The sequence below is a fragment of the Bradyrhizobium sp. LeoB3 genome, from assembly GCF_055456055.1.
On record NZ_JBVBEF010000041.1, the window covers coordinates 1 to 56,235 of the forward strand.

53 protein-coding genes, 1 other RNA gene and 1 pseudogene (1 of these 55 only partly in view) are annotated in these 56,235 nt (G+C 63.5%); 23 read left to right on the forward strand and 32 right to left on the reverse strand.

Annotated elements, in window-relative coordinates:
• Positions 1-72 precede the first annotated feature (72 nt).
• Both ACZXDY_RS24275 and ACZXDY_RS24280 read right to left on the reverse strand, forming a co-directional pair.
• Complete coding sequence (locus tag ACZXDY_RS24275; RefSeq protein ID WP_130228241.1) at positions 73-441, reverse strand: nuclear transport factor 2 family protein; 369 nt, start codon at positions 439-441, stop codon at positions 73-75.
• Positions 442-1,095 (reverse strand): glutathione S-transferase family protein, encoded by a 654-nt coding sequence (locus tag ACZXDY_RS24280; RefSeq protein ID WP_464347233.1) that lies wholly within the window; start codon positions 1,093-1,095, stop codon positions 442-444.
• Between the two features lie 162 nt (positions 1,096-1,257).
• Here ACZXDY_RS24280 and ACZXDY_RS24285 point away from each other — a divergent pair, with 162 nt between their 5' ends.
• Positions 1,258-2,046, forward strand: coding sequence for an SDR family NAD(P)-dependent oxidoreductase (locus tag ACZXDY_RS24285; protein ID WP_464347234.1), 789 nt, complete (start codon positions 1,258-1,260; stop codon positions 2,044-2,046).
• On the opposite strand, the gene ACZXDY_RS24290 is transcribed toward ACZXDY_RS24285, so the two are convergent.
• Entirely contained in the window at positions 2,043-2,612 is a 570-nt protein-coding gene (locus ACZXDY_RS24290; protein ID WP_464347235.1) for a histidine phosphatase family protein, read from the reverse strand. The two genes, ACZXDY_RS24285 and ACZXDY_RS24290, sit on opposite strands and share 4 nt — an antisense overlap.
• A gap of 150 nt (positions 2,613-2,762) precedes the next feature.
• Here ACZXDY_RS24290 and ACZXDY_RS24295 point away from each other — a divergent pair, with 150 nt between their 5' ends.
• Positions 2,763-3,200 (forward strand): hypothetical protein, encoded by a 438-nt coding sequence (locus tag ACZXDY_RS24295; RefSeq protein ID WP_028163682.1) that lies wholly within the window; start codon positions 2,763-2,765, stop codon positions 3,198-3,200.
• A gap of 1 nt (position 3,201) precedes the next feature.
• Here the strand turns inward: ACZXDY_RS24295 and ACZXDY_RS24300 are convergent, their stop codons facing one another.
• From ACZXDY_RS24300 to ACZXDY_RS24310, 3 genes are read right to left on the reverse strand one after another with little or no spacing between them, the layout of a single operon-like run.
• Positions 3,202-3,615, reverse strand: coding sequence for a VOC family protein (locus ACZXDY_RS24300; protein ID WP_464347236.1), 414 nt, complete (start codon positions 3,613-3,615; stop codon positions 3,202-3,204).
• 36 nt (positions 3,616-3,651) lie between these two features.
• Positions 3,652-4,929 (reverse strand): RNA polymerase sigma factor, encoded by a 1,278-nt coding sequence (locus ACZXDY_RS24305; RefSeq protein ID WP_464347237.1) that lies wholly within the window; start codon positions 4,927-4,929, stop codon positions 3,652-3,654.
• Positions 4,926-5,294 (reverse strand): YciI family protein, encoded by a 369-nt coding sequence (locus ACZXDY_RS24310; RefSeq protein WP_464347238.1) that lies wholly within the window; start codon positions 5,292-5,294, stop codon positions 4,926-4,928. Before ACZXDY_RS24310 ends, ACZXDY_RS24305 begins: the two co-directional genes overlap by 4 nt.
• Before the next feature lie 346 nt (positions 5,295-5,640).
• Here ACZXDY_RS24310 and ACZXDY_RS24315 point away from each other — a divergent pair, with 346 nt between their 5' ends.
• Entirely contained in the window at positions 5,641-6,606 is a 966-nt protein-coding gene (locus tag ACZXDY_RS24315; protein WP_464347239.1) for a 2-hydroxyacid dehydrogenase, read from the forward strand.
• An 800-nt stretch (positions 6,607-7,406) separates the two neighbouring features.
• Here ACZXDY_RS24315 and ACZXDY_RS24320 read toward each other — a convergent pair.
• Entirely contained in the window at positions 7,407-7,760 is a 354-nt protein-coding gene (locus ACZXDY_RS24320) for a hypothetical protein (RefSeq protein WP_464347240.1), read from the reverse strand.
• Between ACZXDY_RS24320 and ACZXDY_RS24325 the strand changes: the two genes are divergently transcribed.
• Entirely contained in the window at positions 7,759-7,944 is a 186-nt protein-coding gene (locus ACZXDY_RS24325) for a hypothetical protein (protein ID WP_028163688.1), read from the forward strand. The two genes, ACZXDY_RS24320 and ACZXDY_RS24325, sit on opposite strands and share 2 nt — an antisense overlap.
• A gap of 250 nt (positions 7,945-8,194) precedes the next feature.
• Here ACZXDY_RS24325 and ACZXDY_RS24330 read toward each other — a convergent pair whose 3' ends face one another.
• From ACZXDY_RS24330 to ACZXDY_RS24340, 3 genes are all read right to left on the reverse strand, one after another.
• Positions 8,195-8,410 (reverse strand): hypothetical protein, encoded by a 216-nt coding sequence (locus ACZXDY_RS24330; protein ID WP_130228232.1) that lies wholly within the window; start codon positions 8,408-8,410, stop codon positions 8,195-8,197.
• A gap of 67 nt (positions 8,411-8,477) precedes the next feature.
• Entirely contained in the window at positions 8,478-8,723 is a 246-nt protein-coding gene (locus ACZXDY_RS24335) for a transcriptional regulator (protein WP_130228231.1), read from the reverse strand.
• 98 nt (positions 8,724-8,821) lie between these two features.
• Positions 8,822-9,031, reverse strand: coding sequence for a cold-shock protein (locus tag ACZXDY_RS24340; protein WP_028163691.1), 210 nt, complete (start codon positions 9,029-9,031; stop codon positions 8,822-8,824).
• Positions 9,032-9,562: 531 nt separating this feature from the next.
• Between ACZXDY_RS24340 and ACZXDY_RS24345 the strand changes: the two are divergent.
• From ACZXDY_RS24345 to ACZXDY_RS24355, 3 genes and pseudogenes are all read left to right on the forward strand, one after another.
• A pseudogene (locus ACZXDY_RS24345) lies at positions 9,563-9,868 on the forward strand (transposase); the annotation flags it as partial.
• A 458-nt stretch (positions 9,869-10,326) separates the two neighbouring features.
• On the forward strand, positions 10,327-11,841 hold the full coding sequence (locus ACZXDY_RS24350) for a flavin monoamine oxidase family protein (protein WP_464347241.1): 1,515 nt from the start codon (positions 10,327-10,329) through the stop codon (positions 11,839-11,841).
• A gap of 174 nt (positions 11,842-12,015) precedes the next feature.
• Complete coding sequence (locus tag ACZXDY_RS24355) at positions 12,016-13,707, forward strand: arylsulfatase (protein WP_464347242.1); 1,692 nt, start codon at positions 12,016-12,018, stop codon at positions 13,705-13,707.
• A 123-nt stretch (positions 13,708-13,830) separates the two neighbouring features.
• On the opposite strand, the gene ACZXDY_RS24360 is transcribed toward ACZXDY_RS24355, so the two are convergent.
• The 3 genes from ACZXDY_RS24360 to ACZXDY_RS24370 form a co-directional block, all read right to left on the reverse strand.
• Positions 13,831-14,778, reverse strand: coding sequence for a 5'-methylthioadenosine/S-adenosylhomocysteine nucleosidase (locus ACZXDY_RS24360; protein ID WP_464347243.1), 948 nt, complete (start codon positions 14,776-14,778; stop codon positions 13,831-13,833).
• An 85-nt stretch (positions 14,779-14,863) separates the two neighbouring features.
• Complete coding sequence (gene mddA / locus ACZXDY_RS24365; protein ID WP_464347244.1) at positions 14,864-15,670, reverse strand: methanethiol S-methyltransferase; 807 nt, start codon at positions 15,668-15,670, stop codon at positions 14,864-14,866.
• 163 nt (positions 15,671-15,833) lie between these two features.
• A complete protein-coding gene (locus ACZXDY_RS24370; protein WP_464347245.1) occupies positions 15,834-16,499 on the reverse strand; it encodes a TetR/AcrR family transcriptional regulator in 666 nt (221 codons plus the stop codon).
• A gap of 97 nt (positions 16,500-16,596) precedes the next feature.
• Here ACZXDY_RS24370 and ACZXDY_RS24375 point away from each other — a divergent pair, with 97 nt between their 5' ends.
• Positions 16,597-17,241 carry a glutathione binding-like protein gene (locus tag ACZXDY_RS24375; RefSeq protein ID WP_464347246.1) on the forward strand — a complete coding sequence of 215 codons (645 nt, stop codon included), beginning with the start codon at positions 16,597-16,599 and terminating at the stop codon, positions 17,239-17,241.
• A gap of 148 nt (positions 17,242-17,389) precedes the next feature.
• On the opposite strand, the gene ybgC is transcribed toward ACZXDY_RS24375, so the two are convergent.
• The 6 genes from ybgC to ACZXDY_RS24405 all read right to left on the reverse strand — a co-directional run bounded on the left by ybgC (position 17,390) and on the right by ACZXDY_RS24405 (position 22,405).
• Positions 17,390-17,791 carry a tol-pal system-associated acyl-CoA thioesterase gene (ybgC, locus tag ACZXDY_RS24380; RefSeq protein ID WP_080663688.1) on the reverse strand — a complete coding sequence of 134 codons (402 nt, stop codon included), beginning with the start codon at positions 17,789-17,791 and terminating at the stop codon, positions 17,390-17,392.
• A gap of 116 nt (positions 17,792-17,907) precedes the next feature.
• Positions 17,908-18,828 carry a metallophosphoesterase gene (locus tag ACZXDY_RS24385; protein WP_028163698.1) on the reverse strand — a complete coding sequence of 307 codons (921 nt, stop codon included), beginning with the start codon at positions 18,826-18,828 and terminating at the stop codon, positions 17,908-17,910.
• 217 nt (positions 18,829-19,045) lie between these two features.
• Positions 19,046-20,089 (reverse strand): Holliday junction branch migration DNA helicase RuvB, encoded by a 1,044-nt coding sequence (gene ruvB, locus ACZXDY_RS24390; RefSeq protein WP_464347247.1) that lies wholly within the window; start codon positions 20,087-20,089, stop codon positions 19,046-19,048.
• A 244-nt stretch (positions 20,090-20,333) separates the two neighbouring features.
• Positions 20,334-20,951 carry a Holliday junction branch migration protein RuvA gene (ruvA, locus tag ACZXDY_RS24395; protein WP_028163700.1) on the reverse strand — a complete coding sequence of 206 codons (618 nt, stop codon included), beginning with the start codon at positions 20,949-20,951 and terminating at the stop codon, positions 20,334-20,336.
• Positions 20,948-21,475 carry a crossover junction endodeoxyribonuclease RuvC gene (gene ruvC, locus ACZXDY_RS24400; RefSeq protein WP_208828726.1) on the reverse strand — a complete coding sequence of 176 codons (528 nt, stop codon included), beginning with the start codon at positions 21,473-21,475 and terminating at the stop codon, positions 20,948-20,950. The genes ruvA and ruvC overlap by 4 nt, the downstream gene beginning before the upstream one ends.
• Positions 21,476-21,658: 183 nt before the next feature.
• On the reverse strand, positions 21,659-22,405 hold the full coding sequence (locus tag ACZXDY_RS24405) for a YebC/PmpR family DNA-binding transcriptional regulator (protein ID WP_028163702.1): 747 nt from the start codon (positions 22,403-22,405) through the stop codon (positions 21,659-21,661).
• 268 nt (positions 22,406-22,673) lie between these two features.
• Here ACZXDY_RS24405 and ACZXDY_RS24410 point away from each other — a divergent pair, with 268 nt between their 5' ends.
• The 4 genes from ACZXDY_RS24410 (at position 22,674) to ACZXDY_RS24425 (ending at position 28,647) form a co-directional block, all read left to right on the forward strand.
• On the forward strand, positions 22,674-24,371 hold the full coding sequence (locus tag ACZXDY_RS24410) for a methyl-accepting chemotaxis protein (protein WP_464347248.1): 1,698 nt from the start codon (positions 22,674-22,676) through the stop codon (positions 24,369-24,371).
• Between the two features lie 265 nt (positions 24,372-24,636).
• Positions 24,637-25,101: a (2Fe-2S)-binding protein gene (locus tag ACZXDY_RS24415; protein ID WP_464347249.1), complete on the forward strand. Its 465-nt coding sequence runs from the start codon at positions 24,637-24,639 to the stop codon at positions 25,099-25,101.
• Positions 25,102-25,111: 10 nt separating this feature from the next.
• Complete coding sequence (locus ACZXDY_RS24420) at positions 25,112-27,307, forward strand: xanthine dehydrogenase family protein molybdopterin-binding subunit (protein WP_464347250.1); 2,196 nt, start codon at positions 25,112-25,114, stop codon at positions 27,305-27,307.
• A complete protein-coding gene (locus ACZXDY_RS24425) occupies positions 27,304-28,647 on the forward strand; it encodes a c-type cytochrome (RefSeq protein WP_464347251.1) in 1,344 nt (447 codons plus the stop codon). The genes ACZXDY_RS24420 and ACZXDY_RS24425 overlap by 4 nt, the downstream gene beginning before the upstream one ends.
• 244 nt (positions 28,648-28,891) lie before the next feature.
• Here ACZXDY_RS24425 and ACZXDY_RS24430 read toward each other — a convergent pair whose 3' ends face one another.
• From ACZXDY_RS24430 to ACZXDY_RS24440, 3 genes are all read right to left on the reverse strand, one after another.
• Positions 28,892-30,400 carry an amidohydrolase family protein gene (locus tag ACZXDY_RS24430; protein ID WP_464347252.1) on the reverse strand — a complete coding sequence of 503 codons (1,509 nt, stop codon included), beginning with the start codon at positions 30,398-30,400 and terminating at the stop codon, positions 28,892-28,894.
• 306 nt (positions 30,401-30,706) lie between these two features.
• On the reverse strand, positions 30,707-32,236 hold the full coding sequence (locus ACZXDY_RS24435) for a hypothetical protein (RefSeq protein WP_464347253.1): 1,530 nt from the start codon (positions 32,234-32,236) through the stop codon (positions 30,707-30,709).
• Between the two features lie 140 nt (positions 32,237-32,376).
• A complete protein-coding gene (locus ACZXDY_RS24440; protein ID WP_464347254.1) occupies positions 32,377-33,021 on the reverse strand; it encodes a LysE family translocator in 645 nt (214 codons plus the stop codon).
• 272 nt (positions 33,022-33,293) lie between these two features.
• On the opposite strand from ACZXDY_RS24440, the gene ACZXDY_RS24445 reads away from it, so the two are divergent.
• Positions 33,294-33,866 (forward strand): hypothetical protein, encoded by a 573-nt coding sequence (locus tag ACZXDY_RS24445; protein ID WP_464347255.1) that lies wholly within the window; start codon positions 33,294-33,296, stop codon positions 33,864-33,866.
• A 145-nt stretch (positions 33,867-34,011) separates the two neighbouring features.
• Positions 34,012-34,761 carry a response regulator transcription factor gene (locus ACZXDY_RS24450; RefSeq protein ID WP_464347256.1) on the forward strand — a complete coding sequence of 250 codons (750 nt, stop codon included), beginning with the start codon at positions 34,012-34,014 and terminating at the stop codon, positions 34,759-34,761.
• A 21-nt stretch (positions 34,762-34,782) separates the two neighbouring features.
• On the opposite strand, the gene ACZXDY_RS24455 is transcribed toward ACZXDY_RS24450, so the two are convergent.
• The 9 genes from ACZXDY_RS24455 to ACZXDY_RS24495 form a co-directional block, all read right to left on the reverse strand.
• On the reverse strand, positions 34,783-36,207 hold the full coding sequence (locus ACZXDY_RS24455) for an HlyD family type I secretion periplasmic adaptor subunit (RefSeq protein WP_051396691.1): 1,425 nt from the start codon (positions 36,205-36,207) through the stop codon (positions 34,783-34,785).
• The gene (locus ACZXDY_RS24460; RefSeq protein ID WP_464347257.1) at positions 36,204-37,958 is read right to left on the reverse strand and encodes a type I secretion system permease/ATPase; all 1,755 of its coding nucleotides are present in this window, start codon (positions 37,956-37,958) and stop codon (positions 36,204-36,206) included. The genes ACZXDY_RS24455 and ACZXDY_RS24460 overlap by 4 nt, the downstream gene beginning before the upstream one ends.
• 122 nt (positions 37,959-38,080) lie before the next feature.
• Positions 38,081-38,539, reverse strand: coding sequence for a hypothetical protein (locus tag ACZXDY_RS24465; RefSeq protein ID WP_028163714.1), 459 nt, complete (start codon positions 38,537-38,539; stop codon positions 38,081-38,083).
• 173 nt (positions 38,540-38,712) lie between these two features.
• A complete protein-coding gene (locus ACZXDY_RS24470; RefSeq protein WP_464347258.1) occupies positions 38,713-40,101 on the reverse strand; it encodes a hypothetical protein in 1,389 nt (462 codons plus the stop codon).
• Positions 40,102-40,301: 200 nt separating this feature from the next.
• Positions 40,302-41,126, reverse strand: a complete 825-nt coding sequence (locus tag ACZXDY_RS24475; protein WP_028163716.1) for a TIGR00282 family metallophosphoesterase — start codon at positions 41,124-41,126, stop codon at positions 40,302-40,304.
• Positions 41,127-41,132: 6 nt separating this feature from the next.
• Positions 41,133-41,708, reverse strand: coding sequence for a 5-formyltetrahydrofolate cyclo-ligase (locus tag ACZXDY_RS24480; protein ID WP_464347259.1), 576 nt, complete (start codon positions 41,706-41,708; stop codon positions 41,133-41,135).
• Between the two features lie 250 nt (positions 41,709-41,958).
• Positions 41,959-42,119: non-coding RNA, 6S RNA (gene ssrS / locus ACZXDY_RS24485), on the reverse strand.
• A gap of 227 nt (positions 42,120-42,346) precedes the next feature.
• Positions 42,347-42,730: a cell division protein ZapA gene (locus ACZXDY_RS24490; protein WP_028163718.1), complete on the reverse strand. Its 384-nt coding sequence runs from the start codon at positions 42,728-42,730 to the stop codon at positions 42,347-42,349.
• On the reverse strand, positions 42,727-43,050 hold the full coding sequence (locus ACZXDY_RS24495) for a DUF4164 domain-containing protein (RefSeq protein ID WP_028163719.1): 324 nt from the start codon (positions 43,048-43,050) through the stop codon (positions 42,727-42,729). The genes ACZXDY_RS24490 and ACZXDY_RS24495 overlap by 4 nt, the downstream gene beginning before the upstream one ends.
• A 396-nt stretch (positions 43,051-43,446) precedes the next feature.
• On the opposite strand from ACZXDY_RS24495, the gene tkt reads away from it, so the two are divergent.
• The 9 genes from tkt to ACZXDY_RS24540 all read left to right on the forward strand — a co-directional run bounded on the left by tkt (position 43,447) and on the right by ACZXDY_RS24540 (position 53,215).
• Complete coding sequence (gene tkt, locus ACZXDY_RS24500) at positions 43,447-45,432, forward strand: transketolase (protein WP_464347260.1); 1,986 nt, start codon at positions 43,447-43,449, stop codon at positions 45,430-45,432.
• Positions 45,433-45,574: 142 nt separating this feature from the next.
• The gene (gene gap / locus ACZXDY_RS24505; RefSeq protein ID WP_464347261.1) at positions 45,575-46,582 is read left to right on the forward strand and encodes a type I glyceraldehyde-3-phosphate dehydrogenase; all 1,008 of its coding nucleotides are present in this window, start codon (positions 45,575-45,577) and stop codon (positions 46,580-46,582) included.
• Positions 46,583-46,732: 150 nt separating this feature from the next.
• Positions 46,733-47,926, forward strand: a complete 1,194-nt coding sequence (locus tag ACZXDY_RS24510; RefSeq protein WP_028163722.1) for a phosphoglycerate kinase — start codon at positions 46,733-46,735, stop codon at positions 47,924-47,926.
• Between the two features lie 46 nt (positions 47,927-47,972).
• The gene (fba, locus tag ACZXDY_RS24515; protein ID WP_130226481.1) at positions 47,973-49,040 is read left to right on the forward strand and encodes a class II fructose-bisphosphate aldolase; all 1,068 of its coding nucleotides are present in this window, start codon (positions 47,973-47,975) and stop codon (positions 49,038-49,040) included.
• 291 nt (positions 49,041-49,331) lie between these two features.
• Positions 49,332-50,357, forward strand: a complete 1,026-nt coding sequence (locus ACZXDY_RS24520; RefSeq protein ID WP_464347262.1) for a class I fructose-bisphosphate aldolase — start codon at positions 49,332-49,334, stop codon at positions 50,355-50,357.
• Positions 50,358-51,044 carry a thiamine phosphate synthase gene (locus ACZXDY_RS24525; RefSeq protein ID WP_464347263.1) on the forward strand — a complete coding sequence of 229 codons (687 nt, stop codon included), beginning with the start codon at positions 50,358-50,360 and terminating at the stop codon, positions 51,042-51,044.
• Positions 51,041-52,141, forward strand: coding sequence for an SEL1-like repeat protein (locus ACZXDY_RS24530; protein WP_464347264.1), 1,101 nt, complete (start codon positions 51,041-51,043; stop codon positions 52,139-52,141). Before ACZXDY_RS24525 ends, ACZXDY_RS24530 begins: the two co-directional genes overlap by 4 nt.
• 87 nt (positions 52,142-52,228) lie before the next feature.
• On the forward strand, positions 52,229-53,020 hold the full coding sequence (locus ACZXDY_RS24535) for an inositol monophosphatase family protein (protein ID WP_028163727.1): 792 nt from the start codon (positions 52,229-52,231) through the stop codon (positions 53,018-53,020).
• Positions 53,021-53,215 (forward strand): DUF2537 domain-containing protein, encoded by a 195-nt coding sequence (locus tag ACZXDY_RS24540; RefSeq protein WP_464347265.1) that lies wholly within the window; start codon positions 53,021-53,023, stop codon positions 53,213-53,215.
• Here ACZXDY_RS24540 and ACZXDY_RS24545 read toward each other — a convergent pair.
• On the reverse strand, positions 53,131-56,235 hold the 3' portion of the coding sequence (locus ACZXDY_RS24545; RefSeq protein WP_464347266.1) for a multidrug efflux RND transporter permease subunit. 48 nt of this gene lie beyond the right edge of the window; 3,105 of the gene's 3,153 nt are visible here — the last part of the coding sequence; the start codon falls outside the window, past its right edge — the gene reads right to left on this strand; its stop codon occupies positions 53,131-53,133. The genes ACZXDY_RS24540 and ACZXDY_RS24545 overlap by 85 nt on opposite strands.

Genomic DNA, 56,235 nt, shown 5'->3' on the forward strand with positions numbered 1-56,235 from the left:
TCCACCGTCGAGGTCTTCAACATCCGCTACTTCGGATGCCGTCTACCCGAAAACCGAATTGGTTCTCAGGCTCTACGCGCCCTGCTTGACGAATTTGCCATCCTGATAGGTGGCGCCGAAATAGACGTCGATGCGCTTCACCTTGTCGCCGTCGAAGGCAAAGAACTCGGTATTGCGGAAGCTGTTTCCGTCCTTCGCCACGCAGCGATAGGTCACGAAGGCCTCGTCGCCTTTGACGAAGATCCGTTCCAGCTCATGGCTCGCGATCCAATCGCTATCGCGCCAGCAGCGGGCGAAATAGGTCAGCTTGTCCAGATTGTCGTCATAGGGGCTGGTGAAACGGAAGTCGTCGGTGAAGGCCGCCTCGACGCGCTGGCGGTCGTTCGCCAGATAGGCGGCGAAGATCGCGCGGATGATCCCGGCTTTGTCGGTGGATGGCATTCAGCTCTCCTTCGGCACCATCTTGAAATAGGGCTCGGCCTCCTGCATCACTCGCGCGAAGGACGGACGCGCTTTTAGGCGCTCGAAATAAGCGCGCAGATTCTCGTGCTCGTCGCCGAACGGCACCATCATGTTGCCGTAGAACAAGGACGGCGCGGCGGCGCAATCAGCAAGCGTGAACGCCTCGCCCGCCGCCCAGCCGCCGGGCGCCAACTGCTCGTCGATGATGCGGTAGGAGGCGAGCAGCTGCGCCCTCGCCTCCTCGACGCCAAACGGATCCTTGCTGTCGGCGGGCCGCAGCCGGTCGCCGACGATCTTCTGCATCGGCAGGTGCAGATAGAGATCATAGAAGCGTTCACGCAGCCTGGTCTGCCAGGCGAGATCGGCCTCAGCCGGAATGAACTTGGTGCGGCCGGGATAATGGCGGTCGAGATAGTCGATGATGATGCTGGATTCCGGCACGACCTGGTTCCGCGCATGGTCCTGCAGCACCGGAAATCGCCCGATCGGCGACAGTTTCAACAGCGCCGCGCGCTCGGCCGGATTGGAAAGATCGACCGGATTGGGCGCGAACGGGACGTCGTTCTCATAGAGGGCGATGAGCACCTTCCAGCAGAACGACGACAGCGGGTGATAGTGCAGCGTCAGCGACATGGAAACTCCTGTTGCCGGCGGCCGGATGTGCCGCCACAGGGAAGACGAAGCAGTGCTCAGGGCGCCCGACATCGCCGACGGATTTATTTCGCGGCCGCAGACCTTGCTTTCGCCAGGTAGACGGCGCAACAGGAACCGATATCGGAAAACGTTGGAACATCCATGACTTCATCTTCGCAGAAGGTCGCGCTCGTCACCGGAGCGGCGCGCGGCATCGGGCTTGCCACCGCCAGGCGATTCCTCGCCGAGGGCTGGCGCGTAGCGCTCCTGGATATCGAGCGCGAATTGCTGAACGAGGCGGTCGCGAGCCTCAAACAGGCCGAAAACACGCTGGCGCTGCCTTGCGACGTCTCCGATGCCGCTGCTGTCGCTGCGGCGGTTGCCGCGGTGGAAAAACGCTTCGGCCGGCTCGATGCGCTCGTCAACAATGCCGGGGTTGCGGTGTTCGCGCCGCTGCTCGATACCTCGGACGCCGACTGGAGCCGGATCCTGGCGGTGAACCTCACCGGACCGTTCCTTTGCGCCAAGGCAGCCGCGCCGCTGATGCGCGAGCATGGCGGCGGCGCCATCGTCAATATCACCTCGATCTCGGCGGTGCGCGCTTCGACGCTGCGCTCGGCCTACGGCACCAGCAAAGCAGGGCTTGCGCATCTGACCAAGCAACTCGCGGTCGAGCTCGCCTCGCTCGGCATCCGTGTCAATGCGGTGGCGCCTGGCCCGGTCGACACCGCGATGGCGAAAGCGGTGCATTCGGCCGCCATCCGCGCCGATTATCACGACGCGATCCCGCTCAACCGCTACGGCCTCGAGGAGGAACTGGCGGAAGCGATCTTCTTCCTCAGCTCCGACCGCGCAAGCTACATCACCGGGCAGATCCTCGCCGTCGATGGCGGCTTCGATGCCGCCGGCATCGGATTGCCGACGCTGCGCGGACAAGGGCGGAACGGCTAGGGCCGCCGGTTGACCGCGATGACGCGCCAGCCATTGGCCAGGCGATCGATCCGGGTGAGCGACAGCGGATCGATCACGAACCGCAAGGCGTTCTCAGCCTGTAGGTCAAGCGCGATTGCGAGCACCGCGCGGATCGTGCCGGAGTGCACGACCAGCACGGCATCGCCCGCCGGCAACGTCGCCAGACCCTGCCTCGCGCGCGCGATCTGATCGACGAAGCTTTCGCCGCCGGGCGGCCGGTTGCTCGCCGGCGATCGCCAGAACGCGTGATAGGCATCGCCGAGCTCAGTCACGAGATCGTTGTGACGCCGCCCGGTCCAGGCGCCGAAATCCTGTTCACGAAAGGCGGCGTTCTCGACCGCTGCGAGCCCGAGCGCGGCCGCGGTCTCCCGCGTGCGACGCGCCGGGCTGCAGGCCGCGAACGCGCCTTGCGGCAGCCTTGCCTTCAGCGCGGCAAGCGCCGCTTCGTCACCGAGGTCGGCCGGCGCGTCCGGGCCATGGATGACCCCTTTCGGCCCATCGACGGGCGCGTGCCGGATCAGCCACAGATTGGTTTCGATGTTCATCTTGAAGCCTGGGCCAGCCTTGCGGCGAGCAGCATCATGCGAAGGAATCGCATGTAGTTCGATAGTCTAGACGAAGCTGCATGACAAAATCTTGCCGCATGCGACGCCGCTAAATATGCGAGGAGAACGAGGAGATCGGGGAGCAAGCGGATGTCAAGGGCGGTGATCAAGGCGGCTTTGATCGCAGCGGCGCTGCTCGGAGCAAGTTCGTTCGCGCGCGCCGAGGTCCGCATCCTGGCAAGCCCGGGCGGACAAGTCGAGCCTTTCATCGAATTGTTCGCGCGCGTGCGCGCCTCCGGCGAGCGCGTGGTGATCGACGGGCCCTGCCTGTCGGCCTGCACACTGGTGCTCTCGATGGTTCCGAACAATCGCATCTGCGTGACGCGGCGCGCCGTGCTCGGCTTCCATGCCGCGCGTTCGGTCGACAGGAGCGGGCGTTTCTATGCCGAGCCGGAGGCCTCCGAGGCGGTGCTCGAGGCCTATCCGGCGCCGGTGCGCGGCTGGATCGTAAGCCACGGCGGATTGACGTCGCGGCTTCTGCTGTTGCGCGGGCGCGACCTCTCGGCGATCTATCCGCGGTGCCGATAGGTCACATTCCTTCGGCGGGGCAGTTCACCATCCAGGGGATGCCGAACTGATCAACGCACATGCCAAAGCCCTTGGCCCAGAAGGTCGGCGTGAAGGCCATGGTCACGGTGCCGCCTTCCGCGAGCGCCTTGAATTTGCGTTCGCCGTCGGCGGGGTCTTCCACGGTGAGAGAGACCGCAAAACCCTGCGGCTTATGGAAATATTCCGGCGGCGAATCGGAGGCCATGATGATCTCGCCGTCGATCGTGATCTTGGCGTGCATGATCTTCTTCTTCCAGTCCGGCGCGACCGGCATCGATTCCGGCGCCTGCTCATGGGTGAGCATCGCCTCGATCTTCGCGCCGAGCACCTTCTCATAGTATTTCAGCGCCGCTTCGCAATTGCCGCTGTAGAACAGATAGGGATTGACCTGCATGGCTTGCTCCTTGGGTTTGAGGGCAGTAGCGGAAAACTATCTCTTTGAAGATTTGGCGCCGCGCGGCTGGCTGTCGCGGATCAGGCGGTCGAGATGCATGCGGATGTGAGCGGCCTCCGCGGTCGTGTTGGCAAGCGCGATGGCGCGGTCGAAGGCGACGCGGGCCTCGTCATTGCGGCCGAGCTGCATCAGGAAGGCGCCGCGGACGCCGTAGAAGTGGAAATAATTCTGCAGCCGCTGGGCAAGCGGATCGATCATCTCGAGCGCCGCTTCCGGCCCGCGTACCTTCGAGACCGCCACCGCGCGGTTCAGCGTCACCACAGGCGAGGGCTGCATGATCTCGAGCGCGCCGTAGAGCAGATCGATCTGCCTCCAGTCGGTGTCTTCGGGCTTCTCCGCGCGCGCATGCAGTGCCGAGATCGCGGCCTGCACCTGGTAGGGCCCGCTGCGGCGATGGCGCATCGCCTTGTCGATCAGCGCCAGCCCCTCGGCGATAAAGGTCTGGTTCCACAGGCGGCGGTCCTGGTCCTCGAGCAGGATCACGGCACCATCCGCATCGAACCGCGCCGCGGCACGAGCGTGCTGCAACAACAACAGCGCGGTCAGCCCCATGATCTCCGGCTCGCTCTGGAACAGGCGCAGCAGCAGCCGCGCCAGCCTGATCGCTTCCTCGCAGAGCGGGCTGCGAATCTCGGCGGTGTCGCCGCTCGCCGAATAGCCCTCGTTGAAGATCAGGTAGATCATCGCCGCGACGGAAGCGAGGCGCTCGCTGCGTTCGGCCGCACCCGGCGCCTCGAACGGCACTTTCGCCTCCGCCACGCGCGCCTTGGCGCGGGTGATGCGCTGCTCCATCGCCGCTTCGCTGACGAGGAAGGCGCGCGCAATCTGCTTGACCGAAAGGCCGGAAACGATGCGCAGCGCCAGCGCGATCTGCTGCGTCGGCGGCAAATCGGGATGGCAGCAGATGAACAGCAGCCGCAGGATATCGTCGCGATAATGCGAGCCGTCGAGCCGTTCGGCGAGTGCGTCCTCGGCGTCGTCGAGATCGGAGATCGCCTGGTCGTCGTCCGGTAGCGCCTCCTGCTTGCGGCTGCGCCTGATATCGTCGATCCCGACATTGCGGCCGACCATGATCAGCCACGCCGCGGGATCGCGCGGCGGGCCGTTCTGCGGCCAGCTCTTCAGCGCGCGCAGGCAGGCGTTCTGGTACGCCTCCTCCGCCCGGTCGAGATCGCGGAAATAGCGGAGCAGCGCGCCGACCGCCTGGGGTCGCGCCGAAGTCAGCGCGGCGTCGATCCAGGCGGTATCGGTCACGGCTGAACACTCCCCGGGTTGAAAACCCCGACGGGCCTGATCTCATAGGCGCCGCCCGGATTGGCCGCGCCGAGGTCGCGCGCGACGTCGAGCGCCTCGTCGAGATTCGTGCAGTCGACGACATAGAAGCCGAGCAGCTGCTCCTTGGTCTCGGCAAAAGGACCGTCCAGCACCAGCGGCGGATCGTCCTTGCGCAGCGTGGTCGCCGCCGTGGTCGGCAACAGCCGCGCCACCGGCCCAAGCCGGCCCTGCTGGGCGAGCTTTTCCTGCACGACGGATAGTTTCTTCATGACGGCCGCGTCCTGTTCCTTGGTCCAGGAACCGACCATGTCCTCGTCGTGATAGCAAAGGATGGCATACAGCATGCGTCAGGCATCTCCGTTGTGTTGAAGACGAACGATTATGCCCGCAGCCGACAACACTTAGAAGAAATTTTGAGAAGGGGTGAGTTCCGCGCCACGCCGTCATTGCGAGCGAAGCGAAGCAATCCATCTCCCCGCTTGTGGAGGCATGGATTGTTTCGCTCCGCTCGCAATGACGCCGGGCGGCAGCTTCCGCATCACCAGTAGATTCCGTATTTCTCGGCAATACGTCACGCCAGCTATGGGCGTGGGCTTTCTCAAAGTCTCCCCTTGATCGGTGGCAGGAGACTATGCGACCGATTTGATTCGTTATGTGATGCTGGTCACGTTGTTGGCGAGGGGTGCAGGAATGACGAAAGGCGCGCTGGCGTTGCTGGTACATGGCGGCACCGAAAACTGGTCGCCGGTACGGTGGAAAGCCCGGTTCGACGAGGTCTGCCGTAACAGGCGCGTGCTGCTGTTACCCGATGCGGGCGCCGATCCCGCTGATGTGCACTACGCCGCGGTCTGGAAGCCGCGCCCGGGCGAACTTGCGGCGTTTCCGAATTTGCGCGTGATCTTCAATCTCGGCGCCGGCGTCGACGCGCTGATGGCGGATGCCTCGTTGCCCAACGTGCCGCTGGTCCGCGTCGCGGTGTCCGATCTCACCGGCCGGATGACGGAATATGTGACGCTGCATGTGCTGATGCATCACCGCCAGGAACTGTACTTGCGCCAGTCGCAGCGCGAGAAACGCTGGGCGCCTCGGCATCAATGGGCAGCGGGCGCGATCACGGTCGGCATCATGGGAATGGGCACGCTGGGGGCCGACGCGGCGCAGATGCTGCGGGCGATCGGCTTCCGCGTGGTTGGCTGGAGCCGCAGCGCGAAGCAGATCGAGGGCATCGAATGCTTTGCCGGGACAGAACAGCTCGGCGCCTTCCTGCAACAGACCAACATCCTGGTCTGCCTGCTGCCGCTGACGCCGGACACGCGGCACGTGCTCAACCGCGAGGTCTTTGCCCAGTTGAATCGCAACAGCCCGATGGGCGCGCCGGTCCTAATCAATGCCGGCCGCGGCGGATTGCAGGATGAGGTCGACATTTTGCGCGCGCTCGACGACGGCACACTCGGCGCCGCCTCGCTCGACGTCTTCGAGACCGAACCGCTGCCACCGGACAGCCCGTTCTGGAGCCATCCGAAGGTGGTGCTGACGCCGCACAATGCGGCCGACACCGATCCGGACGAGATCTCGAAATATGTCGCGCGGCAGATCGAGCGTTTTGAGGCCGGCGGCGCGCTGGAGCACGTGGTCGACCGCAGGCGGGGGTATTAGCGCAACTGTCGCGCCGGGCTTCAGTTATTCAAGAACGTAGGTGTCGCGAGAAGCGTCGCTTTCGGAGGGAAAGCTGACGTGCTGCGACCCTGACAACATCGATGCCTTTGACCCCTTCCGGACATTTGAGGGCTGGCAATCGTGGCTCGAGGAGCGCATAAAACCTCAATGACTGGGACTCGTCATCGAGGGTGCACGTGCGGCGCTGTTTATAATCGCTCCGAAGCCATGGCTGAGAGCCGTGAGATCGGCAGCTTCGAATGTGCCGTTTGCGGAGCAACGATGGAGACGTGGAATACGGCGTGGGTTCCGAAATATCGCCTGATCGCAGGTCCGGTGAGGCCGCCTGAAAAATAGAACGACCGAGCGCGAGCGCCTTTAGGAACCGGGTTAACATACGATCGTTGATCGCTCGGTTAGCCTTGCTGACGATTGGTCACAATGACGCGGTATTAGCCGTGAGCGAAGCCACATTGCGCAGATCGTCCAAAGCAGTCGATGCATTGGGAAAGTAGGGCCGCCTCAGTTACCAGCCCTCGTTCACTTCGTTGAATGTCAACTTCCGGCTCCAAGGCGCCCGTAATGGACGACCTTGAGTCTGGGGCGTCATCATCTTGCGCAAGGGATAGCTCCCGCTTCCCTGTTCAGTCGGAACCCATCGGGAGGACTGCTCGTTGGTTTTCTGATTGTGCCGAGGCGCGGGCCGCCACGGCCACTCTGTTAGCAAACTGAAAGGTCCGATGAGAAAACCGGTAAGCCGTTCCACCCAAGCTCAGGTTGCAGGCTTTAGTCCTTCGGAATCATTGCTGAGGGCCATCGTAGCATGGATAGATGAGCAGGAAGACAAGCCTGGCTTGTCCGAGGCGATAAGCCGCCTGGTGCAACTGGGACTTACGTCGCACGCCGATCAGGATCGCCAGAAGCAGAGCGCTCGCAAAATGGCTGGCGACACGATCGATAGCATGGGCGACACAACGACGACGGCAGATGATCGGGCGGTGCGCAAGCGTGATCTGCTCGACGGCCCCAAGGAGTTCGATCGCGTGCGAATTGATCGCCCCAAGCGTAGTAAGCCGACCCGACGATAAGCCGAGCACCTCGAAGGCGCTGACATTGGGCGACTGAAGATCACCAGAAACAAGGAGGAGACGCATGAGACAGCATTCCCCATCGGATGCAGCCAATGAGGCGAATAATCTGTTCAAGCAGACCGAAAACAAAGTGATCACTGAGTACGAAAAGGCCGAACAGGCGTTCCATGCAAATCGGGAGCGGCTGAAAGCTGAACGGTTGGCCAGGGAAGCGGAGCGAAGAAGTCAGCTCGACAGGGCGCCCTAGATGTCTCTAATTTGATGACGAGTCGCTTGCCGCAGACGAAGAAGGCCTGGGGTTGACCAGTCAAAGGGCCGCGGGGCAGTGTGTTGCCGATATCGAAGGAGCTTGAAACGTTTACGGTTATCGATAGCTTGCCACGGAAGCGCGGGACGAACGAAGCCTCGTCTCCAGAGCGACATTGGTCTGCGAAAGAGTCCAGGCATTCAATTGAGATCGCGAAAAGCGCTCTTGCAAACCTGGTCCGGCTTGACAACTAGAGCATCGAAAGTACGACAATCCCGTCTTCGAGCTCGCCTGAAGCAAGACGCGCCCGCGCCATACGCTCGAATTCTGTTCGATGCTTCTGCAGATAGCTGAAGGCCTGCTTCTGCGTGCTGAATGTCGTCGCCAACCGGCACATTTGTCGATTTGCGCCGAACGCGAGAAAGAAGGTGATCGTCCCGCCGCCGTCCGACCTGGCTCTACGCACGACCCGCGCTCTCTGGCATGTGATCGGCCCTCCCAATTTTTTCGCCGTTGGCCCTGGTTGCAGGTCGCTAAATCCGCGGCTTCCTTGGGCGCTTCTTCGGCGCAGGCACTGGAGGCAAAGCTACTCGAAGGGCTGCGTCAGCTGCTTCCTTGGCCTCACGCGTCTCTCGAAGTCGCGCCATGTTCGTGCGAACTTCGATCGCATGCCTTTCGACGTCTGCCAATGCCCGCGCCCCCTCTTCAGCGGCCAGGCGCTTGCGATAGGAACGCGCAATGCCTTCGGGGGATGGCTCTGTCGGCTTCTTCGCGCTCATCACTCACCGGGCTCCACAACGGACAAAACCCGCTCAATCCGAGGATCGAGCGGGCAGAGGGTCCGTTTCAGTACATCCGTGAAACGGCGCCGACGATATCAAGCCAGCGAGAGGTTCTCAGCGCTGACCTTGCCTCGCATCTTGTCGGTCTTGATCTCGAAATTGACCTTCTGACCCTCGCCGAGTCCGGAAAGGCCAGCCCGTTCAACAGCGCTGATGTGAACGAACACATCGTTGCCACCGTCGTTCGGTTGGATGAAACCAAAGCCTTTTTGGCCATTGAACCACTTAACAATACCTGTAGTCATTTTCTTCTCCAAAGCGCGCAAGCGCATGCCGCGCGACAACCGCGCGGTTATCTTCAACTTCGTCGATGTCTTTGGAAAAGGAGCCCGCAGGCGCATTCAACAAGGCACAGCGGCTAATCGAACAACTCCAATATACATCACTTTTCGGAATTTGCAAGGAGGGAAGCCAACTTGTTCGCCCAGCCAATTCTGGTGCTCCGATCAGAGAGGCTTTGAGTGAGTCTGTAGGCCTGCAAGAATAGACTTCCTTGATTGACAGTGGTCAACGAGAGTGGTGACGTTGATGTCACCAAGCTGCATCGCTGTTGCAAGCAGATCAGCACGTCGACTCCGGTGACGAATGTCGCCGCCGCCATTCTCAAAATCGCAATGAAGCTCCTGCGCATTTGACTGCCTGCACGGAAGTGTCGCATTCGCAGCCACAAGCAAGGAGATTCAATTGCAGGTACTCGTCACAGACAACAATGTTGATGGCGGTCTCGGCGAGCGGGAGCGGCCCTGGGATCTCCCCTGCGATCAAAGACGCTAGGCTGCGCGATTAAGAGCCAATGCACGCCGTCAAAGGAGCGCCGCATCACGCGCTGGGAGCATGAGCATGTGGTCGAGGAGGTCCAGAGACGGCTCGATTCCAATCCTGACGCCATGCGGACGCGGCGCGAGACGGTCGAGCATCCCTTCGGCACGATCAAAGCCCGTATGGGTGCGACCCACTTCCTGATGAAGCACCTACGGAATGTAGCCGCTGAGATGGCGCTGCATGTTCTCGCCTATAACCTCACACGGATGATGAACATCGTCGGCAAACCGAGCCTGATTGCAGCCATCCGCGCTGCCTGAAGGTCGGAGAGTGCGTCCAAAAGCGCAATACCACGTCGCATACCCACTTTAGCCGTCATTGGACGATCCGACGCGAGAACAGCGGCCGCCTGCAATGATTGGCGACTACGGCCGCATGCCGACCTATCCGTTTGGACACAACCAAGACCCTTAGCGGACCTCAATACTGGAGTCGCCGAAGTCCGCGTCCAAACGTAGAGCGAACCAGTGTTCACGCGTTGCTACCAGCACAGCTATGGGTCGTAAGCTCGCGCCAGATCTTCCCCGCTCACTACGGAAATAGTTCTACGCATCGAAGTTCGGTTACGGTTGAAACATTGCATCTTTCCTGAACTCAGCGGACTGACCAAGTCTCTGGTGAAGATCAATGTGACTTGCGTTCTACCTCGGCTCCCAGGCCACTCCTTATCAGGGGCCGCGCAGCATCGTAATCGTTCGACTTGACAGGAATAACCCCAATGAGCGGCAACGATCGATTTCGATCTACCGAAGATACCCTAGACACGGCTATCGTCGGCGCCGGGGTTGGCGGCCTCTACACCGCGTGGCGCCTGCTCGGTTGCGGCCAGCCTCCCGGCGGCATGGCGGTGTTCGAGGCATCCGCGCGCGTCGGCGGTCGCCTGCTCAGCGTGACCATGCCGGGGACCACCGGCATCGCCGCAGAATTCGGCGCGATGCGCTTTCTTTCCAGTCACGCGCTCATCACCTCGCTCGCGGCAAAATTCGGTCTCGGGATTCGCGAGTTCACCACGGGCAACTCGGAGAGCATCTTCTATTCCCGGGGCAAGCAGTGGCGTGCCGGCGACATCGCAAAGAAGCAACCCCTCCCCTACGGGCTGCGCCCGGACGAACTCTATCTCGATCCGTTCGAATTGATCGTCAAAGCCGTCCGACGGGTGATGCCTTCCATGAAGCACCTGTCGCCCGACGAGTGGGCGAAGATGCAAGAGTCGCTCACCCTCGACGGCTTTCCGCTGATCGACTGGGGCTTCAGCAATCTGCTCGGCCGATTTCTATCCGATGAGGCGCTTCAGTTCATCGAGATGGGAATTGGCTACAGTGCAGTCGTAAGCAACTGGAATGCCGCCGACGCATTGTCGTTGGTGATCGAGTATACCGGCAGCCCGACCGAGAAAACTCTGGTGGACGGCATGCAGGCCTTGCCGAACGCGCTTGCGGCCGCCGTCATGCGCGAAGGCAGCACCATTCATCATCAGCATAGGTTGGTATCACTGCGCACTCCGGCCCAGACAGGCGATGGTCTGCACGAACTCGTCTTCACGACGCCTGACGGACCGCGCGCCTTTCGTGCGCGTCGTGTCGTACTTGCGCTGCCGCGCCGGGCGATCGAGATCATCGACGACTGCGCTGTGTTGAAAGAGCCACCCATCGCAGCTCTGCTTGCAACCGTGACGCCGCGCCCGCTTGGCAAGGTCTTTCTCGCTCATGAGCAGCCCTGGTGGCGTCCGCTCGGTCTGACCAGCGGACGGGCGACCACCGACCTGCCGATCCGACAGATCTATTATTTCGGCACCGAGCCCGACCGGCCGGCAGGCGCGACAGGCCACCTGACCATGGGCTATTTCGATCGTCCGCAGCTCGATTACTGGGCTGGCTTGCGGCGCCTGGAACAGCCGGGCGCCAGCGGATTCACCATGCTCGATCCTGACGGCCCCGTGGCGACAGAAGTCCGTCGCCAGATCGGCGTCGTGCACGGGCTCGATCAGCCCGTGGCAGCGCCGCTGTCAGTCGGCTTCATGAACTGGGAAGAAGATCCGTACGGCGGCGCCTGGCACACCTGGAATCAGGGCGTGAAGAGCTGGGAAATCATGAAGAAAATCGCATCTCCGGTGCCCGGAACGGCGCTGCACATCGTCAGCGAGGCATGGTCGACCAAGCAGGGATGGGTTGAGGGAGCGCTGGAGACTGCGGACGCCGTGGTGGGCACCATGACGCGCATACCTGCAAACTGAGGCCCTCCCTCTCTCGGGATGCGATCTGCCGGAAGTGCATAGTCGCGGTCAGGCCACCTTTAATAGGCTGAAGAGCAAGTGGCGGAAGGCTCGCTCGGATGCGCTCGCTGCAGGGTGCGCTCCGAGAAGCGCTTGGTATTGCAATCGGCAACAGTTCGAGGAAGGGAACAGATCATGAGTATCCGAAAGACCGTTTGGATCGGCGTACTCGCGCTGTTCGCTGCCGTGCTGGCGGCGACCGCACCACCGGCGGCCGCACAGCAGCAACGGCCGCCGAACATTCTTGTCATCATGGGAGACGATATTGGCTGGTTCAACATCGGCGCGTACCACCGCGGAATGATGTCCGGCAAGACGCCAAACCTCGACAAGCTGGCGTCCGAAGGCATGATGTTCACCGACTACTACGCCGAAGCGAGCTGCACGGCAGGACGCGCCAACTTCATCACCGGCGAGTTACCGATCCGCACGGGGCTAACGACCGTCGGTCAGGCTGGCGCCGATGTTGGCATCCCGGACCAGGCCGTGACACTGGCCACCGCGCTCAAGTCGCTCGGCTACGCAACGGGGCAGTTCGGCAAGAACCACCTCGGCGATCTCAACAAATATCTGCCGACAGTGCACGGCTTCGACGAATTCTTCGGATATCTATATCACCTTGACGCGATGTCTGATCCGTACTGGTACTCGTTCCCCGCCAACCAGGACTACTACAACAAGTATGGCCCGCGCAGCCTGATCCACAGCTACGCGACGGACACGGACGACCCCACCGAGATGCCGCGCTGGGGCAAGATCGGCAAGCAAAGGATCGTCGACGAGGGGCCGCTGCCGCCGTTCCCCGACATGTCGAACGTGCCGAATATGCATGATCTGCCATTCCTGAAGGCGAAGTACGACATGACCACCATCGACGAGGAGTTGGTCAAGGCGTCCAGTGACTTCATGGATAAGGCCAAGCGCGACGGCAAACCCTTCTTCATCTGGCACAACCCGACTCGCATGCACGTCTGGACATTCCTGTCGAAGAAGTACAGCGCGATGCAGAACCACGACACGAACTACGGTCTCGAGGAAGCCGGCATGGCCCAACTCGACGACAGCGTCGGCGCCCTGCTCAAGCATATCGATGACATCGGCGAAACCAACAACACCATCGTCATCTTCACGACGGACAATGGCGCCGAGGTATTCACCTGGCCGGACGGCGGCATGACCCCGTTCAAGGCCACCAAGGGGACGAGCTATGAAGGCGGCTTCCGCGTGCCGGCCATCATTCGCTGGCCGGGACGCGTCAAGCCGGGCTCGGTCGAGAATGGAATCTTCTCTGGGCTCGATTGGTTCCCGACACTAACCGCTGCGGCGGGCAACCCGAACATTACCGACCAGCTCCTTAAGGGCGTGACGCTGGAAGGCCGCAGCTACAAGAACCACCTCGACGGTTACAATCAGATGGATCTGCTGACGGGCAGCGGTCCCTCCGTTCGCCATGAGATATTCTATTTCGCCGGTCCGCATCTCGGTGCGCTTCGCCACGACAACTTCAAGTTTCAGTTCTTCCAGCAGCCTTATGGGTGGCCGGGAGAAAAAGACACCACCGACATGCCAACCATGGTCAACATCCGCCAAGACCCGTTTGAGCGGACGCCGTCAATCCGCGGCGAAAGCCTGAACAACATGGGCGGAGGTTATATGAATGATTTCATGGCCCGCGAATTCTGGCGCTTCGTGCTTGTTCAGCAAGAGGTTGCCAGATTGGCGCAAACGGCCATCGACTTTCCTCCAATGCAGGCGCCGGCGAGCTTCAACCTTGAGGCCGTCAAACGGGAAGTCGAGCAAGCCATCAAGGCACATCACGGGCAGTAGTTGGCTCTATCGTTCAACACGCGGGCGCTCTTCCGAGAGCGCCCGACACGATGAGACCGCGAGCACATCTCGTGCATGGTTGGGAAGCGCCCGCATTCCTGCCTGCGCAGCTACAGGTCTATGTTACTTGCTTCCTTCGCTGGAGCGGTTTTCGGGAGACTCTTGAGCTGGGAGAGCGCGGAGAAATGCTTTGACCACCGCGGCGGCGTTGTCCGACGCCAGGTGTTCGAGCTCATTCTCCGTGTTTCCGCCGGCATCGCCGCCGGCCAGATCCGACAGGCCGCGGAAGGCTATAAAGGGGATATGGTTCGAATAGGCGACATGGGCGACTGGCGCACTTTCATTGTCAACCAGGCTCGCCTTGAAAGTATCGCAAATCCACTTGCGGAATTCGGCATTGTCAACGAACGCCGGACCGGAGACGCCGGCACCTCCGACGACGACACGGGGACGTGTGGTTCCGCAGACATCCCGATTAAGACAGGCCTTCAGCTCGACTTTCGGCGCGACCGAACGTGCAATCTCCAGCATGGTCGGATCGACGTCAAACCAGAACCGCTTTTCCGGCTCGCGCTCACCCGGATGAGCAATTCCGACCGCGCGGGGGAAAATCATGCCGTAGTTCGGCAGCGTCTTGCCGAGCCAGTTCGGTATCGACCAGCGGGCTCCGTCTTGCCGGGCAAACACAGATTCGAGATATTCAGACCAGCGATCGGCCACGACGACATCTCCTGGCGAAAGACTGGGGTTGATGCCGCCGGCAATTCCGGAGAAGACGATGCGCCTGATCTTGAAATGATCAATCGCGCCCTGCGTGGTCATGGCGGCGTTGACCATTGACACGCCGCTGAGGAAAAGAACGACGTCTTTGCCTTCGAGGCGACCCGCGATGTAGGTCACGTCAGCTATGATCTCCGTCCGGGTCGCGTTCATTGCATTTTTGAGCGCGAGCCATTCGGGGGTATAGGCCGAAATGATCGCGATCCGCGGCGTGGGGTCGACCTGCTCGGCCGCGGCTGCGCGATCCGTCAGCAGCGTCAATGAGGCCAGCAGCAGTAGCGCAAGCCACAAAGCATTCCGCCGCCGCGGCCGACTGGCGGCCGCGTTACTATCCGGTCTCGAAGAGAGTTCTTGCACGAGCGCGCTACGAACAATCTCAGCGGTCGCTCGCGTTAGGCTCCGTTGTGTAGTGATCGGCCTTGATGGAACGAGGCCAGGGCACCAGCATCGCCACTCCCTCGCGATACTGCCGATACTGATCGCCAAACAGCGCGATCAGATCGCGCTCCTCCAGGCTGGCGCCGACGAAAATGTAGGCTGTTGCGACGGCCGCGAATAGAAAGTGCCCAGCCGTCATTGTTGGCGTCGACCAGAACGCGATGATGAAGCCCAGATAGAGCGGATGGCGTACCAGTCTATACAAAAATGGAGTCTTGAAACGAGAGCCAACAGCGCTGACCGCCGGATCTGCGAACACCTGCTTCAGACCGAATAGCTCAAAGTGGTTTATCTGAAAGCTGGCGAACAGCACGATCAACCAGCCGAACAGTGCGAGCCCTGACAGGGCGATGGCAGCGGCCGGATCAGCAACACGCCAGATGATCGCTGGAATTGGGCGCCATTGCCAAGCCAGCAAGATCAGGACCAGACTGGCGAGAAGGACATACACGCTTCGCTCGATTTCATGTGGAATGAACCGGGTCCACCACTGCTTGAATGACCTGCGGGCCATCACGCTGTGTTGGAGAGCGAAGAGCGACAGCAGCAGAAGATTGATGATCACCGCCTCGAGCGTTGGCGTAGCGGGCCCTTGGTCGATGTCTTTCGGCACGACGGCACCGAAGACGAAGCCGATCATATAGAGAATCGTGCCGAGGAAGGTTGCGTAGGCAATCAGACCGAAACAGATTGAGGAAATTCGGGCCATTTTTTCACCTTTCAGAGAGGGAGATGTTTTGATCATCTCGCACCGCTCGCATCGCATGGCGAAGGATGGAGGGATGAGGTGACGGCGCTATTTCATTCCTGATTTAAACGATTGCAGACGTAATATTAGTCGTCGCACACCCCAGTCTGTTCAAAAAGGCATTGCGCCGGGCATCGCGAATTAGTCGGACTATGCCGCGCTAGCGGCACACCACCTCGATGGCGCCGTTGACGAGGGCTTCCAATTCCTCGCGCGAGACGCGGGCGCGGGCGCGGAGCGCGATGGTGTGCAGGGTGGCGGAAGCAAGCCGCCCGAGCGTGGCGATGTCGGCGGTTGCCGATAGCTCGCCCTTCTCCTTGGCGCGGCGGAAGCACGAGGCAAAAGCCTTGTCGAGCTCGACGAAGCCTTCGAGCGCCAAGGCGCGGATTTCGGGATCGGCGACCGCATCGGAAGCCGCCGTCACTACTGTGAAGCAGCCGCGCGGGGAATCGCCGGAAAGATAGATGTCGAGCGCCACCGCATAGATCCGCGCCAATCGTTCGCGGATCGGCAACTCCTCGCGGAAGATGTCGACCATCGCGGTGCGCGCATCGTCGCGGTAGCGCTGATAGCTCTTGATGTAGAGCTCGCGCTTGTCGCCGAACGCGCCATAAAGGCTCGGCCGGTTCATGCCGGTCGCGGCGCTGAGATCGTCCAGCGAGGTCGCTGCAAAGCCGCGCTTGCGGAACAGGTCGAGCGCCTTGCCGAGGGCAACGTCGGGCTCATAGGCGCGCGGCCGGCCGCGCCGCTTCGGCTCAGCGGCGTCAGCCTTTTTGCCAGCCGACGGTTTGGCAGCAGATGGCAGCTTCTTCTTTTTTTGTACCATTTCGCAGAAAATTCCTTGACCGAAACCATATTATGCAGAACAGTACAAAAATCAACAGGAGGCCCGGCCGCCGGGCCGAACCGCCAAGGAGGCACCCATGGAGCTTTATTTCTCGCCGCTCGCCTGCTCGATGGCGACCCGCATCGCGCTGTATGAAGCGGGCGCAAGCGCCGACTATCTCGAGGTCGATCCGAGGAGCAAGGTGGTGCTGAACGACGGCTCGGATTTCACAGAGGTCAATCCGCTCGGCCTGGTGCCGACGCTGCGCGCCGATGACGGCGCGGTGCTGACCGAGAACGCCGCGATCCTGCAATACGTCGCCGACCGCTTCCCAGAGGCCAATCTCGGCAGCGGCGCCGGCATGGAGCGCAGCCGGCTGCATCAATGGCTCTGCTTCATCGGCACCGAACTGCACAAGGGCCTGTTCGTGACGCTGCTCGACAAGAAGGCGCCGCAGGACGCGAAGACCTATGTCGTGGAGAAGAACCTGTCGCGGCTCGACTATCTCGAAAACTATCTGAAGGGGCGCGACTACCTGCTCGACCATTTCAGCGTGGCGGATGCCTATCTCGTCACCGTCATCAACTGGACCATGGCGACGCCGCCGGTTGACCTCGTAAAATGGCCGACGCTGAAGGCTTATTACGAACGCCTGCGCGCGCGGCCTTCGGTGGCGAAAGCGATCGCGGAGGAGTTCGAGCTCTACAAGGCCGAAATCGCGCGCCACAAGGCTGCGGCGTGACACTACCGTCGTCCCGGACTTGAGCCGGGACCCATACCGCGGGATCTATCGGTGGGGCGATCTGGTCGACGTCGTCGCCAAACAACCGCTCCCTGCGGTTATGGGTCCCGGCGTTCGCCGGGACGACACCGAATCTGTGGCACGATCTTCACACCACATCGGCCTTCAGCAAGAGCCGCAGCGATTTCGGGATCGGCTGCGCCCTGCCCTGGCTGATGAAGGCGACGCGCACCTGCGCTTTCACCAGCACTTCCTCGCCGCGCCGCACTTCCTGCGCCAGCATGATCGAGGCGCCCTTCACGGCGACCGGCCAGGTTACGACGTCGAGCACATCGTCCATCCGCGCCGGCCGCAGGAAATCGATCTGCATCGAACGCACGACGAATGCAAAGCCCGGCGTCTCCACCTCGGTCTCGGCAAACAGCGCATGCTGCTCGGCGCCCATCAGCCGCAAATGATTGGTGCGGCCGCGCTCCATGAAGCGCAGATAGTTGGCGTGATAGACGATGCCGGAGAAATCCGTGTCCTCGTAATAGACGCGGCACTGCATGTGATGGCGGCCGTCGCGGATCTCGCCGTCGAGATGAGCTGTCACTTGCGAACCTCGATCGTCTCGCTGGGAAGATCGAGCTTTTGCGCAAAATCCGCGCCACACGCAAGCGCGTATTACGCCACGGCCGGTCCGGGCTTGCCGAGCGTCACCAGCACGATCTCCGGGGGAACGCCGATGCGGAACGGCATGATGCTGCAGCCGAGGCCGCCGGAGACGATGACGTCGCAATTGGTGCGCAGGTGGCCGTAGGCGAGCTCGACGCCCTGCCGCGGCGGCACCGCGGGCGACCAGCCGAGCACGCGGACCTGGCCGCCATGGGTATGGCCGGACAATTGCAGCGCCACGCGTGAGGGGACGCGCAGCGCGACGTCAGGCTCGTGTGCCAGCAGGATGACCGGCGCATCGTCGGTGACTTTCGCGAGCGTCGCGCCGAGATCGTCGACGCCGATACGGCGCACGGGGCGGAAACGCCGTGCCGGCATATAAGCGAGCTGATCGCCGAGGCCGGCGAGCCAGAACGGGCGGCCGGCCTTGGTCAGGCGCTTTGCATCGTTCTCATAGACCGGAATGCCGTTGGCTTCGAGCGCACGATGGGCCACCGTCAGCCCCTGACCCTCGCGCTGCACGGTCTTGTCGTCCCAGTAATCGTGGTTACCGAGGATCGCGTGCACGCCGAGCGGCGCCTTGAGGTTCGCCAGCACCGCGGCCCATTCGCTTGCCGGAATGAAGCGGGTGACATGGCGGTGGCCGGCGACGTAGTCCCCGAGCATGACGATGATGTCGGGCTCAAGTGCGTTGGTGCGCGCGACGATCGTCTCGATGCGCTCCAGCGACATCCAGGGATCGCAGGCGTGCAGGTCCGCGATCACGGCGATCTTCAGCGGGAAATCCGCCGGCCATCGCGGTGGGGTGAGATGGTATCGCGTGACGCGGAGCCGCAGGACCGGCTCGACGCCGAAGCCATAGGCCGAGGTCGACGCCGTGAGGGCGGTGAGGCCGCCGATGGATCTGAAAAATTGACGTCGTGAGAACATGGGGACAATCGGTGATGCCCCTCGTTGATGGGGTCCGATTGGAGCGGAATTGCGGTGCGTTTGTGCAGATTGTCAGGGGGTCTGCTGCACGAGGATGTGATGAGACACGTCGCCGTAGCCCGGGTGGAGCGAACGCGTAACCCGGGACTCCTGCACCAACGTTCAAGAGCGGCCCCCGGTTACGCTGGCGCGTCACCCGGGCTACGACGATCGAAGATCAATCGTCGTCGTTGCCGAACAGGCCGAATTGCGAGGGATCGCGCGTGGGCTCGGCGAGGCCGAGGTGGCGGAAGGCATGCGAGGTGAGGAGCCGGCCACGCGGCGTGCGCTGCAGGTAGCCGCACTGGATCAGGTAGGGCTCGATGATGTCCTCGATCGCATCGCGCGGCTCCGACAGGGCGGCGGCCATCGTCTCGACCCCGACCGGGCCGCCGCCATAGTTCATCGCGATGGTGCTGAGATAGCGGCGGTCCATCGCATCTAAGCCAGCGGCATCGACCTCGAGCGCGGAAAGCGCGTGGTCGGCGATGGCGCGGTCGACCGACGTGGCGTCTGCAGCCGAAGCAAAGTCGCGCACCCGGCGCAAGAGGCGGCCGGCGATGCGCGGCGTGCCGCGGGCGCGGCGGGCGATCTCATTGGCACCGTCGGGGCTCATGCCGATGTTGAGCACGCGGGCGCCGCGGGCGACGATCTTCTCCAGCTCCTGTTCGGTGTAGAAATTCAGCCGGATCGGAATCCCAAAGCGGTCGCGCAGCGGATTGGTCAGCAGGCCGGCGCGCGTGGTGGCGCCGACGAGGGTGAATTTTGAAAGCTCGATCTTCACCGAGCGCGCGGCGGGACCCTCGCCGATGATGAGGTCGAGCTGGAAATCCTCCATCGCTGGATAGAGCACCTCCTCCACGGCGGGACTCAGGCGATGGATCTCGTCGATGAAAAGGACGTCGCGCTCTTCCAGATTGGTGAGCAGCGCGGCGAGATCGCCAGCCTTTGCAATGACCGGGCCCGAAGTGGCGCGAAAGCCGACGCCGAGTTCGCGCGCGACGATCTGCGCCAGCGTGGTTTTGCCGAGACCCGGGGGGCCGACGAACAGCACGTGATCCAGCGCCTCGCCGCGCTTGCGTGCGGCCTCGATGAAGATCGAAAGGTTCTTGCGCGCCTGCGCCTGGCCGACGAAATCGGACAGCGATTGCGGACGCAGCGCGGTGTCACCGACATCATCGGCGCGACGCTCAGGGGTGACGATGCGGGAGGGCGGGTTCATGTCGTCAATTCCGTGACGATCGTAGGGTGGGCAAAGCGCGCGTCCTTCCCTTCTCCCCTTGTGGGAGAAGGTGGCGCGCATGCAATGCGCGACGGATGAGGGGTTGTCGCGGCGGGCAAGCTGCTCGCGGAAAGAAACCCCTCACCCAATCGTGTTCGTTGCCGATTCCGGTGCTGCCCTCTCCCACAAGGGGAGAGGGCACAGTAACAGGCAGTGCGAAGGCATAGTCCCGTAGGGTGAGCCATCACTTCGCCAGTTCCTTCAGGCCCAGCCGGATCAACTGCGCGGTTTCAGCCTGCTCGCCTGCGCTGCGCGAGGCGGCGGCGATGGCGGCGGCGGCTTGCGGCTGGCCATAGCCGAGATTGACCAATGCGGAGATCGCGTCCGTCACCGGCCGCGGCGCGCGCTCGTTGTCGATGGCGCCGGCGAGATGGACCACGGCGGGATCGACATTGGCAAAGGCGGGCGCCTTGTCCTTCAGCTCGCTGACGATGCGCTCGGCGACCTTCGGCCCGACGCCGGGCGTGCGCGCCACCGCGGCCTTGTCACGCAGCGCGATCGCGTTCGCGAGGTCGGAAGGCGGCAGCGTGCCGAGCACGGCGAGCGCGACCTTGGCGCCGACGCCCTGCACGGTCTGCAACAGGCGAAACCATTCGCGCTCGTTGTCGGTGCGGAAGCCGAACAGCTTGATCTGGTCCTCGCGCACATAGGTCTCGATCGAGAGCACCGCGGCCTCGCCCGGCGAGGGCAGCGCCTGCAGCGTGCGCGCGGAGCAATGCACCTGATAGCCGACGCCGCCGACATCGAGGATCACGTAATCCTCGCCATAGGAGTCGATGAGGCCTTTCAATTTGCCGATCATAGGCTGGCTACTCTCAGCCGCAATGCGGTGCTTTGGCGGTGATGGGCGTGCGTGATCGCGACCGCGAGTGCATCGGCGGCGTCGGGCGATTGCGGCTCGGCCTTGGGCAGCAGGATCTTCAGCATCACGGCGATCTGGTTCTTCTCGGCGTGTCCGGCGCCGACGACGGTTTTCTTGACCTGGTTCGGCGCATATTCGGCAACCTCGATGCCGAACATTGCAGGCGCCAGCATGGCGACGCCGCGGGCCTGACCGAGTTTCAGCGTCGCAACACCGTCCTTGTTGACAAACGTCTGCTCGACCGCGGCTTCCGCCGGTTTGAAATCGCCGAGCACGGCGGCCAGCCCCTCATGGATCGCGAGCAGCCGGCCCGACAGCGGCAGCCGTTCCGACGGCTCGATCGAGCCGCAGCCAATGAACACCAGCCGATTGCCCTCGACCTCGATCACGCCCCAGCCGGTGCGGCGGAGGCCCGGGTCGATGCCGAGAATGCGGGCGGGTTTGCGAATCGGCTGGACTGTCATGGGGTAGTGATAACCGCTGCGTTTCGAGAACGAAACACAAACGGGGAGGTCATGCACGGGGAAAGCGGTGCACCCACCTCGTCATGCCCGGGCTTGTCCCGGGCATCCACGTCCTTCAGCACGAGTGGATACGCGTGGATGGCCGGGACAAGCCCGGCCATGACGGTATCACGAGAGATGGGCTTACCCGCCCATCTTCGCGATCAGCGCGTCCGAGATCTCGAAATTGGCGAACACGTTCTGGACGTCGTCGTGGTCGTTGAGCAGATCCATCAGCTTGAGCAGCTTCTCGCCGGTCTCGTCATCGACGGCGACGGTGTTTTGTGGCTTCCAGGTCAGCGACGCCTTGCGCGGCTCGCCGAATTTCGCTTCCAGCGCCTTCGCGACCTCGCGGTAGGATTCCGGGGAGGCGTAGATCTCGTGGCCGCTTTCGCTCGACACGACGTCGTCGGCGCCGGCCTCGATCGCCGCATCCAGCATCGCATCGTCGGAGGCGGCCTTGTGGTCATATTCGATGATGCCGACCCGGTCGAACATGAAGGCGACCGAGCCGGTTTCGCCGAGATTGCCGCCGGACTTGGTGAAGTAGGAGCGGATGTCGGAGGCGGCGCGGTTGCGGTTGTCGGTCAGGGCCTCGACGATCACGGCGACGCCGCCGGGGCCATAGCCCTCGTAGCGGATCTCGTCATAGTTCTCGCCCTCATTACCGGCGGCCTTCTTGATGGCGCGCTCGATATTGTCCTTCGGCATGTTTTCCGCCCGCGCGGCAACGATCGCGGCGCGCAGCCGGGGGTTCATGGCGGGGTCGGGGGTGCCGAGCTTGGCCGCGACCGTGATTTCGCGGGCCAGCTTGCCGAACAGCTTCGACTTCTGGGCATCCTGCCGGCCCTTGCGGTGCATGATGTTCTTGAATTGGGAATGGCCGGCCATGCGAGGTCCCTTGGGAATCGTCTTTCAAAAAGGGGGTGAGGCGCGGCGTTATAGGCCTCCGACAGGCCAAAATCAAAGACTTGCGGCGTGATCTGGCATGCCGGCCGTGCCGCCTTCCGGAAAATCAGGCAGCCGTTAACCACGATTTCACCTACGGATGGGAGAATCGGACAGTCCATTTCAACTTGCAAGAGAACCCCCATGGCGGCGTTCGGTTTGTTTCGCAAGCGAGATCCGGAACCCGTGGCAGCAGCCGTCGAGCCGAAGGTTGCGACCGCAGCGGCGGCGCCGGCTGATAACCCCCTCCCCCGATACCAGTTCGGCGCAGGAGATCCTGGAACTGCTCGAACTCGAGCTCGGCGGCATGATCCGGCAACTCGAGCGTGCCGCCCAATCCGTGGCCGGCGGGGCCGAGGCAACCGCGGCGACGCTTGCGACCATCCGCGAGCGCACGGATGCGCTGACCGGCCGCACCAATGCGGCGCAGACTACGGCCGAGACCTTCTCGCAGGCGGCCGACAAGTTCACCGATTCGGCGCAGGGGATCGGCGCGCAGGTGCGCGACGCCGGCCGGCTCGCCGACGAAGCGGGCGCCGCGGCGCGCGAGGCCCGCGCCAATGTCGACCGCCTGCGCGAATCCTCCGCCGCGATCGGCAACGTCGTCAACCTGATCGCGCAGATCGCGCGGCAGACCACCCTGCTCGCCCTCAACTCGACCATCGAGGCCGCGCGTGCCGGCGCCGCCGGCAAGGGGTTCGCGGTGGTCGCGACCGAAGTGAAGGCGCTTGCGGTGCAGACCCAGGGCGCGACCGAAGAGATCACGAAGAAGATCGAGGCACTGCAGAAGGACGCCGCGGGCTCGGCCGATGCCGTGCACCGCATCGCGCAGGCGATCGAGGCGATCCGCCCGGTGTTCGCGCATGTCAGCGGCGCGGTGACCGAGCAGCATAAGACCACCGGCGAGATCGCGCAGAATGCCTCCTCCGCCTCGAGCTTCATCGTCGCGGTCGGCGACAGCGCCGCCGAGATCGATCAGGCCACCAGGGACGCCGAAGCGCATGGCAAGGACGTCGCCCAGGCCGGCCGCGCGGTGACCAGCTTTGCGCAAAAACTGAAATCGCGCTGCGCGGTGCTGCTGCGGCAGGGCGAGCGCGAAGACCCACGCAAGGGCGAGCGGCTGCCCTGCAACCTCAAGCTCGAGATGCAAGCGCGCGGCAGCGTCGTCACCGCGCCGGTCTATGAGATATCCATGGACGGCATCCTGATCTCGGGACCCGAGGCCGAACGCCTGCAACTGCACCAGAGCCTTGCCGCCACACTTCAGGATGTCGGCGCCGTCAAGATCCGGATCGCCGACAAGACCAAGGCCGGCGCGCAGGCACGCTTCGAGGCGCTGACCTTGGAGCTGCGCGAGAAGATCGAAGACAAATTGTGGGCGATCCGCGACGAGAACACCGAGTTCGTCATGCGCGCGATGGAAGCGGGCGTGGCGCTGACCAGGATTTTCGAGAACGGGATCGCGAGCGGCGCCGTCACGATCGAGGACATGTTCGACACCGACTATGTCGAGATATCCGGCACCAATCCGATGCAGTACCGCACAAAAATATTGGATTGGGCGGAGCGCGCGCTGCCGCCGTTCCAGGAGGCTTTCCTCGCCAAGGATCCGCGGATGGCGTTCTGCGCCATGATCGACCGCAACGGCTATCTGCCGGTGCACAACAAGATCTATTCGCACCCGCAGCGGCCGGGCGATGTCGCCTTCAACACCGCCAACAGCCGCAACCGCCGCATCTTCAATGACGCGGCCGGCCTCGCCGCCGGGCGCAACCAGCGCGCCTATCTGATCCAGAGCTACGCCCGCGACATGGGCAATGGCAACATGGTGATGATGCGCGAGATCGACGTGCCGGTCCGCGTACGCGGCCGGCACTGGGGCGGCTTCCGCACGGCGTATAAGCTCTGACGGCCTCTTTTCTAAGCAGTCACTGCACTGTCCGGCACTTCACGCAGTCTTTTCAAAACGCACGGTTCTTTCGCGCGGCCTTGATCGATTTTCGCCTCCATCCCCTAGAATAACGCACACGATGATGTGATGACACTCATCATCCTATGCATGGTCAGCACGAACTAGCATTGCGAAACATGTCTTCGCTTCCTAGCTCGTCGCGATGCGATACGGTTTCGTTGACGCGTCCGCTGTCCGCGGCCGCTGAATCTGGGGTATGCTTATGGCGACGACACTCACCATCAATGGCGAACAGAAATCCTTCGATGCGCCGCCCGAAATGCCGCTGCTCTGGGTGCTGCGTGACATCTTAGGCATGACCGGCACCAAGTTCGGCTGCGGCATCGCGCAGTGCGGCGCCTGCACGGTGCATATCGACGGCAAGGCGGTGCGTTCCTGCGTGCTGCCGGTGAGCGCGGTGCAGGGCCGCCCGGTGACGACCATCGAGGCGGTCGGCAATTCGCCTGCCGGCGCGAAGGTGCAGAAGGCCTGGCTCGATCTTGAAGTGATCCAATGCGGCTATTGCCAGTCGGGCCAGATCATGGCCGCAGCCGCGCTCTTGTCCGTGACGCCGAACCCGGACGATTCCGATATCGATGCGGCGATGGCCGGCAACATCTGCCGCTGCGGCACCTATGTGCGGATCCGCGAGGCCATCAAGCAGGCCGCCTCCGGACGTCAGTCGTAGGAGGCGCGCCATGCTGACAGCAGAAAAACTCCGCCAGCAAGACAGCGCGGACGGCATCTCGCGCCGCGCGCTCCTCACCGGTGGGCTGGCCACCGGTTTCCTGCTTGCCTTCCACCTGCCGCTGCGCGCGGCCGTCAACGAGCCGGAGCAGCCGAAGGACGCAACCGACGGCAAGTTCGCGCCCAACGCCTTTATCCGCATCGACGAGAGCGGCCAAACCACGCTGATCATGCCGCAGGTGGAGATGGGCCAGGGTATCTACACCTCCATCTCGATGATCCTGGCCGAAGAACTGGACGCCGATTGGGCAAAGGTTGCGGTGCTGCACGCACCGCCCAACGACAAGTTCTACGCCAATCCCGTTTTCGGCTTGCAGGCGACGGGTGGCTCGACCTCGATCCGCGCCTGGTGGAAGCCGCTGCGCGCTGCGGGCGCCAGCGCGCGGGCAATGCTGGTACAGGCCGCAGCGGTGCAATGGCAGGTCGAGCCTGCCAGCTGCACGACGTCGAAAGGCGAAGTCGTGCACGCGGCAAGCGGCCGCAAGCTGGGCTATGGCGCACTGGCGCTGGCCGCGCAAGGCGAGACGCCGCCGAAGGATGTCCCGGTCAAGGACCCCAAGGATTTCGTCTATATCGGCCAGCCCCTGAAACGGCTGGATACGCCGGACAAGGTCAACGGCAAGGTCGTCTACGGTATCGACGCGATCCTGCCAAACATGAAGATCGCGACGGTGGCTGCCTGCCCCGTATTCGGCGGCAAGGTCGGCAAGGTGGACGACAGCGCTGCGGTGAAAATCCCGGGTGTGCGCAAGGTCGTGGTCCTCGAGGACACGGTCGCAGTGATCGGCGATCACATGTGGGCGGCAAAGAAAGGCCTCGAAGCGCTCAAGATCGAATGGAACGAGGGACCTAACGCAAAGCTCGGCACAAAGGACATCTGGCAGCATCTGCGCGCCGCCATCGAGAAGGACGGCGCGGTCGCAAAATCGGTCGGTGACATCGCCAAGGGTCTTGCGAGCGGCGACAAATTCGAGGCGAGCTTCGAACTGCCGTTCCTCGCGCACGCCTCGATGGAGCCGATCAACGCGACAGTTCACGTCAGGCCGGATGCCTGTGAGATCTGGACCGGCACGCAGATCATGACGCGCGTGCAGTCGGAGGCCGCAAAGGCCGCCGGCCTGCCCGTCGACAAGGTAATCGTCAACAACCACCTGCTCGGCGGCGGCTTTGGCCGTAAGCTCGAGCCGGACATGGTGATCACCGCGGTGAAGATCGCCAAGCAGGTCGATTATCCCGTCAAGGTGATATGGACCCGCGAGGAGGACATCCAACACGACGTCTATCGCCCGGTCTATCGCGACCAGGTCACCGCGACGCTGGTCGACGGCAAGGTGGCGGCCTGGAAATACAAGATCGCCGGTTCGGCGGTCATTGCGCGCTGGCTGCCCCCGGCGTTCCAGAAGGGAGTCGATATCGACGCGGTCGACGCCGCCGTGGAGACCCCCTACGACTTTTCCAACTTCCACGTCGAATATGTCCGCGCCGAGCCGCCCGCGGTGCCGACAGGCTTCTGGCGCGGCGTCGGCCCGAACAACAATGTGTTCGCATTCGAATGCGCAATGGACGAGCTTGCGCGCAAGGCCGGCAAGGATCCGGTCGAATTCCGCCGGAGCATGCTGACCAAGAGTCCGCGCGCGCTCGCGGTGCTGAACCTCGCCGCCGAGAAGTCCGGCTGGGGCCAAAAGCTGCCACCGCGCGTCGGCCGCGGCGTCTGCCTGCAGCCCTCGTTTGCGAGCTTCCTTGCGACCGTGGTGGAAGCCGAGATCGACGACATCGGCGAGATCGTGCTCCGCCGCGTCACCTCGGTGGTCGACACCGGGATCGCGGTCAACCCCGACACGGTGAAGGCGCAGATCGAGGGCGGCCTGATCTTCGGCCTCACCGCCGCACTCTATGGCGAGATCACCATCGATAAGGGTCGCGTGCAGCAGTCGAACTTCCACGACTACCGCATGATGCGCATCAACGAGACGCCGAAGATCGAAGTCACAGTGGTCAAGAGCGGCGAAGCGCCAGGCGGCATTGGCGAAGCCGGCGTCAACGCCGGACCGCCTGCGCTACGCAACGCGATCTACGCCGCAACGGGCGTGGCGCTGCGGCGCCTGCCGATCGACCGTTCACTGATCGCCGTGGGGAAGAAGGCATGAGACGGGTAAAGCGTATCCTGTTGAGCCTTGCCGTGATCGTCATCGCGGCGGTGGCCATCGGCGTCTGGACCATCCGTGGCCCGGGCCCGCTTGATTTCGCAGGTGGCAATAAGGCGGCCGTCGCCGACTACCGCGCCGGCAGGCCGACCGGCGTGCCAGCAGCGCTGGAGAAAGCGAGCCTGGTGGAGCGGGGCGAATATCTGGCCAAGGCCGCGGACTGCATGGTCTGCCACACCAAGCCGGGTGAGAAGCAATTCGCCGGCGGGCTGGCGTTCAAGCTGCCGTTCGGCACGCTCTATTCGACCAACATCACGGCTGACAAGGAAACCGGCATCGGCAATTACAGCGACCAGGATTTCCTCAACGCGGTCCAGCGCGGCAAGCGCCATGATGGGGCAATGCTCTACCCGGCGATGCCCTATGCGTCCTACACCTACATGACGGACGAGGACCTGCTGGCGGTGAAGGCCTATCTGTTCAGCCTGCCGCCGGTGCGCGCGCCGGCGCCGGAGAACACGTTGGCGTTCCCGTTCAACCAGCGCTGGGCGATGCTGTTCTGGTCGGCGGTGTTCAACCCGGACACGCGCTTTGCGCCTGATACCTCGAAGAGCCCGGAGTGGAACAGGGGCGCCTACCTCGCCGAAGCGCTCGCCCATTGCGGCGAGTGCCACACGCCGCGCAATCTCGGCTTCGCGCTCGACAACCGCAAGAAATTCGCGGGCGCCGTGACCGCCGGCTGGCGCGCCTTCAACATCTCCTCCGACAAGGCTACCGGCCTCGGCAATTGGAGCGATGAGGCGCTGGTCTCCTATCTCTCGACCGGCCATGCGCTCGGTCACGGCACCGCGTCCGGACCGATGGGCGAAGCAGTCGACCACAGTCTTAGCCAGCTCGCGCCGGAGGACGTTCGCGCCATCGCCGTCTATCTGCGCAGCATACCGCCGCAGGCCTCGCCCGACCTGCCGGCGACCACGGCTCCCGCAGCACCTGCCTCGCACAAGGAAGGCGTAACGGCGGATGCGAGGGGCAAGATGGTGTTCGAGGGCGCCTGTGTGAGCTGCCACGGCTGGACCGGCGAAAGCCTGGTGTCGCCGACGGCAACGCTGACCGGGTCGTGGGCGGTCAACGATCCCGCGGCCACCAATGTCGCGCAGATCGTGCTGTCGGGCACCAAGCGCACCACACCGGACGGCGCGCTCTCGATGCCTGCGTTCGGCAATGCCTATTCGGATGACGAGATCGCCGCAGTCGCCAACTATGTCACCGCCCGCTTCGGCGCCAAGGGCTCAAAGCTCACGGCGAAGGACGTCGCGGAGCTGCGGCAGCAGACGGCGCAGTAAGCCTTTGTGCCGTAGCCCGGGTGAAGCACCAGCGTAACCCCGGGATCGCTGGTAAACGCCGACAGAGATACCCCGGGTTGCGCTTCGTGCCACCCGGGCTACGAAACCGGTATCCAATTCGCATCGACGCGAATTGGACGAAGGCAAGGCAATTCACGGCGAGCTTGTCGCGCCGCGAATCGTTGTCCCTCTCCAATTGACGGAGGTCTCCTCGGCAAAGGGGGGCCGAGTCCGGGATCATGATCTACGCGGCGCGAACGTATCCGTAGCGCAGGTTCGAGGGTTCCTTGGCCCCCAAGGCGTACTCATTCTTGAGCGCCGCCAGGCGGTCCTCTGAAAAGCCTGGCATACTGCTATTGTCAGCGGCCCTCAGCTTGATCTTGTAGAACCTGGTCGCGTTGCCGGCGAAGATCTGCTGCTTGACGGCGCTGTTAGCGTCGCCGAGCGGCGCAAACCCGTACTTCTTCTGCATATCCTCCGGGATTTCGAGCCGGCGTAGCGCCTCGATCTGCCATTGCGGCGAGCCGTACCAAACCGAGTCGGTGCCCCACATGACATGATCCACGCCCATGCCCTTGATCAGCGTGCCGACCAGCGCGGCGCAGAATTTCGGATGCGCGACCGCCGAGTTGGCAAAGGACGTGCCTAGCTCGGCATAGACATTGGTGACGCCGAACTTCTGCGGGATTTCCGCAAGATCGGAGGCCCACTGGATGCGACCCGTTTGTTCGAAATCCGCCCATGCCTTGTCCGGCAGCTCGAGGAACGCCCGCAGCGCCGAGTGATAGATCACGAAGTTCATCTGCGGCCAATCCTTGGCTGCCTTTCCGATGTCCCAAGCCGTTGCGTATTCCCAGACGCCGGCGAACGATTTCTCGTAATCGGGCGGCAGCAATCCCTTGTGGACGCACAGCGTGTTGATGCCTGCCTTCACCGCCTTTTCGTAGAACGGATACATCACCTGCTCGTCGTCGAGCCGCCACGGGAACTTGGAAGGCGCCAGCGGATCGCCGATCGTATAGGACTTCCAGGAGTCCGGCTTGTAGATCTCGATCGCCTTGTCAACCTCCTCCATCCAGCCGGGCTGTTTGGGCGTTATGACGCTGTGCGCCAGCAGGCGCCGGGAGCCAGCGAAGCCGTTGATGAGTTCGCGCGCCTTGACGATCTGCTCGTTGGAGAGCAGCCACCAACTCGGATCGTCGAACGGTGCTCCGCTTAAGAGAGCCATATTGGTGTCGCTGTCGTAATAGATCTCTTTAACGTAGTTCTGGAACTTGTAGCGGGCGAGCGACGACACGCCTTCCTCCTTCATCTTCGGATTCCAGTGGTCACTCGCAAATTGCGCTAGTCCCAACAGCTCCTTGTGGTCGAAGTCGTCGCGGACAAAGTGGGTCTGAACGTCAAAGATGAACTGCTCGGCAAGGTTTTGCGCCCGGGCAAGCATCAAATCGGGTTCGCGGGCCTCGGCCGGCGCGACTTGAAAGACGTTACCGTAAACATCGTTCATGGCTAGAAAGGCCGCGGCCATGCCGCAGCTCGTGTGCAGGAACTGCCGGCGGCTCAGGCCCAGCCGTTTGCCGTTAGAATCAGCAAGCTCGTTGATTCGAGTTTCAACCTTCTTCTGAAGGGCGCTCTGCGGGGGCGGGAGATACTCGCCGTTTGATACGATCTGGGTAGGAATCGGCGTCGCGGCCGATGCCGCTTCAGCGCCGGCAACGAGGCGCTGCTCTCGTTCACTTAGCCAACTGCTCATCATTCTCCTCCCCGACTATGTTGGCATGCACCAATGCTGATTGCGCTCATCCGGCCGAGCGCTTGGCTTGCGATCCACGAAAGGCGAATGCGCTCGACATACGGCGTTCTGTCAGCATCGCGTGATCAGAACAGAAAGACTGCTTGAGAATTTAATAGATCAGCGGCACCCGTTTAGGTAGCTTAGCTAATGGACTCAACGCCCAAACTCGTATCAGCGCAAGCGATGTAATTCGACAGCTTCGCTGTCCCAACGCTTCGTCGTCCCCGTTGCTTCGAGCGAGCGCGCGGATTGCTACGATGCCGATCAGCCGCTCCTCGGGCTGGAACGCATCGCACGTCTGATCGTCGCGGCGGCGACCGCGCGATCGGCCATCAGTGTCTCGGTCAGTTCGACGGCGAAAAGGGACAGCATGAGGCCCACCATCGGCACTGCGGGCATCAGATATCGCGAGACGTCGAGCGTGTGAGCGGCGGCGGCGGTCGCGATCGAAGCCGCCCACATCACGACCACGATGCCTGCGCGCGTCACGAAAGCTGGCCGCCGACGCCGCACGGCTGCCACCGTCCAGAACATGACGGCGATAACGAAGGCAGCGGACAATGCCTTGGACAGATAGGCGGAAGTTACAGGGAAATCGGACAACAGGCCGATCCGAACTGGTCCGCCTTGCAGATCGTTCGGCTCGGCCGCCCGGCCGTGCCGCGCCATGATCTCGGACACGTGCGGCACGTCGTCGCTGGACACCGGTATGAAAGGCTCGAGTCCATAAGGCGGCCATGCCGACGAAAAGCCATAGGCCATCTGACGGAACAACTTGCCAGCGTAAGCCAGCGGCCGGTCGCGCACGGCGGCCAGGAAGATCCGCCAATAGGCTGCCGCTGCCCCGACGGCATGTCCGGTCGTGTCGGCGAAATCCCGATCCAGTTCGCTGTCGAACAGGCACGCGTCGCCAAAGAACCCGAGTACGGGCCAGCGGTCCGGCTCCGCGGCGACGTGGGTGGCAAGCCGCGCCATCATGGCACCGGCGCGGCCGCCTGCCGCCGATACGATCTCACCTCGCGCGGCATCGCTTGCGAGCACGATGTTCAGGTGATTGCAGAACAGTGTCTTGGGGACGAACACGGCCGAGGCCTGGTCGGAACTGGAAGCTCCGAACCGTGAGCCGGCAAGGAGAAGCGCCAGCGCCGCCGCTACGGAGATGGCCATCACGGCAAGGCGCGCGGGCGTCTTCGGCCGGACAAGGCAGGCGCCCAACAGGATGGCGGCGATCGGGACGAGGAGTCCCTGCGATCTCAAGCACGCTGCGATCGCCGCGCACAGGATGGAGACAACGACCGCGCAGCATCGCGCCGCCCCGTCGATGCAGGTGGCAACGAGCAATCCGGCTGTTGCCAGATTGAGGAAGACCGCAAAGAGAAGGTCCGCGGTGAGGACGTTCGTGAACAGCAACAAGCCCGGATACGTCGCGACCAGGATGATCGGAACCAGTCCGACGGCACTGCGCGTCGCCGCCTGCGCGGTTATCGCAAGCGCCAGCATCAGAACGGCCCAGGCCGCCTGCTGCAGGCGCACCACCGTTCCGAGGTCGCCTCCGAGCGCGAACGTCACGGCCAGGAATGCCGGGTAGCCCGGGTCGCGCCCACCCGTCACGGTCGGCCGTCCTGCCTCAAGCGTGCGCAGCGCGGATTCCACGAACGGCGGAGTGTCACCCCAGATGACCGGGACCGCCGGCCTGAACGACACGAGAATTGCCAAGAGGAGTGCGGCCCACGCCAGCGCGGCCCATGGCCGCCACGGCGACCCGACGCCGAAGGAGATGGCTCCGCTTTTCATACGCGCTGGAGCTTTTTGGTCGGACCGCACGATCACCGTCCACACGGGATAAGACCCGCCCCGGCGTCATGCTAGACCAGGACGCGCTACATCACCATCGACCCTCAGCAGTGGCACGTGAAAGCAGCGCAGCCCGGCAATCAATTGGCCGGACGCTTCGCCAGCACGAGGCCGATGCCCAGCGCGACCATCGCAGCTCCCGATGCCTCTCGCAGGCGGCGAATCAACGCGGGACGTGCTGCTGCGCCTTGGCGGATGCGACTCGAGGCGAAGGCGACCACGATGTCGGCAAGGGTGTTGAGCGCGACCGACACGAAGCCAAGCATCACGAACTGCAAAGCGACGTGGCCTGCGGTCGGAGTCACGAATTGCGGAACGAAGGCAAGGAAGAAGGCTGCTGTCTTCGGGTTCAGCGCCTCGACCAGCACGCCTTCACGAAACGCCCGCCGCGGCCCGATCGGCGGTGCCGGTCTCTTCAAACCTGCCGATGCGTCCCTGCGGGCCGACAGAAGAGTGCGAAGGCCTATCCAGATCAGATAGGCGGCACCGATCAGCTTCAGCGCTGTGAACAGTTCCGCACTCGCGAGCACGATAGCGGAAACGCCCAGGCTGCCCGCGACGACGTGGACCATGCCGCCCAATCCGGTCCCAACGCTGGAAGCCACGCCTTCCGCACGGCCGCCAGCGAGGGTGCGTGCAGCGACGTAGAAGATGCCCGGACCGGGCGTGATGGCGAGCACCAAGGCCGCGGCGAAGAAAAGCGAGAATTGAGTCAGATCTGGCATGATCGTGAGTTTTACAGCATCACGGGCCTAGCGCCCAGAGCGCAGATCCTGATCGATCGTCCCACGGATCTCGCGCAGCAGATCATGCGCTTTGTGCCTGCTCGCTCCCGACACATTTCCTCGCTGCGTTAACCATGCACGAGCGCGGCTGAGCAATGGTTCGACGCTTAATGCGCGCTTAACGCTTTTGCGGGACACATAGAGGATCAGCGCAAAATCAAGTCGCAAGAAGTGCGAGTGGAAGTCTGCCCTACCCCGAGGAGGGGGATTGCATGGGACTGCTTCTCATTGGCTTGGTGGCAGGAATGCTGATCGGCTATGGCATGCCTCCGTCTACCCAGGCGAGCTTGCAGATGTGCGGGTCGAAGATCTGTTTCGATGGGAGCGTGCCACCTCAGGCGGAGCCGAAGGCGAGCGCGCCCACGCCCGATGCTGCGGCGAAGGCAACGAAGGCGGCAGCGGCGGCGAAGCCAGAGAAGCGATCACCGCCCCGTCGGGACACAAGGGTTGCGCGTGGCAAGAACCCGCCGCCGAAGGCGATGGCGGACCGCGCCGCGGCTGCCGGGACATCCGAGGCCGTCCTGAGCAAGGCGAAGATATCGGTCGCAGCAAAAATGGAAGATCCGGCGTCGGCCGAGTTCACGGACGCGAAGCGGGCAATCAGGAAGAATACGCTGGGGCGGTCGGTGGACACGATCTGTGGTCATGTCAGGGGAAAAAAGGCGTCGGGCGAGGACACCGGGGAGAAGCCATTTCTGTATCTCGTGAAGGAGGATGACGTCTACGTCGTCGACGGCAAAGCGAACTCAGCCGCGGCGATCGCATATCGGAATATTTGTAACTGAAGCGTGACACCGGGAAAGCGGATACCGGTGACCAACGTGCGCGCTCGATCGGCCAGAGGCTTACGCCATGCGCCCATTGCGCGACGCTATTTATTGGCATGGAAATGATTGGGGTAGGGCGGCAATTCCTTCAATTGAGGATATTATGGACGACCTTGTCTCTGCTGCAGAGCGGCTCAACGGATCGCTGCCGTTGCCGGTCCTGCTCATCATCGATCCGCTCACCCTGGCGCGGACCTGCATTCTGCACATTCTCAGACAGGAGCTGAGCGGATTCGACATCGTCGAGATGGCCACGACCGACAATCTCGGCTGCGCCACGGGACGCGACGTTCGGCTGGCAACGCTCAGCATCGGGGACAAATCGGTGGCTGATCCCTCCGTCGCCGGCGACCTCGCGCTGCTCGCCGATTGCTGCCCCAACGCCTCGATCGGCCTGTTCTGCAACCGGGACGACGAAGCCACCGCGCTTGCAGCCCTGCATCGGGGCATCAAAGGCTTTTTTCCGACCTCGATCCCGGTCGAGCTCGCTGTCGCCGGCTTGCGTCTTGTTCTCGCCGGCGGCGTCTACAGACCGCTTTCAATTGAAGGGCAGGACGGGTCCTCTAGCTGCGAACCGATCTACCATAGCCCGTTGGCGCCGATATATCTGGCAAACAAGGACCAGATCGAATTCACGCCTCGCGAGCAACACGTGCTTGCAGAATTGGAGCTCGGTCTGCCCAACAAGCTGATCGCCGCCAAACTGAAGCTTTCGGAAAACACGGTGAAGATGCACATTCACCACATCATGCGGAAGTGTGCCGCCCGCAATCGGACCGAGGCCGTGCTGCGCTGGCGCGCAAGATCGACCGTTCACCGCGGACCGGAGCCCGGCGCATTCTCGTCATCCTGATCTGGCTATTCCTGCCGTCGCTCAGTCTTCACTGAAGGCGGTGTGGAAGCTGTCGAGCAGAGGCCGCAAGGCGTAGATCGCCACGGTGCCGCGCCCGGTTGTGATGAACACCTGGGCCGGCATTCCCGGAATGATCTTCAAGCCATTCTCCACGATCTTGGAATCCTGGACGCGGATTTTCGTCGCGTAGTATGGCTGGTCGGTGCGCTTGTCGAGCAGGCGGTCGGCCGATACGTGCATCACCGTTCCCTTGAGACGCGGGACGCGACGTTGATTGTAGGGCAAGAGGTGTACGTCGGCGTTCAGCCCCGGATGAACCACGTCGATGTCCTCCGGCTTCAGGCGTGCGATCACGACCAGCCTGTCCTGCCGGGGCACCAGATCCATCAACGCGGCGCCGGCGCCGATCACGCCGCCTGGCGTATGAACCCGCAGGTCGGTTATCACCCCGTCCTCGGGTGCCTTGACCTCCGTTCGGGACAATTGGTCCTGCGCCGCCAGCAATTTTTCGCGCAATTGAAAGCCCTGGTTCTGCGCCTCGCGCAATGACTGTGCGATCTCGTTCTGCCGGTCGCTCTCGAGCTTCAGGAGCGTCGCCTGCGATTCGCTGATCACCTGCTTGGCGCGCGAAATATGCGCAATGATCTCGCCGCGCCGTCCCTCGATATCGGCCAGCTCCCGCTCGAGGTTCAACAGGCGCGGACGGCGCTCGAGTCCCTTGTTGACCAGGATGGTCACCATGTCGAGCTCTTCGCGCACGATCGTGGCCCGCTGCACCACCGCGTCCTCCTGCGACTTGAGCCCCTCGATCTCCTTTGCGACCTGAAGCCGTTTTTCCCTGAGGATGGTGGCCTGGGACTGGAACACCTGCCGGCGCGTTTCAAAGATGTTCTGCTGTGCCGCCAGCACCGAATCGACCGAGCCGCTCGTGCTTCGGATCCTATCGAGCCATGTCGGAAACGAGATCTGCTCCTGCCCCTGCTGCTCGGCCAGAAGCCTTGCCTCGCGTGCGGCCGCGTCCCACAACTGTCCCTGCAGGCTTTGCACCTCGGCGCGGGCCCTGGTGTCATCGAGCGCGATCAGCGTCTGTCCCGCGCTCACGGCATCGCCGTCGGCGACCAATATTTTCCTGACGATGCCGCCCTCGAGGTGCTGGATCGTCTTCCGGCTGGATTCCGATTCGACCACGCCGGACGCGATCGCCGCGCTTTCAAGCGGAGCAAAGGCCGACCAGATCCCCAGACCCAGCACAAAACCGACGACCAAGAGATTGCCGGCCAGGGTGACGTGGCCGAGCCTGTAGCGCGGCGAGGCTTGCGTCGGCGCCGGACACCAGGGAAACTGCCGTGGCTCGAATTCGTCGATCGCGGTAATCACGACGCCGCTCTCGCGCTTCGGCAGGAAGGCGGGCGGCAACCGCACGAGGGCTCGGAGGTTTGCGATCATGGGAGAGCCGTTTCCTGCGATGCCACTTGGGAAGCGACTTGCGGCCGGCTCAAATACCGCTCGAAGATGTCCTCGCTCTCGCCGAACGCCGTGACCGCGCCGTCCTGCATGATGGCGATCTTGTCCGTCGCCGCGAGGATGCCCATCCGGTGCGTGACGATGACCACCGTGACACTGGCGATCTTCAGTTGTTCGATGGCATCCAGCAGCACCCGCTCGCCGGTGTAGTCCAGGCTGGCATTCGGCTCATCCAACACGACCAGCCGCGGCTCGCCGAAAAATGCCCGTGCAAGCCCGAGGCGCTGGCGAAATCCGCGCGAGAATATGCCGCCGTCATTGGCGACGACGGTATCGTATCCCAGCGGCAGCCGCAGGATACTCTCGTGAATCCCGGCGAGCTTTGCGGCATGCATGACCTTTGGCAGATCGGCGTCGTCCAGTCGGGCGATGATATCCTTGATCGTCTCTCCGACGAGATCGATGTCCTGCGGCAAATAGCCGAGGTAACGGCCTTGCCGCCCTCCGCGCAGGGCCGAGATGTCGGTCTCGCCCAGGAGGACGCGCCCCTGCCCCGGCAACAAGATTCCGGCAATGATGCCTGCGAGTGTGGACTTGCCGGAGCCGGACGGACCGATGATGCCGAGGCACTCTCCGCGCGCGAGACGGAATGAGATGGTCTTGATGGGAAACCACTCGCCTTCCGAAACCTTCGCGCCGATATTGTCGACGACAAGATCGCCCGTCGACTGTTCCGGCAGACTGTCCATGTTTTCGGTCGTAGGTGGAACGGCGGCAAGGACGTTGGTCAGCCGCTGATAGGCATCCAGCGCTCTCTTCAGCGCTTTCCAGCTTGCAACGGCGCCTTCGACCGGCGCCAGCGCACGGCTGAACATCAGCATCGTGACAAAGATGATCGCCGCGCTCTTGCCGTGATCGAGGACGAGCCACGCGGCTGCGCCCATGATGAGAACCTGCGCCAATGAACGCGTCGGCTTGGCGATCAGCATGATGATCTCGTTCCGCCGCTGCGCCAGGTCGTGCTCGCTTTGCGCGTTCCGCGCATCCACGTAGACGCGGCGCGCCACGTCGTCCAGCATTCCCATGCTGCGGATCAGGTGAACGTGGCCTGCGACCATCGCAAGGCGGCCGTAGCTTCTGGACAGGGCGATCGCGGATTTCGCCAGCGCGCTTTCGGTGAGAAGATCGCCGACCACCGTGAGGCCGAACAGAAACAGCACGCTGCAGGCGCCAATGCCTCCAAGCAATGGATGCACGAAAAACAGCACGGCGAGGAATGGCGGAATCCAGAGCGCATCGAGCAGCGTCAGGGACGCGCCTGACTCGACGAACTGACGCACGGCCGTGAGATCGCGATAGGCATCCGAAGCGCGTGCTGAATCGTTACGAAACGCATGATCAAGGCAGGCGGAGAGCACGGTGGGACGCAGCCGGTCTTCCAGCCAGGCACCCAGGCGCGCCAGGACCGAGCGACGCAGCGCGTCAAGCACCCCGCCCACCACAACCGTGAGTGCAACGATCAAAGTGAGCATCAGGAGCGTTTCATTGCTCCGGCTCGGCAGCACGCGATCGTAGATCTGGAGCAGATAGATCGAGGGAGCGAACAGCAGCAGATTGTAGCTGCAGCTATAGGCGAGCACGATGGCGAGCGAGCCTGCGCAGGTCCGCAGCGCCGCCTGCAACGGCGTCCAGGGCGTCTGCAGCAGACTGAACCGAAGCAGCGGCACCAGCATGATCGTCACCGCCAGAGCTTCAAGGCTTGACCTTTTGCGCGGATCGTTTTGCGGGAGATCTGAGGCCGGCGGCACGGACCGCCGGCCTCAGCCGCCTCAATGAGGCCGCCGATCAGGAAGCACTAACCAATATGGACGTCAACGTCGCCGCCCATGCCGAGGTTGTCACTCCCGCCATCGCCGCCGATGCCCGCCGCGACTTCCTGATGCATGTCCGCCTTCAGGTAGTTCGACTGATGCGCCGTCGTGTTGGCATACACCTTGGAGGTGTCGTACCCGCTGGACGAGCTCTGATCGCCGTTCGACTTGGCGTCGCCGCCATAAGCCTTCGAGTACTTCGACGCCTTGGCGTCACCGCCGTCGGCATCCCAGGATGCCTTTTGACTGACGTAGTCGCCCGTCTTCACGTGTACGTCGGCACCATCGGCCTTGTTCGACGGATCGAACTTGATCGATGGTGAATTGCTGATGCTTCCCTTGAAGTAGCCGTCGCCGCCGTTTCCGACGCTCTGACCGCCTGTGCTGATTGACTTGAAATCGATCGAATCGGAAACCTTGAGAAATCCCTTGCCTTTCGACATTTGAGCCTCCGTGCTGAGTTTACCTCGCGCGACATTCCTCCCTGTCCTGGAAGCGGATGCGCGATGCGAGTTTGTCCGCCGACGACGGGCTCGCGATAGATGCCAAATGGGATGTCATTCGATTCCGCGGACTACGCCCGAAAGGATTACATGCCCTATCGAAATTCGGCGCCCTATCCGATCAGATGAAGATCGGACAACAGATGCGTCGCGACGTCGCCGCCCAGCGCAAGATTGTCGTGGCCGCCGTTGCCGCCGATTCCGGCGATCTGAACCGCGCTCTGATCGATATGGACATTGTTGATCTGGTCCGCCTCGGCTGTCGAGTGCGGCCCGGCGATGGCGATGTTGATGGGAGCATAGATCGCGACGCTGACATCGATGAGACTGCCGGAGAAATGGCCGCTGCCACCATTGCCCGCGCTGTTGGGTCCGGTTGCGATCGCATTCGAGCCGCCGCCCAGGAGTGCAGAGATGAGCGCTGCGCTGCCGCCCGCCGCGACATTGCCGCTGCCGCCGTCGCCCCCGCTGCCGGCCATCTGGAACGAGGACTGATCCAGATGCACGTCGTTGAGCTGGTATGCCTGGTTGCTGGAATTATATCCGGCGACCGAGATGTTGACGGGATCATAGACGGCGACGGACTTGTGGACGAGGTCGCCATGAAATTGGCTGTCTCCGCCGTTGCCGGCCTGATTGCCGCCGGAGTCGATTGAGCTCTGTCCGCTGCCGCCGGATTGACCGTGAGCGGATACGTCGCCACCGCCTGCGGCATTGCCGTTTCCGCCCTGCCCGCCGATCCCTGCGATCTGCACGGCGGACTGATCGATCTCCACCGTGTTCGACTGGCTGGCGTGCGCGCTGCCGCCGGGCGCCGCAAACGCGAAGTTGACGGGGTGGTAGATGACAACCGGCGCATCCAGCAGCGTTCCAAGGAAATGACCGTCGCCGCCATTGCCGGCGTGATTGTCGCCTGTCGTGATCCCACTGGCGCCGAAGGAAGAGAGGTCGACGTTTCCGCCGGCGGCAATGTTACCATCGCCGCCATTGCCTCCGATGCCGGCCATCTGCAGCGCGGACTGGTTGATATCAACATCGTTGGTCTGCTCGGCGATGGCGATTGAACCATATCCCACGGATACCGCGATGTTGATCGGCTGATAGATCACCAGGGAGGCGTGAATGATGCCGCCATAGAAAAATCCGTCGCCGCCGTTGCCGGCCTCGTTCGCTCCTGTATCGATCGTGCCAGTATTGCTGTTACCCGAATTGGATTGGTGCGCGGGAGCGCCGCCGAACTGATCGGCATTATTGGGCTGGTGGACATCCGCGTTGCCATGAAGGCTGCCGCCTCCATCTCCGGTCGAATCGAGAGACGGGACGGACGCATTAGATGGTGAGCCGAACGAGGAGCCGCCGGCGCCGTCATGGCTATCGGCCGTGAGATGATGCAAACGGGCCGGCGAGAACTTGGTACCGTACGCGGGATCTCCATCATCCCAAGGATAATGCTGCGGCTGATCATGCAGCCGGATGCTGTCCGACATCCAATCGAACTTCATAGTCGCCTCCCTGGCGGGATCGCTCCGCGCAACGCGACGGACCACTCCCGACCGTGAGGCAATGTCACGCCGTATGCGTGAAAAGCCGAGCCATCAATTCGGATGCAACATTTCGGGTGAGATTGTACAAACGAAATTGGGTCGAAGACGCGCTATCGCGCACGTCAGCGCGCCCCATTCGCAGTCGACGCATTCTTGAACTAGCCCACCCAAAAACCCGGCACGGCCGGCTCGAGGCGTCCACCGACGCGTACCGGCGCGATGCGGAGCGCGAGGCCGGTGGCGTCGTCGGTCTCGACCGCAACCCCGCTCAGCGTCGCTTCGCCGGCGGCCGGCTCGAAGCGGCCGGAGGGGATGCCGGTCTGGAAGCGCTGCAGCGGCTCTTCCTTCTGCATGCCGATGATGGAATCGTAGTCACCGGTCATGCCGGCGTCGGTCATATAGGCGGTGCCGCCGGGCAGCACCTGGTGATCGGCGGTGGGCACATGGGTGTGGGTGCCGACCACGAGGCTGACGCGGCCATCGCAGAAGAAGCCCATGCCCTGCTTCTCGGAGGTCGCCTCGCCGTGGAAATCCACCACGATCGCATCCGCCGCCTGCCGCAACGGACAGGCCTCGAGCTCGCGCTCGACCGCGGCGAAGGGATCGTTGGAGGGCTCCATGAAGACGCGGCCGATCGCGTTGATGACGAGCGCACGCTTGCCGTTCTTGGTGTCGACGAGCGTGGCGCCGCGGCCCGGCGCGTGGCGCGGAAAATTCAACGGGCGGATCAGGCGCGGGGCGCGCTCGATGAACACCAGCGCTTCCTTCTGATTCCACGCATGGTTGCCGAGCGTGATGGCGTCCGCCCCGGCATCCAGGAAATCCTGGTAGATCGCCTCGGTGATGCCGAAGCCGCCGGCGGCATTCTCGCCATTGACGATGACGAGATCGAGCGACCAGTCACGGATCATGCGGGGAAGATGTTCTGAGATGGCAGTGCGGCCGGTCTTGCCGACCACATCACCGACGAAGAGGATACGCAAATTCAGCTACTCCCGGAAATCGAACGTCTTGCGCTCCGTTAGCACATAATCAAGCGCGACGTCGTGCGACAAAGCCGGAACCGCCTTGGTTTCCTGCACCGCGAAGCCAAGTCCGATGCCGATCACGTGCTTGGTCTTGCGCAGATGGGTGAAGGTGAAGTCGTAATAGCCGGCGCCATAGCCGATCCGGTGGCCGACCCGGTCGAAAGCGGCGAGCGGCACCAGCATGACGTCGGGGATCAACTCGGCCGCAACCGGCGACGGCTCGGGGATACCGAGCGAACCAAGCGTCAGCCGGTCGCCCTTGGCCCAGGCACGGAAGAGCAGGGAATGGCCGCGCGCGGTGACCGCCGGCAGCGCAAGCTGTGCGCCCTGCTCGGCGAGCTTCAGCATCAGCGGCATCGGATCGATCTCGCTGCGGATCGGGGAATAGCCGGAGACGATCGTGCCCTGCGCGATCTCAAACGGCAGTCCGCGCTTGGCGATCTTCGCGGCGGCAGCAGTGCGCTCCTCTTCGCTCAGCGCATCACGTCGGGTGAGCGCGGCGCTGCGGAGCTCAGCCTTCGGAGAGATCGCGCGCATGATGTCTTGCTCCACGGTCATCACCCGCGAAGGCGGGTGATCCAGTATTCCAGAGCCGTCAGAGCGTTTTCAAGCGAAGTGGATACCGGTTCGCGTAAAGAAAACGCGTCAAACAAAAATGAAGAGCTTCGGATCAATCAGAACCGATGCTCCAGTGATCAACCTGCGAAGCCGCGGCGTACTGGATACCCCGCTTTCCGGGGTATGACCGACGCCGGGTACCCGTGAACACCGCGTGCAAAAAACAAAGCGCGAAGCCGCAGAGGCCGTTGGAGCGCTCGATCCCGGAGTTCCCTACGAAAGTAGGTGGGCACCATATGTCCGGGTCCACGGACCCGGCCAGGGACAGTTCCCTAAAGGATCGATAAGGCCCCGGGGATATATGGCTCCTGACGCGCAACGCAGCTTCGCAGGGGCTAATGTAGCGATCCCCGCGGCGTTCCGCCAGCGGGAAGGAAGTTGTCCTCACCCACCCCTGAAAGGGGCGGGTCGACGCGAATGAAATGAGCAGCGGGGAGGGGTCAAGTCTCTCCGCAGAGAGACTGGCCGAGTGGAGAGAGTTGACCGTCCCCGGTTCGCATTTCGCTGCGCTACATGCGAACCGACCCTCCCCTTTCAGGGGAGGGTGAGACAGCGAGCTAACCGATCGCGATACCGCCGCCGATGGTGCGGTTGAGCACCTGCGTGGTTTTCTCGATCCGCTCAGCGGCGGCGTTGAGTGCGTTCGAGATCGCGACTTGCGTGGCGCGGGCGCGATCGACCGCGGCGGCTCCGGAGTCGCGTAAGGATTCGATTTCCTGCTCCAGGCTGCGGATGCGTGCGCCGGCGTCGACCAGTTCGTCGCAGGCGGTGAGCGCCGCCATCACGGTCAGGCGCGCATCGCCGATCTCACCGAACTTGCCGCGCAGCGATTCGATGCGCGATTCAAGGTTCTCCGCGAGCTTCAAGAGACGAACTTCCTGCCCCTCTTCGCACGCCATGCGGTATTGCCGGCCGTTGATGGTGACGTTGATGTGACTCATCGCGTGTTCTCCTCGCCATCAAGCACGGCGCGGATGGTGCCGATTGCCGCATCCAGCTTCTCGGCGATCTCGCGATTGGTGCGCTCGAGCTTGCGCGTCTTCACCAATGAGCTATCGAGCTCGTCCGCAAGCCGCGAGCGATCCGCACCGAGCGCCTGGATCCGGCTCGCCAGTTCGTTCTCGTCGCGGTCAGCCTCGCGCCGCCGCTCAACGGCGCTTTCCAGAGCATCCAGCGCCGCCATCAGCCGCCGTGTGGCGGCGTCGACGTCGGCGATAGCGGGCTCGGCATTGGCAGCCGCGTTGGTGGAACGATCGCTCATACGAGACAAGGTACATCCTCGATGGCGTGGCCGTCCGCGAATCCTTGCGGTTCGGCAAGCGCTTAGGCGATGAAATTTACGTGGTGAGCGAGGCCGGCGCAACGCCGCCGGTAAACTATGCACCGATAGATGGAGCCGCCCCGGGGGTCGCACCTGTCGGTTTTACCCAGGCCCGTCCGCTCGGGAAACCGGCGCCCAGAGGGTTCGTGCCCCCTTCGGCCGGACACACCGGAGGCAACTTTGCGGCCGAAAGCGCGTTTCCTTGCCTTCGACTTCCCTTGGACTTCCGGAATTGAGGTGCTATCCAGCCTTTCCCCGTGCCTACCACCCGCATATGGCGGCCCTCCGGGCGGCGCGCATGCAAGCCAAGCTTCTCATTTCAGACGGATTTTCATCATGACGCAAGTCGATCACACCCGTATGGCCAACGCCATTCGTGGGCTCGCAATGGATGCGGTCGAGAAGGCGAAATCCGGCCATCCCGGGCTGCCGATGGGTGCGGCCGACGTCGCGACCGTCCTGTTTACACAGTTTCTGAAATTCGATGCGGCCGACCCGGCCTGGCCGGACCGCGACCGCTTCGTGCTCTCGGCCGGCCACGGCTCGATGCTGCTCTATTCGCTGTTGTACCTCACGGGCAACAAGGACATGACGCTCGACCATCTCAAGCACTTCCGTCAATTGGGTTCGCTGACGCCGGGGCATCCGGAGAACTTCCACACCAAGGGCATCGAGACCACCACCGGCCCGCTCGGCCAGGGCATCTCGACGGCGGTCGGCATGGCGGTCGCGGAGAAGATGCTCGCTGCCGAATTCGGCAAGAAGATCGTCAACCATCACACCTACGTGCTCGCCTCTGACGGCGACCTGATGGAAGGCGTGTCGCAGGAAGCGATCGCGCTCGCCGGCCACTGGCGGCTCAACAAGCTGATCGTGCTCTATGACGACAACGGCATCTCGATCGACGGCCCGACATCGCTTGCGGATTCCGTCGACCAGGTGAAGCGATTCAAGTCGGCGGGATGGGCCGCCGAGCACATCAACGGCCAGGATCAGAAAGCGATCGCGGACGCGATTACGCGCGCGCAGAAATCGAGCAAGCCGACGCTGATCGCCTGCAAGACCACGATCGGCTACGGCGCGCCGACCAAGGCCGGCACCAACAAGGTCCATGGCGAAGCGCTCGGCGCCGACGAACTGAAGGCCGCCAAGGAAAAGCTCGGCATCTCGCTCGAACCGTTCTCGGTGCCCGATGACGTGCTGAAGGCCTGGCGCGAAGCGGGTGCGCGCGGCGCGGCGGAGCGCCAGGAGTGGGACGCACGCTACGCCGAGCTCGGTAGCCGCAAGCGCGCCGAATTCGAGCGCCGGCTGCGGCACGAACGGCCGGCGTCGCTGGCAAAGGCGCTGAAGGGACACAAGAAGGCGCTGCTCGAAAACCCGCTCAACGTCGCGACCCGCAAATCGTCGGAGGCCGCGATCGAGGTGATCGCCGCCGCGATGCCGATGGAATTTCTCGCCGGCTCGGCCGACCTCACCGGCTCCAACAACAACAAGGCGAAATCGGCGGTCAACTTCTCCGCCAAGACGCCGAAGGGCCGCTTCATCCACTACGGCATCCGCGAGCACGGCATGGCCGCGGCGATGAACGGCATCTTCCTGCACGGCGGCTTTGCGCCGAACGGCGCCACCTTCCTGGTGTTCACAGACTATGCACGGCCGGCGATGCGACTTGCGGCGTTGATGGGTACCGGCGTCGTCTATGTCATGACGCATGACTCGATCGGCCTTGGTGAAGACGGCCCGACGCACCAGCCGGTCGAACATCTTTCCGCGCTGCGCGCCATTCCCAACATGCGCGTTTTCCGCCCCTGCGATGCCATCGAGGTTGCAGAATGCTGGGAACTCGCGTTGAACCGGATCGACGGCCCGACGGTGCTGGCGCTGACGCGACAGAACCTGCCGCAGCTTCGAACCACCGCGCCTGCCGACAATCCGTGCAGCCATGGCGCCTATGAGCTGGTCGCGGCGCAAGGTGACGCAAAAGTGTCATTCTTCGCCTCCGGTTCCGAAGTTCAGATCGCTGTCGACGCGCAGAAACAGCTCGCGGAACGCGGCATCCCGTCGCGGGTTGTGTCGGTGCCTTCGATCGAATTGTTGCTGGCGCAGCCGGAAGAGCGGAAAAAGGCCATCATCGGCAACGCGCCGATCAAGGTCGCGATCGAGGCGGCCGTGCGCTGGGGCTGGGATGCCGTGATCGGCCAGGACGGCGAGTTCATAGGCATGCACGGTTTCGGCGCCAGCGCGCCCGCCAAGGACCTTTTCAAGCATTTCGGAATTACCGCCGAGGCCGCCGTTAACGCTGCCCTGAAGCGCGTCGGCTAGCGGTTGAGCTTGCCCCGAAAAAGGACTAGGTAACTCCTATCTAATCCGTCCTCGTCCGGCCGAACCGGGCGATCCGCCGTAACACCCTCGCTGGAGCACGCGCCAGCGGGGACGGCAACAGCTATTAGAGGAGTGAAACAGCATGGCAGTCCGGGTCGCAATCAACGGGTTCGGCCGCATCGGCCGCAATGTGCTTCGAGCCATCGCCGAGTCTGGCCGCAAGGACATCGAAGTGGTCGGGATCAATGATCTCGGCCCGGTCGAGACCAACGCCCATTTGCTCCGTTTCGACTCCGTGCACGGCCGCTTCCCGGGCACCGTCACCGTCGATGGCGATACGATCAGCGTCGGCGACAGCAAGATCAAGGTGTCCGCCGAGCGCGATCCGTCCAAGCTGCCCTGGAAGGATCTGGGCGTCGATGTCGCGCTGGAATGCACCGGCATCTTCACCGCCAAGGAGAAGGCGTCCGCGCATCTGACCGCCGGCGCCAAGCGCGTGCTGGTCTCCGCGCCCGCCGACGGCGCTGATGCCACCATCGTCTACGGCGTCAACCATGACACGCTGACCAAGGAGCACCTGGTGATCTCCAACGGCTCCTGCACCACCAACTGTCTCGCGCCGGTGGCGAAGGTCTTGAACGACACGGTCGGCATCGAGACCGGCTTCATGACCACGATCCATGCCTATACCGGCGACCAGCCGACGCTGGACACGCTGCACAAGGATCTCTACCGCGGCCGCGCGGCGGCGATGTCGATGATCCCGACCTCGACCGGCGCAGCCAAGGCGATCGGCCTGGTGCTGCCCGAACTGAAAGGCAAGCTCGACGGCGTCGCGATCCGCGTGCCGACGCCGAACGTCTCGGTGGTGGATCTGAAGATCGTCGCCAAGCGCGCAACCGACGCCAAGGAAATCAACGAGGCGATGAAGCGCGCCTCGGAGCAGCAGCTCAAGGGCATCCTCGGCTACACCACCGCGCCGAACGTCTCGATCGACTTCAACCACGATCCGCATTCGTCGACCTTCCACATGGACCAGACCAAGGTGCAGAACGGTACGCTCGTGCGCGTGATGTCGTGGTACGACAACGAGTGGGGCTTCTCCAACCGCATGGCCGACACCGCCGTCGCGATCGGAAAGCTGCTGTAACCATTTGTTTGTCGTCATGCCCGGCCTTGAGCCGGGCATCCACGTCTTTGTTTCCGTAGGAGCAAGGGCGTGAATGGACGGGACATAGGCGAGCGAAAGCGACGCCGTCCTTCGGACGGCGAAGCCCGGCCATGACAAAGGAAGCCTGACATGAAAAACTTCCGCACCCTCGACGACGTTGACGTGAAGGGCAAGCGCGTGCTGCTCCGCGTCGATCTGAATGTGCCCATGGAAAATGGCCGCGTCACCGACACCACGCGGCTGGACCGTGTGGCGCCGACGATCACCGAGCTTTCCGACAAAGGCGGTAAGGTCATCCTGCTGGCGCATTTCGGCCGCCCCAAGGGACGCGATCCCAAGGAATCGCTGAAGCCCGTCGCTGAGGCGCTGTCGAAAGTGATCAAGAAGCCGGTCGCTTTCGCCGACGACTGCATCGGCGAGCCCGCGGCAAACGCCGTAGCGGCGCTGAAGGACGGGGAGATCCTCTGTCTGGAGAATACCCGCTTCCACAAGGAAGAAGAGAAGAACGATCCGGCCTTCGTCGCGGAACTGGCAAAGCTCGGCGACATCTGGGTCAATGACGCGTTCTCGGCGGCGCACCGCGCTCATGCCTCCACCGAAGGCCTCGGCCACAAGTTGCCGGCCTATGCCGGACGCACCATGCAGGCCGAGCTCGACGCGCTCGGCAAGGCCTTGGAAGCCCCGAGCAAGCCGGTCATCGCGATCATCGGCGGCGCCAAGGTTTCCACCAAGATCGACCTGCTCGAAAATCTCGTGACCAAGGTCGACGCGCTCGTGATCGGCGGCGGCATGGCCAACACCTTCCTGCATGCGCAGGGCGTCGGCATCGGCAAGTCGCTGGCGGAGAAGGATCTCGCCGCGACCGCGCTGCGCATCCTGGACAAGGCCGCGGCCTCCAATTGCGCCATCATCCTTCCCGTCGATGCCGTCGTCTCCTTCCACTTCGCGGCCAATTCGCCATCGCATGCCTACGGCCTGGACGCGATCCCGGCCGAGGGCATGATCCTCGACGTCGGCCCGCAATCGATCGCCCGCATCCATGCCGCGATCGACGATGCGGCGACGCTGGTGTGGAACGGCCCGCTCGGCGCCTTCGAGCTGCCCCCGTTCGATCGCGGCACCGTGGTGGCCGCCAAGCACGCCGCCGAACGCACCAAGGCCAAGAAGTTGATTTCGGTCGCAGGCGGCGGCGATACCGTCGCGGCGCTGAACCAGGCCGGCGTGGCGCACGATTTCACCTATGTCTCGACCGCCGGCGGCGCATTTCTTGAATGGATGGAAGGCAAGCCGCTGCCGGGCGTCGAAGTCCTGAAAATCCGCTGACTACCAGTTCACGCGCGAACGCACTGCAAATACAGGGAGAATTCGGATGGCGCGCATTACCTTGCGGCAACTGCTCGACCATGCGGCTGAGCACGATTACGGGGTGCCGGCCTTCAACATCAACAATATGGAGCAGGCGCTGTCGATCATGGAGGCAGCCTCGAGCGTTGACGCGCCCGTCATCATCCAGGCTTCGCGCGGCGCACGCGCCTATGCCAATGACGTGATGCTCAAGCACATGATGGACGCCCTCACCGAGATCTATCCGCAGATCCCGGTCTGCGTGCATCTCGACCACGGCAACGAGCCCGCCACCTGCATGACCGCGATCCAGTCCGGCTTCACCTCTGTCATGATGGACGGCTCGCTGAAGGCCGACGGCAAGACGCCCGGCGACTGGGATTACAATGTCGGCGTGACCAGGACGGTCACGAACATGGCCCATCTCGGCGGCATTTCGGTGGAAGGCGAACTCGGCGTGCTCGGCTCGCTCGAGACCGGCATGGGCGACAAGGAAGACGGCCACGGCGCCGAAGGCAAGCTCTCCCACGACCAGCTGCTGACCAATCCGGATGAAGCCGTGAAGTTCGTGAAGGAGACCAAGGTTGACGCACTCGCGATCGCGATGGGCACCTCGCACGGCGCCTACAAGTTCACCCGCAAACCGGACGGCGACATCCTCGCCATGAACGTGATCGAGGAGATCCACCGTAAATTGCCGAACACGCATCTGGTGATGCACGGCTCCTCTTCCGTGCCGCAGGACCTGCAGGACATCATCAACGAGTTCGGCGGCAAGATGAAGCCGACCTGGGGCGTGCCTGTCTCCGAGATCCAGCGCGGCATCAAGAACGGCGTGCGCAAGATCAACATCGATACCGACAACCGCATGGCGATGACCGGGCAGATCCGCAAGGTGTTCAAGGAACACCCGGAAGAGTTCGACCCGCGCAAATATTTGAAGCCCGCGATGGAAGCGATGACCAAGCTGTGCAAGCAGCGGCTGCAGGAGTTCAATACCGCCGGCCAGGCCAGCAAGATCAAGAAGGTGCTGACCACGGCGGAAATGGCCAAGCGCTACGCTAAGGGCGAGCTCGATCCGAAGGTGGCGTGAAGCCGCCGCTGCCGTAGCCCGGGTGAAGCGAAAGCGTAACCCGGGGCCACGTGCAACGCGGACACAGATGTCGCGGGGTTACGCGTTCCGCTCCACCCGGGCTATAAGCTCTCCACCCTCCCCTCGCACCCGGAAGGCGGAGGGTCGTTCGATTTGTAGTCGCTGTTCGATTTTAATGTTAATCCTGCTCCGGCTTGCGCGACCGCCGGCCGCGGCGAACGTTTTCTAGGCAATTGCCCGATAACCGCCTATTTTGGTTTGCAAGGGCATGAACCATCTGGAGGACGTTCCATGAATCTCGCTGACCTCAACAAGATCGCGCTTGCCATGGTCACCCCGGGCAAGGGCATTTTGGCCGCCGACGAATCCTCAGGGACCATTAAGAAGCGCTTCGACGCGATCGGCGTGGAATCGACCGAGGAGAACCGTCGCGACTACCGCGAGATGCTGTTTCGCTCGACGGAGGCGATGAGCAAATATGTCTCCGGCGTCATCCTCTATGACGAGACGATCTGGCAGAACGCGAAGGACGGCACGCCGCTGGTCAAGCTGATCGAGCAGGCCGGCAGCATCCCCGGCATCAAGGTGGACGAGGGCACGCAAGCCTTGCCCGCCTGCCCCGGCGAACTCGTGACCGTCGGCCTCGACAAGCTTGCCGATCGGCTGAAGAAATACTACGAGCGCGGCGCGCGCTTTGCGAAATGGCGCGCCGTGATCGACATCGGACAGGGTATTCCCACGACCACCGCAATCCATGTCAACGCGCATGCGCTGGCGCGCTACGCCGCGCTGTGCCAGGCAGCACAGATCGTGCCGATCGTCGAGCCGGAGGTGCTGATGGACGGCGGCCATGACATCGACCGCTGTTACGAGGTGACGCAGCAGGTGCTCAACACCGTATTCCGCGAACTGTTCATGCAGCGCGTCGAGCTCGAAGGCATGGTGCTGAAGCCGAATATGGTGGTATCCGGCAAGAAGAGCCCGAAGCAGGCATCGGTGCAGGAGGTTGCCGAAAAGACCATCCGGCTCCTGAAGGCCTGCGTGCCCGCGGCCGTGCCCGGCATTGCCTTCCTCTCCGGCGGCCAGAGCGATGAAGAGGCGACCGCGCATCTTGACGCCATGAACCGGATCGGCGGCCTGCCCTGGAAACTCACCTTCTCCTACGGCCGCGCGCTGCAGGCGGCGCCGCAGAAGGCGTGGTCCGGCAAGGCCGGGAATGTCGCGGCCGGCCAGCGCGCCTTCACCCACCGCGCGCGCATGAACGCGCTCGCGAGCAAGGGCGAGTGGGAGACCGGCCTGGAAAAGAAGGTGGCATAATTGGCCGCAAAGCCCGTTCCGCCGCGCCCGGCGCCGCGCCTCTATCTCGCGACGCCGGTGGTGGAAGATCCCTCCGAACTCTTCGCAAGCCTGCCCGCTTTGCTCGCCGCGGCCGATGTCGCGGCAGTGCTGGTGCGGCTGCGCGAGACCGACCAGCGCACGATGATCTCGCGCGTGAAAGCGCTGGCGCCGGTGGTCCAGAACGCGGCCGCCGCGCTCCTGATCGACGGCCATGTCGAGCTCGTCGCGCGCGCCGGCGCCGACGGCGCGCATCTCACCGGCCTTGCCGCGCTGGAGGACGCGCTGCCGTCGCTGAAGCCGGACCGCATCGCCGGCGTCGGCGGGCTGCCGACGCGCCACGAGTCCATGGCCGCCGGCGAGCTCGGCGCCGATTACGTGCTGTTCGGCGAGCCCGATGCGAGCGGGCAGCGGCCCTCGACGCAGGCGATCGCCGAGCGGCTCAACTGGTGGGACGAATTGTTCGAGCCGCCCTGCGTCGGCTACGCCATTTCGCGTGAAGAGGCTTTCGAATTTGCAGCCGCCGGCGCAGACTTCGTCCTGGTCGGCGATTTCATCTTCGCCGACCAGCGCGGCGCTGGCACAGCGCTCGCCGAGGTCGGCGCGACCATCCGCGAAGCGCATGCGAGCGCGGTTGGGAAGACAAGGGCAGGACTGACTCCGGAATGAGTCTGCTGCGTCCAATAGCGGTGGTGCTCGGCTGCGCCGTGCTGACGACGGGCGCGGTCGCGCAGATTTCGCTGACGCCGCCCGCCGCACAGGCGCCGGCCAGCAAGCCGGCTCCGAAAAAGGAAGCGCCGAAGCCTGCGCCAAAGCCGAAGGCAGCAGCGGAAAAGCCGAAGGCCGCGGCGGAAAAGAAGCCGGCCGCGCCAAAGCCGTCGCCTTCACCTTCGCCATCGCCGGCCCCGACGCACCCGTTCGACGATCCCAATGTCGATCTCGTCTATGGCGCCTATCAGCGCGGCCTCTACAAGACCGCCTTCGACCTCGCCACCAACCGCGCAAACTACGCCCGCGACCCCAAGGCGATGACGATGCTGGGCGAGCTTTATGCCAACGGGCTCGGCGTCAAGCGCGATTACGGCAAGGCGGCCGAATGGTACCAGCGCGGGTCCGACGCCGGCGACCGCGAGGCGATGTTCGCGCTCGCGATGATGCGGCTTGCCGGCCGCGGCGGCCCGGTGAACAAGGACGAGGCAGTCAAGCTGCTGGCGTCCTCGGCCAAGCTCGGCAATCCCAAGGCGGCCTATAATCTGGCGCTGCTCTATCTCGACGGCCAGACGCTGCCGCAGGACCTCAAGCGCTGTGCCGAATTGTTGCGGATGGCGGCCGACGCCGGCAGTCCCGAGGCGCAGTACGCGCTCGCGACCTTCTACAAGGAGGGCACCGGCGTGCCCAAGGATCTCGAGAAATCGGTGCGGCTGTTGCAGGCCGCCTCGCTCGCCGACAATGTCGATGCCGAGGTCGAATATGCGATCGCGCTCTACAACGGCTCCGGCACGCCGCGGAACCAGCCGGCGGCGGTGGCGCTATTGCGCAAGGCGGCCCGGCAGAACTCGCCAATCGCGCAGAACCGCCTCGCCCGCCTGCTCGCCACCGGCCAGGGCGTGCCGCAGGACAAGGTCGAGGCGTTGAAATGGCACACCGTCGCCAAGACCGCAGGCAAGGGCGACCCGGAACTGGACGAGATGCTGCTGGACATGAGCCCGCAGGACCGCGCCAAGGCCGAGGAGGCCGCACGCAATTGGCTCGGCACCGGCAAATGACGCCTTGACGGCGCCATCCCGAGAGGGCACGCAGTCGGAAATCCCCGACGGCGCTTGGGCCGTTTTCCCACCGACAAGCCCTCCATCATGCTCTATTCCGCCCTCATCAACGTCATGGTCAAGGCCGCGCGCCGCGCCGGCCGCAGCCTCAAGCGCGATCTCGGCGAGATCGAGCACCTGCAGGTGTCGCTGAAGGGGCCGGCGAACTTCGTCTCGCTGGCCGACAAGCGCGCCGAGGAGATGCTCTACACCGACCTCGCCAAGGCCCGCCCGGGCTACGGCTTCATCGGCGAGGAAGGCGGCACCCGCGAGGGCACCGACAAGAGCCACAGCTGGATCGTCGATCCGCTCGACGGCACCACCAACTTCCTGCACGGGATCCCGCAATTCGCGATCTCGATCGGGCTGGCGCGCGAGGGCACGGTGATCGCGGGGGTGATCTACAACCCCGCCAATGACGAGCTCTATATCGCCGAGCGCGGCAAGGGCGCCTTCCTCAACGACCAGCGTCTGCGCGTCGCCGGCCGCCGCAGGCTTGACGAATGCGTGGTCGCCTGCGGCCTGCCCCATATCGGCCGCGGCGACCATGGACTGGCGCTGAAGGAGATGGCCGTGCTGCAGAACAAGGTCGCCGGCTTCCGCCGCTTCGGCGCCGCCTCGCTCGACCTCGCCTTCGTCGCCGCCGGCCGCCTCGACGGCTATTGGGAACGCAACCTCTCCCCGTGGGACATCGCAGCCGGGCAGATCATGGTGCGCGAGGCCGGCGGCACCGTGAGCGGCATCGAGGGCAATGACGATCCGTTGCAAACCGGACACGTGGTCTGCGGTAACGAATTCGTGCACGGCGAACTGGTGAAGATTTTGAAGCCGCTGGGATAGTTGCTTCTTTGCAACCAAGTCGTCATGGCCGGGCTTGACCCGGCCATCCAACATCATCGCAAAGAGCCGTTTTGGCGATGGATTGCCGGGTCAAGCCCGGCAATGACATGTCAGTGCGTTGGCCGTGCCGGTGCCGCACGCGGCTGCTGCGGCGCCGCCTCCTTCGGCTCGCGGTCGCCGGCCAGCACGCGTTGAACGCTGACGAAGAACACCGGGACCATCAACAGCGCCAGGATCACGACCGCGATCATGCCGCCCATGACGACGGTGCCGAGCGCCTGCTGGCTGGCGCCGCCGGCGCCGCTGGCGATCGCCATCGGGAACACGCCGAACACGAAGGCGAGGCCGGTCATCAGGATCGGGCGGAAACGCAGCGAACAGGCCTCGATGGTCGCCTCGAGCAGCGGCTTGCCATGGGCGCGCAGGTCCTTGGCGAATTCGATGATCAGGATGGCGTCCTTGGCGGCAAGGCCGATGATGGTGATCAGGCCGACGGTGAAATAGACGTCGTTGGCGAGCCCGCGCATGCTCGCGGCGATCACCGCGCCGGTGACGCCGAGCGGTATGGTCAGCAGCACCGCGATCGGAATCGTCCAGCTCTCGTACAGCGCGGCGAGCAGGAGGAACACGACCAGCACCGACAAGCCTAGCAGGAACGGCGCCTGCGAGCCCGACAGCTTCTCCTGCAGCGACTGTCCGGTCCACTCATAGCCGAACCCGCGCGGCAATCTGTTCGCGAGCCGCTCCATCTCGTTCAGGGCATCGCCCGAGGTATAGCCGGCTCGCGCCTCGCCGGAGATGCGCACGGCGGGATAATAGTTGAAGCCCGCGATCTGGGTCGGTCCCTTCTGCCATTCGACCGTGGCGAAGGACGAGAATGGCACGAGCTGCCCGCGGTTGTTCTTGACGTTGTAATTCAGGATATCATCCGCATTCATGCGGGTGAACTTGTCCGCCTGCACCACGACGCGCTGCATGCGGCCGCGGTTCGGGAAATCGTTGATGTAGTTCGAGCCGAGATTGGTCGAGATCGTATTGTTGATGTCCTCGAAGGTGACGCCAAAGGCGCCGGCCTTTTCCCGGTCGATCACCAGATTGACCTGCGGCGCCGGCGGCAGGCCTTCGATATAGACCTTCTGCAGCACGGGGCTGGCATTGGCTTCCGCGATCAGGCGGTCGGCGGCGGCCATGAGCTGGGCGTAACCCTTCTGGCCGCGGTCCTGCAGGCGGAACGAGAAGCCCGAGGAGTTGCCGAGGTTGTCGATCGGCGGCGGCTGCAGCGCCGAGATCTTGGCGTCGCGGATCGATGAAAGGTCGCGGTTGATGTCGGCGACGATTGCGGCCGCCGAATCCTTCGGCCCGCGCTCCGACCAGTCCTTCAGCGTGATGAAGGCCTGCGCGGTGTTGAAGCCCTGGCCGAGGAAGCTGAAGCCGGTGAGAAACGTGACGTTCTCGATGGCGGAGCGTGCCAAAAGATACTTCTCGACCTTCTCGATCGCGGCCTCGGTGCGGGCGAAGGAGGAATCCGAGGGCGTCTGCACGTCGGTGGTGATGAAGCCCTGGTCGTCGACCGGCAGGAAGCCGCCGGGCAGCCGCATGAAGCCCCAGCCAAGCCCGACCAGAAGCGCAACATAGATCAGCATCAGTCGTCCGGTGCGCTTCAGCGTCCATCCAACCGTGCGCGTATAGCCGTCGCGGCCGGCATCGAGCGTGCGGTTGAACCAGCCGAACACGCCGCGGCGGGCATGGCCGTGCCCGGCCGTGACCGGCTTGAGCAATGTCGCGCACAGCGCCGGCGTCAGCGACAGCGCCAGCAGCGCCGAGAACGAGATGGCGGCGACCATGGTGACCGAGAACTGGCGGTAGATGATGCCGACCGATCCCGGGAAGAACGCCATCGGGATGAACACGGCAACCAGCACCAGCGTGATGCCGATGATGGCGCCGGTGATCTGCGACATCGCCTTGCGGGTCGCCTCCTTCGGAGGCAAGCCCTCCTCGGCCATGATGCGCTCGACGTTCTCGACCACGACGATGGCGTCGTCGACGAGGATGCCGACCGCCAGCACCATGCCGAACATGGTCAGCATGTTGATGGAATAGCCGAGAAGCATCAGCGTGGCGCAGGCGCCAAGCAGCGCGACGGGCACGACGATGGTCGGGATGATGGTGTAGCGGATGTTCTGCAGGAACAGGAACATCACAATGAAGACCAGCACCACGGCTTCGACCAGCGTCGTCAGCACCTTCTCGATCGCAGCCTCGACCACGGGCGTGATGTTGTAGGGGATCTCATAAGAGATGTTGGCCGGGAAGAAGCGCGACAGCTCCTTCATCTTGGCTTCCACCGCGCTTGCGGTCGCGAGCGCGTTGCCGGTCGGCGACAGCAGCACCGAGAGGCCCGCCGTCGGCTTGCCGTTGAGGCGGGTCTGGAACTGGTAGCTGAGGCCGCCGATCTCAAGCCGCGCAACGTCGCGCAGGCGCACGGTCGAGCCATCAGGATTGGCGCGCAGGATGATGGCGCCGAACTCGTCCGGCGAAGAGAGCTGGCCCTTCACCAGAACCAGCGCCGAAACCCGTTGCGAGTCCGTCGCCGGCTCCGCGCCGATGCTGCCCGAGGCGACCTGCGCGTTCTGCGCGGCAATTGCCTTGTTGACGTCGTCGGCGGTCAAGCCGTAGCCGACCAGCTTTGCCGGATCGAGCCAGATGCGCAAGGAGCGCTCGGTCGAATACAGCGTGGCGCGGCCGACGCCGGGGATGCGGCGGATTTCCCCGAGCACATTGCGGATCATGAAGTCGCCAAGCCCGATTTCATCGAGGCTGCCATCGGTCGAGTTCAGCGTGATGATCTGCAGCACCGCGCTGGACGCTTCCTCGACCAGGATGCCCTGCTGGATCACGGCGCGCGGCAGGCGCGCCTCGATGCGCTTGAGGCGGTTCTGCACCTCGACGGAGGCCTGGCTGGTCTCGGTGCCCGGGACGAAATTGGCGATGATCTCGACCTGGCCGAGCGAGTCGCTGGTGGATTCGAAATTCAGGATGCCGGAGGCGCCGTTCAGCTCCTCCTCGATCAGCCGGGTGACGCTGTTATAGAGATTTTCCGGCGAGGCGCCGGGATAGCTGGTCGAGATCGAGATCGAGGGCGGCGCAATGATCGGATATTGCGCGATCGCCAGCAGCGGAATCGAGATCGCGCCGATCAGGCAGATGAAGAG

What these genes read in the sequence shown, in the direction of transcription:
- ACZXDY_RS24275 (WP_130228241.1), bottom strand. Translation starts at nt 441, where the DNA reads ATGCCATCCACCGACAAAGCCGGGATCATCCGCGCGATCTTCGCCGCC.
- ACZXDY_RS24280 (WP_464347233.1), bottom strand. Translation starts at nt 1,095, where the DNA reads ATGTCGCTGACGCTGCACTATCACCCGCTGTCGTCGTTCTGCTGGAAG.
- ACZXDY_RS24285 (WP_464347234.1), top strand. Translation starts at nt 1,258, where the DNA reads ATGACTTCATCTTCGCAGAAGGTCGCGCTCGTCACCGGAGCGGCGCGC.
- ACZXDY_RS24290 (WP_464347235.1), bottom strand. Translation starts at nt 2,612, where the DNA reads ATGAACATCGAAACCAATCTGTGGCTGATCCGGCACGCGCCCGTCGAT.
- ACZXDY_RS24295 (WP_028163682.1), top strand. Translation starts at nt 2,763, where the DNA reads ATGTCAAGGGCGGTGATCAAGGCGGCTTTGATCGCAGCGGCGCTGCTC.
- ACZXDY_RS24300 (WP_464347236.1), bottom strand. Translation starts at nt 3,615, where the DNA reads ATGCAGGTCAATCCCTATCTGTTCTACAGCGGCAATTGCGAAGCGGCG.
- ACZXDY_RS24310 (WP_464347238.1), bottom strand. Translation starts at nt 5,294, where the DNA reads ATGCTGTATGCCATCCTTTGCTATCACGACGAGGACATGGTCGGTTCC.
- ACZXDY_RS24315 (WP_464347239.1), top strand. Translation starts at nt 5,641, where the DNA reads ATGACGAAAGGCGCGCTGGCGTTGCTGGTACATGGCGGCACCGAAAAC.
- ACZXDY_RS24325 (WP_028163688.1), top strand. Translation starts at nt 7,759, where the DNA reads ATGAGACAGCATTCCCCATCGGATGCAGCCAATGAGGCGAATAATCTG.
- ACZXDY_RS24320 (WP_464347240.1), bottom strand. Translation starts at nt 7,760, where the DNA reads ATGCGTCTCCTCCTTGTTTCTGGTGATCTTCAGTCGCCCAATGTCAGC.
- ACZXDY_RS24335 (WP_130228231.1), bottom strand. Translation starts at nt 8,723, where the DNA reads ATGAGCGCGAAGAAGCCGACAGAGCCATCCCCCGAAGGCATTGCGCGT.
- ACZXDY_RS24340 (WP_028163691.1), bottom strand. Translation starts at nt 9,031, where the DNA reads ATGACTACAGGTATTGTTAAGTGGTTCAATGGCCAAAAAGGCTTTGGT.
- ACZXDY_RS24350 (WP_464347241.1), top strand. Translation starts at nt 10,327, where the DNA reads ATGAGCGGCAACGATCGATTTCGATCTACCGAAGATACCCTAGACACG.
- ACZXDY_RS24355 (WP_464347242.1), top strand. Translation starts at nt 12,016, where the DNA reads ATGAGTATCCGAAAGACCGTTTGGATCGGCGTACTCGCGCTGTTCGCT.
- mddA (WP_464347244.1), bottom strand. Translation starts at nt 15,670, where the DNA reads ATGATCAAAACATCTCCCTCTCTGAAAGGTGAAAAAATGGCCCGAATT.
- ACZXDY_RS24370 (WP_464347245.1), bottom strand. Translation starts at nt 16,499, where the DNA reads ATGGTACAAAAAAAGAAGAAGCTGCCATCTGCTGCCAAACCGTCGGCT.
- ACZXDY_RS24375 (WP_464347246.1), top strand. Translation starts at nt 16,597, where the DNA reads ATGGAGCTTTATTTCTCGCCGCTCGCCTGCTCGATGGCGACCCGCATC.
- ybgC (WP_080663688.1), bottom strand. Translation starts at nt 17,791, where the DNA reads ATGCAGTGCCGCGTCTATTACGAGGACACGGATTTCTCCGGCATCGTC.
- ACZXDY_RS24385 (WP_028163698.1), bottom strand. Translation starts at nt 18,828, where the DNA reads ATGTTCTCACGACGTCAATTTTTCAGATCCATCGGCGGCCTCACCGCC.
- ruvB (WP_464347247.1), bottom strand. Translation starts at nt 20,089, where the DNA reads ATGAACCCGCCCTCCCGCATCGTCACCCCTGAGCGTCGCGCCGATGAT.
- ruvA (WP_028163700.1), bottom strand. Translation starts at nt 20,951, where the DNA reads ATGATCGGCAAATTGAAAGGCCTCATCGACTCCTATGGCGAGGATTAC.
- ruvC (WP_208828726.1), bottom strand. Translation starts at nt 21,475, where the DNA reads ATGACAGTCCAGCCGATTCGCAAACCCGCCCGCATTCTCGGCATCGAC.
- ACZXDY_RS24405 (WP_028163702.1), bottom strand. Translation starts at nt 22,405, where the DNA reads ATGGCCGGCCATTCCCAATTCAAGAACATCATGCACCGCAAGGGCCGG.
- ACZXDY_RS24415 (WP_464347249.1), top strand. Translation starts at nt 24,637, where the DNA reads ATGGCGACGACACTCACCATCAATGGCGAACAGAAATCCTTCGATGCG.
- ACZXDY_RS24420 (WP_464347250.1), top strand. Translation starts at nt 25,112, where the DNA reads ATGCTGACAGCAGAAAAACTCCGCCAGCAAGACAGCGCGGACGGCATC.
- ACZXDY_RS24425 (WP_464347251.1), top strand. Translation starts at nt 27,304, where the DNA reads ATGAGACGGGTAAAGCGTATCCTGTTGAGCCTTGCCGTGATCGTCATC.
- ACZXDY_RS24430 (WP_464347252.1), bottom strand. Translation starts at nt 30,400, where the DNA reads ATGAGCAGTTGGCTAAGTGAACGAGAGCAGCGCCTCGTTGCCGGCGCT.
- ACZXDY_RS24435 (WP_464347253.1), bottom strand. Translation starts at nt 32,236, where the DNA reads ATGAAAAGCGGAGCCATCTCCTTCGGCGTCGGGTCGCCGTGGCGGCCA.
- ACZXDY_RS24440 (WP_464347254.1), bottom strand. Translation starts at nt 33,021, where the DNA reads ATGCCAGATCTGACTCAATTCTCGCTTTTCTTCGCCGCGGCCTTGGTG.
- ACZXDY_RS24445 (WP_464347255.1), top strand. Translation starts at nt 33,294, where the DNA reads ATGGGACTGCTTCTCATTGGCTTGGTGGCAGGAATGCTGATCGGCTAT.
- ACZXDY_RS24450 (WP_464347256.1), top strand. Translation starts at nt 34,012, where the DNA reads ATGGACGACCTTGTCTCTGCTGCAGAGCGGCTCAACGGATCGCTGCCG.
- ACZXDY_RS24455 (WP_051396691.1), bottom strand. Translation starts at nt 36,207, where the DNA reads ATGATCGCAAACCTCCGAGCCCTCGTGCGGTTGCCGCCCGCCTTCCTG.
- ACZXDY_RS24460 (WP_464347257.1), bottom strand. Translation starts at nt 37,958, where the DNA reads ATGCTGGTGCCGCTGCTTCGGTTCAGTCTGCTGCAGACGCCCTGGACG.
- ACZXDY_RS24465 (WP_028163714.1), bottom strand. Translation starts at nt 38,539, where the DNA reads ATGTCGAAAGGCAAGGGATTTCTCAAGGTTTCCGATTCGATCGATTTC.
- ACZXDY_RS24470 (WP_464347258.1), bottom strand. Translation starts at nt 40,101, where the DNA reads ATGAAGTTCGATTGGATGTCGGACAGCATCCGGCTGCATGATCAGCCG.
- ACZXDY_RS24480 (WP_464347259.1), bottom strand. Translation starts at nt 41,708, where the DNA reads ATGCGCGCGATCTCTCCGAAGGCTGAGCTCCGCAGCGCCGCGCTCACC.
- ACZXDY_RS24490 (WP_028163718.1), bottom strand. Translation starts at nt 42,730, where the DNA reads ATGAGTCACATCAACGTCACCATCAACGGCCGGCAATACCGCATGGCG.
- ACZXDY_RS24495 (WP_028163719.1), bottom strand. Translation starts at nt 43,050, where the DNA reads ATGAGCGATCGTTCCACCAACGCGGCTGCCAATGCCGAGCCCGCTATC.
- tkt (WP_464347260.1), top strand. Translation starts at nt 43,447, where the DNA reads ATGACGCAAGTCGATCACACCCGTATGGCCAACGCCATTCGTGGGCTC.
- gap (WP_464347261.1), top strand. Translation starts at nt 45,575, where the DNA reads ATGGCAGTCCGGGTCGCAATCAACGGGTTCGGCCGCATCGGCCGCAAT.
- ACZXDY_RS24510 (WP_028163722.1), top strand. Translation starts at nt 46,733, where the DNA reads ATGAAAAACTTCCGCACCCTCGACGACGTTGACGTGAAGGGCAAGCGC.
- fba (WP_130226481.1), top strand. Translation starts at nt 47,973, where the DNA reads ATGGCGCGCATTACCTTGCGGCAACTGCTCGACCATGCGGCTGAGCAC.
- ACZXDY_RS24520 (WP_464347262.1), top strand. Translation starts at nt 49,332, where the DNA reads ATGAATCTCGCTGACCTCAACAAGATCGCGCTTGCCATGGTCACCCCG.
- ACZXDY_RS24530 (WP_464347264.1), top strand. Translation starts at nt 51,041, where the DNA reads ATGAGTCTGCTGCGTCCAATAGCGGTGGTGCTCGGCTGCGCCGTGCTG.
- ACZXDY_RS24535 (WP_028163727.1), top strand. Translation starts at nt 52,229, where the DNA reads ATGCTCTATTCCGCCCTCATCAACGTCATGGTCAAGGCCGCGCGCCGC.